The organism is Amycolatopsis sp. NPDC049688, from assembly GCF_040674975.1.
Lineage (GTDB): Bacteria > Actinomycetota > Actinomycetes > Mycobacteriales > Pseudonocardiaceae > Amycolatopsis.
The window spans coordinates 777492-830885 of sequence record NZ_JBFANY010000002.1 but is presented as its reverse complement, the minus strand read 5'-3'; the positions used below and the strand labels follow the sequence as shown (position 1 = coordinate 830885).

The window sequence follows — 53394 nt, the reverse complement described above, 5'->3', positions numbered from 1 at the left end:
ACGACCCACGGCCCGTCCGGCTTGAGCTCGACGAACGCGCTCTCCCCGGTCTTCAGCTCGAGCTCCCGCTCGCCGTCGAGCGCGATGACGCCGCCGGCGGCCGCGAGTTCGACGCGCACGCCGGGCTGCAAGAGTCCCCAGCCGCGCACCCCGACGGGCCGCACGAGGCCCGGCGCGATCGGCGCGTGCACGACGTACGGCGTCTCCCCGACCGGTCCGAGCTGCAGCGCCACGCCGTCCGGGCTCGACCGCGGGCTGGGGCAGAGTTGGCCAGGAACGCTCGAGAGGCCGATTCCGTCCGGCTCGGCGAAGGTGCAGTACAGCTCGGTGAGCGAGGACGGGTCCCACAGCGCCCGCGCCCCGATGTGCCTGCTCAGCGACACGCAGACGTCGACGAGCGCGATCTCGCGACGCGCCTTCGTGACGACCTCCAGCACGCTGACGCGGTGGGTGACGAGGTCGGGATCGATCTGCCCGGTGGCGATCAGCCCGGCGGCCAGGCCGGCCACGGTCGCCTCCCGCACCTGCGGGAAGACGTTGTTGGTGCCGGTGGAGAGGGCGAGGATCGGCACGTCTTCGCACGCGGCTGCAGCCACGCGGGCTGTGCCGTCGCCGCCGAGGACGACGATGACCCCGGCGCCGGCCTCGACCATCCGGCGCACCGCGTTCGTCGTGTCGGCCGCGGTGCCGGTGATCGGATCGTCCGCGCAGAAGTCGACCTTCGGCCAGGTCCCGCCGCGGCCGAGGGCGCGCAGGACCGCGGCGGAGATCCCGCCGAGATCGGTCGAGACGAGCGCGCGGTCGAGCCCCGTGACGGCGAACGCCGCCAGCAGCCGCTGGACCATGTTCGCCTTTTCCGCGGTGGGGAACACCGAAGCCTGCGCGACCAGCCGGCGGATGTCCCGCCCCGAAGCCGGGTTCGCGACGATCCCCGCCACCGTTTCGCCCACCTGACCTCCTTGTCGTGCTTCGCAGAACAGGAGACCCCGCGATCGGCGCGGGCGGAAGGGTTGCAGGGCGTTGCAGTGTTCGGGCGTGCTCGAAGCGTCACAGATCACACCGGCGCGTCCCACGGGTTGGTCGTCAGTGGACTGTCCAACCGGGAGACGGGGAAGAACCAACCGAGACGGGGCCCCGGCGGCGGGTTACCGCAGGGCGCCTTCGAAGGTGTAACCGGCCTCTTCGACAGCGGCGCGGACGTCGCCTTCCGCCAGCGCGGTTTCGGCACGCACGAAGACGCGGCGCGCCGGGACGTCGACGTCCACTTCGGCCACTCCGGGCAGCGCCGAGATTTCCTCGGTGACCGACTGGGCGCAGTGTCCGCAGCTCATCCCGGAAACGGTGTAACCGTGCTCGATCATGGAGCGCAGCCTACGAAAAGGGCCGCCACCCTGAACGGGTGACGGCCCTTTCCCAAGATCAAAGTCAGATCACGGTGACCGACGTGGCCTGCGGGCCCTTCTGGCCCTGGCCGATCTCGAACTCGACGCGAGCGTTCTCCTCGAGGGTACGGAAGCCGTTACCCTGGATCTCGCTGTAGTGAACGAAGACGTCGCCGCCACCGTTGTCGGGGGTGATGAAGCCGAACCCCTTCTCGGAGTTGAACCACTTCACAGTGCCCTGAGTCATCAAAAATCTCCATGTGTAACACCAAAACAGGAAGCCACTTCGGCGACCCGGGTCAGCACCCGGACGGTTTGCTTCCTCGGTGAGGAGACACTACGCCCGCTGAGTTCTGCGAGCGTGACTCATCACGAACACAAAAATCGAGACCATATGCAGTAAAGCACACGTTCACCAGGGCGGACAAGCGGTCTTCACCCCCGCGGGGTGAGCTATTCGCCACTCGCCGGGCGCAGGCCCTCGGTCGCGAACGGCGAGCGCCACGCGGTGTCGTGCTCGCCGGCGATGACGGCGTCGTCGTGGGCCTCGGCACTGGCGCTGAACAGCACCGGCACGACGCCGGAGGACTTCCGCGCTGCTTCGGATGCGTGCTGGTGATCGGTCACGTCGAAACTCCCCTCGTTCCCTGCCCGCTTCGGCGCGGGTCATGACCGTGATGGTGCCATGCGGCACCGACAGAAACCGGTTGTCTCCCGCCGGGACCCGGCCGGGAAGGTTCAGCGGCGAACCACCACCGGAACACCGCCAGGTTACCCGAGCCAACGCCCTGCTACCACACGACATTCCCGTCTTTTCCGGAACGAAACGCCGCAGAATCCTTACTGTGCGGGAGGTTGCGGGCGCGCCTGCCCGAGGAGGGCCGAAAGCCGCACGTCAGGAGTCACCACGTCGGGGTCCGTACGCACGTCGATGACGCACGGCCGCTGCCGCACCAGCGCGCTGGCGATGATGGGTTCGAGCTCTTCACGATCGTCCACGGTGTACCCGGCCGCGCCCAGTCCACGCGCCCACGAAGCGAAGTCGGTCAACGGGATGGAGACCCCGGTGAGCCTGCCGTAGGTGCGGGCCTGGTGCATGGCGAGCGCCCCGTGCACGCCGTTCTGGAAGACGACCACCATGACCGGAGCCCGGTACCGGACGGCGGTTTCGATCTCCTGCCCGGTCATCAGCGTTCCGGCGTCCCCGACCATGGCGACGACGGTCCGCCGCGGCTCGGCGAGCTTCGCCGCCACGGCGGCCGGTACGGCGTAGCCCATCGCGGCGTTACTCGGACCGAGCTGGCTGCGCGGCGCAGTGAAGCACCAGTAGCGGTGCATGAACTGCGCGAAGTTGCCTGCGTCGCTGGTCACGATGGTGTCCTCGGGCGCCAGCCTTCGCAGCGCGCGGACGACGTCGACGGGGTGCACCCGCGTGTTCCCGCTGGTGTCGGGCGGAGTCATGAAGGTGTGGACGGCCGCGTTGGCCGCCGAAGCCCGCCGCGTCCGCGGCGACGCCACCGCCCGCAGCTCCCGCAGGAACGGCTCGACCTCCGAGTCGACGCGGAAGGTCAGCCCCCGCCGTTTCGGGCTGACATCGATGCCGGTGCCGACCATGACCAGCGTCTGCTGTGCCGTCGGGTAGCGGTAGGCCTGCGTCGTCACCTCGTCGAGCTGGGTGCCGAGCGCGAGCACCAGGTCGGCGCGCTCGAGCGCGTCCAGCTGCCGGGCCGGGATGCCGAGCCCGAGGTGCCCGGCGTACCGGGCGTGGTTTTCGGGGAAGGCGTCCTGCCGCCGGAAGGCGTTGTAGACGGGCAGCGCGAGTTCGTCGGCAACGGCGATCAGCTCGTCCCGCGCCGACCGCGCCCGCCCCCCGACGATGACGACCGGGTACTTGGCCTCGTCCACCAGCTGCGCAACGGCATCCGCCGAACGGCCCAGCGTCCCGGACGCCGGCGGCCGCACCCGCGCCATCGGTTTCGCCGCGTCGTAGGGCATGCCCCAGATGTCGCAGGGCACGCCGAGGACAACCGGCCCCGGCCGGCCTTCCTGGGACGTCGTGAGCGCGTGCGCCAGCAGCCCGGGCAGACCGTCCGGGTCGGTGACCCGCACTGTCGATTTGGCGATCGATTCGAACATGGCCGTGAGGTCCGAGGTCGGCAGCTCCCCGGACGACGACCACACCGGCTCGGTCGCCGGCGTCTCCAGCAGCACGACCATGGGCGTCTCGTCCTGGTAGGCCGTCTGGACGCCGATGGCCAGGCTCGCCGCGCTCGGCCCCCGGCTGGCGAGCAGCACGGCGGGACGTTCGGTGAGCTTGCCCTCGGCCTCCGCCATGAACGCCGCGCCTGCGTCGTGCCGCGCCGAAACCAGCGTGATCTCGCGCTCGCGCTGCAGGGCGTCGAGCAGTTCCAGGAAGGACTCACCGACCACCGCGTACACGCGGCGGACACGCGCCTCGGTCAGGATCCGCACGGCCGTCTGGGCGACGGTCGCTCCCAGTTGGTATCTAATGAGGAGAGCTTAGGCGGGCACCGTTCAGTGCAGTCAAGTGATCTTCACCGAAACCGGACAAGGATGGGCCGAATGTCCGATTTGACCGACTGGTAGCCGATCAAGGGAGCGAGGACCACCGACTTGGCCGCGACCGAACATGAAACTGTTTTTACTTATGGCGCACCGGCGTTGAAGTACGGCACCGGCGCCAGCGACGAGATCGGCTACGACCTCACCCAGTACGGCGCCCACCGCGTCCTCGTCGTGACCGACCCGCAGGTGGCCGCAACCGGCTGGCCGCAGCGCATCGCCGAAGGCATCGCCGGCTACGGCATCGAGACCGAGGTCTTCGACGGCGTACACGTCGAGCCCACCGATGTCAGCATGCAGAAGGCGGTTGACTTCGCCCGCGGAACCGGTCCGTACGACGCCTTCGTCGCCGTCGGCGGCGGCTCGGCCATCGATACGGCCAAGGCCGCGAACCTGCTGACCAGCAACGACGGCGAGCTGATGGACTACGTCAACGCCCCCGTCGGCGGCGGCCGCGCACCGGACCGCCCCCTGAAGCCGCTGGTCGCGGTCCCCACCACCACCGGCACCGGTTCGGAAAGCACCACGGTCTGCGTCCTGGACGTGTTGTCGCTGCGCGTCAAGAGCGGGATCAGCCACTTGCGGCTGCGCCCGACCCTGGCCGTCGTCGACCCGCGTCTCACCGTCAGCCAGCCACCGGCGGTGACGGCCGCCAGCGGCATGGACATCCTGTGCCACGCCGCGGAGAGCTACACGGCCAAGCCGTACACCGAGTTCGAGCGCAAGCGCCCGGAACAGCGCGTGCCGTACTGCGGCTCGAACCCGCTGGCCGACATGTTCGCCGAGCAGTCGCTGCGGCTGCTGTCGTGGGCCCTCCCGGCGGCCGTGCGCGACGGTGCCGACCTCAAGGCGCGCGAGGCCATGGCCCTGGCCGCGACGTTCGCCGGACTCGGGTTCGGCAACGCCGGCGTGCACATCCCGCACGCGAACGCGTACCCGATCGCCGGGCAGGTCAGGGATTTCCACCCGGAAGGTTACCCGGGCGAAGAACCCATGGTCCCGCACGGCATGGCGGTCTCCCTGACCGCGCCCGCGGCGTTCCGCTTCACCTTCGGCGCAGCGCCGGACCGCCACCTGCGCGTCGCACGCCTCCTGGCGCCCGACTTCGAGTGGCCCGGCGACTTCGCCGACCACCTGCCCGCGGTGCTGATCGACCTGATGCGGCAGATCGGCATCCCGGACGGCATCGGCGCCGTCGGCTACACAGAGTCCGATGTGGACTCCCTCGTCGAAGGAACGCTGAAGCAGCAACGCCTGCTGGCCACCGCCCCGCGCGAGGCGTCCGCGGACGACCTTTCGGTCATCCTGCGCGAGTCGGTGTCGCTGTGGTGAACGGGTACCCGCACTGGCAGACGGTGCCGTTGCGCTGGAAGGACAACGACGTCTACGGCCACGTCAACAACGTCGTCCACTACTCGCTGATGGACACCGTGATCAACACGTGGCTCATCGAGCAGGGCGGCCTCGACATCGAAGCCGGGGCGGTGATCGGGCTGTGCGTCGAGTCGCACTGCGGGTATCACGCATCGGTGTCCTTTCCTGGGTCGTTGCGGGTCGGGTTGCGGGTGGCGCACCTCGGGAAGTCCAGCGTCCGCTACGAGATAGGGATGTACGCCGCCGACGAGTCCCTGGTCGCCGAAGGGCATTTCGTGCACGTCTTCGTGGACCGCGAGTCCCGCCGCCCGACGCCGGTATCCGGCAAGCTGCGCGAGGCACTGGAAGCTCTGCAGCCCGGGTGAGGTGCACCGCCACCGGCTCACCTCCTTTCCGGCGGTGTCGATTCCGGGCTGCGTTCTTCCTGCCCTTCCGATGATGCACGACGGCACCGACAGAACCGGCCGATCGACCCGAGTTGTCCACAGCCACCGCAAACATCGGCGAGTTGTCCACAGATTTCCATCGAGGGGTTCCGCGCCCCTCCGCCGACGATAAGCTGAAAGCCCCATGAGATCAATCCACAGTGGACGAGCAGGCGGCTCACCGGAGCGGCTGGTCACACGGATGGCGACCTAGGCGTCGATCCGGTGGCGGCACGAGCGTGAGCAACCGGCTCACCACAGAAGTGGATTAGCAGTGGTTGCGGGCCGTTCCCGGAAGGCGTCCCGCGCGCGGACGCACCACTGCCCACACGCGGTCGTGGAGCTTGCGGAGCCGAGCCGGAAGGCGCCCCGCCGGCGATCGCACCACGACCGCGGACGGCCAGGTAGAGGTCGTGGTCGTTGCCGGAAGGCGCCCCGGCAGCGACCGCGCCTCTACCCCGGGCGGCGAACCCCTGTTACTGGGAGTTGGCCGCCCGCCCCGGGCCGTCGTGGCGTCACGGTCACCGGCCAGTGGCCAGGTGGAGCGGTGTACCGCCCATGAAGGGCAGGACTTCGTGGCCATCGAGCAGAGCGGCGAGCGAAAGGAGGATCCCCGCACTGCCGGTCTTGACGTCCATCGAGAGCCGCAACAGACGGTCACCCGGGAAGGCGAGGCCGCCTTTGTACGGCACCGCGTACCAGGCCAGCCAGGCCAGGTGCTGGTCGATCGCCGCGCGGACGGATTGGTCCGCGTTCGTGTTCACGCCCAGCGCCACCGCGAGTCCGCACCGGCCGTTGAGTAACCCGGGGTGCATGACGAACTCACCGCGGCAGGCATCCCGCAGCGCGGCGACGCTCTCGCACGCCTCGGCATCGGGACGGTGCCGTGCCAGCTGCTCCGCGACGAGGAGAATCCCGGCGCTCCCGACGCCGGCGTAGGGCAACGTACGGGCCACACCGTCGCGCACCTGCAGCGAGCCGTCGTCAGCCTCGACGCATTCCTCGAGGTCGCGGCACAGCGCCTGCTCGGCGAACGACAGCCAGGCCGGCTCCCCGGTGCGCTCGAAAAGCCGGATGAATAGCAGCGCAGGCCCGGACCAGCCGGACAGCAGCCCGGCGCGAGCCGAGTTCCCCGGCGGCGTCGCCGTCTCCAACGCCTCCGCCAGCCGGACGGCCGTGGTCAGCGCCTGGCGCCCGAACTCGTTGTCCTGCCGGACCGTCGCGAAGTGCAGCATCGTGAGCCCGATCCCCGCGAGCCCGCTCTCCAGGGAGTGATCGGTGGTCTGCTCGACGAGCTGTGCGCACGACGCCAGCAGTCTGCTCGCCTCGTCGTGGTGTCCGAAGCTCTCCAGCACATAGGCGATGCCGGAGCTGCCGTCGTAGAAGCCCGGCCGGGTCGGCGGATGACGCCGGACCGAATCGATCAGCCAGCGTTCGTGCTCGGAGAACCGCCCGGCGCCGACCACGTCGAGGGCGTGCAGCACACCAGCGGCACCGACGCCGAAACAGGCGCCACCGACCTCGAACTGCTCGACGTCGCCGGGGAACAACCGATCGTGGCGTGTGGGGGTCGCGCTGGCCAGAATCGCCTCGACGATCTGCTTGCGAACCAACGCCCAGTCCGGCTTGTCATGGTCGTGGTCGAGCTCGGCGTGGACCGGCGCCGGATCCGCGACGCCATGACGCGGAGCCAGCACCGCGACTGCGCCATCGGCATACCCTTCGGGCAGCGCGAACCGGCGTTCGACGAAACCGGCGACACGGCCCAGCTTCGCCGGGGCGAGCTTCGTCAGCGGGAAAAGTGGCAGGAACAGCCACAGGCGCAACGCAGCTACCGCATGCTCGTCGATCTCGAATCCGGCCCGGTCCTCCGGAGCGCAGAAACCGGGCGCACCTGGCGCCGGCCGTTCGCCGGACTCGACGTCGAACGCCGTCTCGAAGTCGGTCAGGGAGATCCGGTCATCGTGATCTTCGTCGATCAGGATGCTGTGCGGGTGCAGGCCGCCCAAGACGATGCCGAGGGCGTGGATCGCCTCGATCGTCTTCTCCACTCCCGCGACGATTTCCAGCACACGCCGGGTGTAGGCGGAGAGGTCGGCCGCCGTCGTGCTGTGCCTGGTCAGTGGATGATTGCGGGTTGTCCAGGTGTCCAGGGAGGTACCCGGCAGGTACTCCATCGCCAGGTAGTGGCGTTCCGAGACGGTGAACTGCTCGAGCACCTGCGGCACGCCGGGGATGCCGGCGAGCCGGACGAGCACGTCGTGTTCACGGCGGAGCCGTTCGACGGCGTCGGCTCGCCCCTCGTCAAGGCCGGTGTACGACCGCGCCTCCTTGAGGAGGACCTGGTTGCCACCCGCCTTGGGGACGGCGAGGTAGCTGCCGCCGCCGCTCGAGACGTGCAGCGGGCTCGTCAGCCGGTAGGGGAACCGGACCGGATCACCGCCTCTGCGCGCAGCCATCTTGGCGTGCAAACAGGCCGGAATCTTCACCCAATCGGGCACCGAGAACGTTGGTCCCTGCCGGTCGGGCACCAGTCTGCCGTCCGGCTTGCGCACCGCGGGGACGCGGCGGCCGTCATGTTCGACCCACTGTTCGTCGAATCCTCCGTAACGCACGTAGAGCGGCGCGTCGCCGTACCGAAGATCGCTCGGAATGTCAGGACCGTGCTCGCCCGCGAGCCGCGCCGACAGGTCCACGAGCACTCGCTCGAGTTCGTGATCGTTGTCTGGGTAAATGACCGCCAGCTCGACGCTGCCGGCGGGGGAAGCGTATTTCGAATTCCGTGCAAGCAAGGCTGACGCCGAGCGGAGGTGCTCGTACGAGACCTGGTGCTCGACGCAGCTCTCGCAGACCTGCGTCAGCACGCGGCGCGCGTTGTCCGGACCAGCGGAGACACGGATCTTCCAGCCCTGCGCAGGGAGCGCACGTCCCGCCGGACGCATCGCACGCCAAACGCCCTTGTCCGCGCTGACCCAGCCGGCTTCCGGGACCGGGAGCGTCGTGGTGAAATCGTCGATCGGCGCGCCGTTTTCCTGCTGTTCGTCGTAGAACAACGGATCAGCGAAGCAAAAAGCTTCGTGGCGCAGGTCCATCCGAGATACCCCTCCGTACGATCCCCGGGCACCACGGCTCCGGCACGGAGCATATTCCCCCACACCGAACCGCCCTGCGCCAATCCGCCAACCCGGCGGTTCAACTGACCTATCCGAGGTAGGCAAAAAGGTCCTCTACCAGCCGGTAACCGAACCCAGGGTGATCCTCTCGAACGAACACATCACACCAAAGAGTTGTAACGAGAAGGTCCGCCCGGACATTCCTGCAGGTCCAGCCGTGAAATCGATCGAAATCGCCCAGCGAATTGGCAAAATGCCATCAACGCGACCGGTGACTGATTTTCACGATACCCGTGCTCCATGTCGAGCCCGTGGAGCACGGGTATCGACACGGTGGCCCGCGCCACGCCCGCGGCACCTCGGCGAACGGACCAGCAGGTACCACAGAGTAAGTTGTCGACCGGCGGACCGGAAGGAGGAACGGGTGATCTTCGGATTCGCCGTGACGGTCGCCGTGGCTGCCACGCTCGTCGCGCTCTGGAGCTTCGTGCAGTCGGCTCGCAACCGGCTGCCGGACAACCCGCTCCTGGTCGCGCTCGCCGTGCTCGAACTGCTGCTGGTCGCGCAGCTGGTGATCGGGATCGTGCTGCTCGCCGGCGGAGAGCGTCCCGGCAGCCTGGCGATCTACCTGGCCTACCTGATCGGCTGCCTGGTCGTGCTGCCCGTCGGCGCCGCCTGGGCACTGGCCGAGCGAAGCCGTTCGAGCACCGCGGTGCTCGGCATCGCCTGCCTGGCCATCCCGGTGATGGTGCTGCGACTGAACGAGGTGTGGAGTGGAGCAACAGCGTAGGACGGCCAGCGGCCCCGGACGGGTGCTCGTCGCCGTGTACGCGATCTTCGCGCTGGCGGCGACGTCGCGGGCCGGCGTCCAGATCAGCACGAAGTTCCACGAAGCCCCGCTCGCCTACCTGCTCTCGGCCTTCGCCGCGGTCGTCTACATCGTCGCGACCATCGCGCTGGCCCGGCGCGGTGACGGCTGGTGGCGTGTGGCCCTCGCGGCGTGCTCGATCGAACTGCTGGGCGTGCTGACGATCGGCACCCTGAGCCTCGTCGACGCGGCCGCATTCCGGCACCCGACCGTCTGGTCGGTCTACGGCGAAGGCTACCTGTTCATCCCGCTGGTACTGCCACTCATCGGGCTGTACTGGCTGCGGAAGACGGCCCCGGCGAAGATCGCCGCCTGAACATCGCCCTGCCCGCGAAAGCGGCCAAGGACCAGACAGCTCGCACCGGCAACACCAGAGCGGCCCGGGTCGATCCGGGGCCGCACAGGCTTGAGCGCGGAACAGTAAGGGAACTGCACGTACCCCGCCGCGGGCAATAAATACGGATTCGACCGGCGACTTTCGTCGGTTCCGGACATTCGCCGAAAACTCGGACAATCCTGGAGTTCGGTCCCCACCGGCTTCCCCCACGCGGTTCTCCCCCGCGTGAAAAGGAGTGAGCGTGAAATTCGGCAAATTCGTCCTGCTGGCCGCGAGCACCGCATTGGCCGTCGTCGGGCTCGGCGGTCCGGCGGCCGCGGACAGCACCCCGCAGGCCCAGCCGTCGATCATCGGCGGCAGCACCGCCACGAGCGGCCCCTGGGCGGCCCGGCTGTTCGTCAACGGCCAGCAGAACTGCACCGCGACCATCATCGCGCCGCAGTACATCCTCACCGCCAAGCACTGCGTCAGCAGCTCCGGCACCTACACGTTCCGCATCGGCAGCCTGGACCAGTCGAGCGGCGGAACGATGGCCACCGGCTCCACCATCACGCGCTACCCGGGGTCCGCCGACCTGGCGATCGTCCGGCTCACGACCTCGGTGAACGCCACCTACTCGCCGCTCGGCAGCGTCGGTGACGTCTCGGTCGGCCAGAACGTCTCCGTCTACGGCTGGGGCGCGACGAGCCAGTGCGGCTCGGAGATCAACTGCCAGTCGCGGTACCTGAAGGTCGCGACCGTGCGGGTGAACTCGATCAGCTGCAGCGACTACACCGGCGGCGTCGCGGTGTGCGCGAACCGCGTCAACGGCATCACCGCCGGCGGCGACTCCGGCGGCCCGATGTTCGCCTCCGGCCGCCAGGTCGGCGTCGCGTCGACCAGCGACCGGTCGAACAACACCGCGTACACGAACATCACGCGTTATCGCAGCTGGATTTCCCAGGTAGCCGGAGTTTGATTTCCGAAAAGGGCCCGGCCCCGCGGCCGGACCCTTTTTCACGCCGTCAGGACGTCGAAATGTCGTCGAGCTGTTCGGCGGCCGGCCGGACCGGGTAGAGGTCGCCGCCGGGCTCGGCCGGCACCTGCGGCAGAGCCGTCCGCGCCGCCCTGTCGCCCGCGTCGGCTGCCGCGTGCAGGACGTCCAGGGCCGCGTACGGCCGGAAGTCCAGCTCCGGATACGGCCAGGCGGACTTCCCCTGCGTGGCGCCCGGGATCAGGAAGTCGACGGCGGAGAACAGCGTGGCGCCGCTGGGCGCGGTGTAGTGCCACAGGTCGACGCCGACGTGCTTGCCGATCTGCGCGAGCCGGGTCAGCGCGACCAGGTTGAACGCCGAATAGTGCCAGCTGCGGGTCCGGCTCGTCTCCTGCGGTTGCAGGCCGCCGGCCTGGATCTGCGCCGCAATCCGCTGAGAACCGGCGTCCCGGGCGATGGACGCGGCCAGCTCCCGCTGCCCCGTGCCGAGCGCGAGCGAGGCGACGAGCATGTCGTAGAAGCTGCCGTGGTTGTTCTGCGCCTTGGCTTCGTCGGTGCCGTTCTTGCTGGTGCGCAGCCAGCCGAGGAACTGCGTGTACCAGCCGGTCATGCCGGCCTGGTCGGTCTTCGTCCAGCCCGGCGCGCCGGTGGCGAGGATCGCCGTGGCGTCGACGACCTGGCTGAGCGTGTAGGAGAACTCGATGATGCCGATGCCGCGGCCGTCCACCTTGCACGGGATACCCTGCGCGAAGTTCATGTTCGGGTTCATTTTCGTTGCGGCGTCGAGGAACCACGTACGCAGGTCGAGCGCCGCACGCTGGGCGTACCGAGCGTCTCCGGTGTAGTACCAGGCGAGCGCGAGCCGGTAGATCGCGGCGAACGCCGCACCGCGGTAGGCGTGGTCGGTGATCTCGTCGACGATCGGGTTGCGCTGGCCGTCACGCTGCACGAACGGGCAGCCCCACGGGTTTTCGGCGGTCGGTTGCGTGGTCGGCCACCAGTAGGGCGCGAGGCTGAGGTAGTCGTGCTTGTCCCCGCTGGGCGGTACCTGTTTCTTCGAGGTGACACTCCACGGCCCCGCCGTGAGGTCGGTCTTCGCAGCGGCGAGAAGGTTGTTCAGCGCGGTCCGGGACGTTCTTTCGCCGACGAGAGCGGCAAACTTCGTCCGAAGCAGTTGCTTGCCGTCGAGGACGGCGGTGTCGGGAGCACACACCGGCCCGAGGACCGGGACGGTGCAGGGAACAGGCCACGACGCGGCTTCGGCCGGCGCGGCGAACGACGTGGCAACGAGGCCGAGCGCGGCAACTGCGGTCACGACGGTGTGGCGGAGAACCATGTCCGCTCCATTCACAAATATGAACATCAGACTCGTGAGTGAATGGAGCGTACGCATGTGAACATCGCGGAAGCAACTGACGATTCTCAGCCGGTGAAGTCGCGAGGCCGGAAGAAGGCGACGAGCCGGGCAGTGCGGAGGGCGTCCCACGGATCCGTGGTGGCGAGAACGGCCGCCGCACCGGTGGGAAACTTGGTCTGGACCTGCAGGGTCTCTTCCCCATGACCGGCAAGGTGCAGCGTCACGTCGCTGACCCCGGGCTCATGCCCGACGAGAGCGAGCGTGGTGACGTCGGCCGGCGTCCGGCGAGCGGCGTCCAGCAGCTCAGGGACATCGGCGCCGTAGAGACCGTCGTCGTACTCGACGGGCGGCGGCGCGGGAAGCTCGCCGCTGACGCGTTGCCAGGTTTCCCGGGTCCGCCGGGCGGTGGAGCAGAGGACGAGCTCGGGAACACGCCCGGTCTCGGCCAGCCACCGGCCAAGCCGCGGCGCATCGCGGACACCACGCGGCGCGAGGGGGCGTTCGTGGTCGGGCAGACCCTCCGACCAGTCCGACTTCGCATGCCGGAGAACGATGAGCCACCTGGTCGCGTCCATGCCCGCAACCCTAATCGACACAGCCGCCGGCTTCGGAGTTTTGAGTGGGCCGCCTGGGGCTCGAACCCAGAACCTACGGATTAAAAGTCCGCAGCTCTACCAATTGAGCTAACGGCCCGTGCCACCAGTTTAGCCACGTCCCCGTCGGCCGCCTGCACTCCGGGTCCGGCTCGGGCGTCCGCGGAGGTCAAGGCTGGTTCTTCGCAGGCCGCCGAACGGACCCGGTGCTCCGGTCCGTTCGGCGGCCTGCGCGCTCTGACTCTCCTGTGTGGACGAACGCGCGGGGCCCCGCGCGTCAGGCCGTCAGCACTGGACGAGGAGACCCGTGTAAGCGGTGCACTTCTTCGACGCGCTGTCGTTGGCGACGGTCGGGTCGGCCGGTGCGCTCGCCGTGCGCTGGGCCGTGGCCGTGAACGCGCCCCACGCGAAGAAGCCGCCTTCCGACGTGAACTTCGCCGTCGCCGAAGCGCCCGGGGCCAGGGTGCCGATTGCGCAGGTCAGGGTCGCTCCCGAACGGGTGCAACCCGTCGCCGAGGTGATCGTGCGGCCGGTGCCCGGGTTGGCCGTCACGCGGACGCCGGTTGCGGAGGCCGGGCCGGTGTTCGACACCGTGATCACGTAGTCGACCTGCGCGACCAGTCCGAAGTGGGGCGTGCCGGTCAGCGTGACCTTGACGTCGGCCTTGGCCGGCGCGGCGATCGTGACCACCGGGCCGTCTTCGACGCCGAACGCGTAGTTGTCGCCGGCGAACTGGTGCTGGAGGGTGAACTGGCCGGGCTCGGCGTCGTCCTTGAGGCGCAGCGTCCAGGTCACCGTCCGGCTCTCGCCCGCGCCCAGGTCGCCGACGCCGCCGCGGAAGCTGCTGAGGTACGGCGCGCACGGGGCGATCGCGCCGGTGCAGGACACCAGGTCCACCACGTCGGCGATCGGCTTTTCCTTGACGTAGAGCGCCGCCTTCGCGCCGGTGACCGTGAAGTCCGTCGGGTTGGTCAGCTGCTCCGTGACCGTGAGCGTGTCGCCCGCGCGCACCGTGGTCGCGCTGACGTCGATCGTGCTCGGGGCCGGTGCCGCGGCCGCGACGGCCGGTGCCGCGCACAGGACCGCCGTGGTCAGCGCGGCCAGCACGGCGGTTCTTCGTCCGGTTCGCTGCATAGTCGTGATCTCCTGGTTCCGAACCGAGGGGTGCCGCTCCGACCGGGTGAGACGGGCGTGCGCAGCAGGGTGACGAAGATCAGATCGGCGCACCCGGAATTTCGTTACCGGGTTCGCCGAACCGTGCTTGAACTGGGGTTTCGACCCGGTTGCCCGGTCACCGGCCACTCCGGCGATCCGAAATTGTCAGACCCCTGTGGCACGCTCCGCGCATGACCGAACACACCACCCCGGTGGCCGCTCCGCCCCGCTTGAGCGGCCCCAGACACGACCCGGCACCGGTCGCGGACGAGCGACAGGCTCTCACCGAGAGCCTGGAGTACTACCGGCGCACCTTCGAGCTGAAATGCGCCGGTCTGGACCCCGCCCAGCTGTCCGAACGCTCGGTACCACCCTCGACGCTGACCCTGCACGGCCTGCTGCGGCACCTCACGGGCGTCGAGCGCTGGTGGTTCCGGATCCAGTTCACGGGTGAGGACCTCCCGAACCTGTACTACTCCGACGACGACCCGGAACAGGACTTCACGGACCTGGACGGCGATGTCGACGACGCGTTCGCCTTGTGGCACAGCGAATGCGCGCGCTCCCGGGAGATCGTCGAAGCCAGCTCACTGGACCAGACCGGCACTCGCCGCAGCACCGGCGAACCGTTCACCCTGCGCTGGCTGATGCTGCGGATGATCGGCGAGTACGCGCGGCACATCGGCCAAGCCGACCTGATCCGGGAACGGATCGACGGCGCGACCGGCGAATGACGGCTCAGGCGGCGGCCGACCGGCGGCGGACGCGGAAGAGGAGGTTGACCACGAGCGGAACGACGATCCAGCACGCATAGGCCCAGTGCGTGAAGAAGGCGAAGGGGATCGAGACGGCGAAGGCGGCGATCATCGCGCCGATCCCGCGGTACACCGTGCCGAAGAGCTCCGGCGGGGTTGCCGCGCGGTAGAGGTGGTTGCGCTGGATCTGCCAGGCCATGAGGAGGAACAGCGTCAGCGCGACGACCTGCACGACGGCGTAGAAGACGAACCGGAACTCGAACGCGCCGTCTTCGGCCAGCACCTTCGTGGCGAACGGCATGATCACCTGGGTCAGGAGCCAGCCGAAGGTGAGCCGGGCGAGCCCGCCGCCGAGCGTGGTGACGTAGTTGAACAGGCGGTGGTGGGCGCGCCAATGACCGCCGATGACGACGAAGCTGATCAGGAAGGAGACGTATTCGGACTGGTGATGACCGAGTGACCGCAGCAGTTCGGCGCTGGTGGCGCCCTCCGGCAGCGGCAGCTCGAGCGCGAGCAGCGTGATCGCGATCGCGACGACGGCGTCCGAGAAGAAGGTCAGTCGCTCGGCGGCGATTCCCCGGGGTTCGTCGCCGATGGTGTCCTCCGCGGACGGGGCGCTGGTCATGGCCGATGAGCGTGCCAGACGCGGCTGCGCGCCCGTCGCCGAGGTCGTGCGCGTGCGATGCTGACGCCATGACCGTCGACCCCGATTCCGGGCTCCTGTCCCCCGTGCGGGCCGGTACGCCGGCCGAAACGTCGACCGGAGACGAGGCGTGGGTGCGCGCGATGCTCGACGCCGAGGCGGCGCTCGCGCGGGCGCAGGCGCGGCTCGGAACGGTGCCGCCGGAGGCCGCGGACGCGATCACGGAGGCCGCCGGTCGCGCGCGGATCGACGTCGTCGAGCTGGCGCGCGGGTCGCGGGCGACCGCGAACCCGGTCGTCGGCCTGGTCAAGGCGCTGACGTCGGCGGTCGGCGAGGTGGCGCCCGCTGCGGCCGAGTACGTGCACCGCGGCTCGACCAGCCAGGACATCTTCGACACGGCGATGATGCTGGTCGCCGACCGGACGCTGCGGCCGCTCGCCGCCGACCTCGACGCGACGGCCGAGGCGCTGGGCGAGCTGGCCCGCGAGCACCGGGACACGACGATGGCCGGGCGGACGCTGACGGCGCACGCGGTGCCGACGACGTTCGGGCTCAAGGCCGCGGGCTGGCGGCAGCTGGTGCTGGACGCGGCCATCCGTATCCGGCGCGTGCTCGACGGCGGGCTGCCGGTGTCGCTGGGCGGCGCGGCCGGAACGCTGGCGGCGTACGTCGAGTACGCCCGCCTCGCCGACGGCAGCGCCGACCCCGACGCCGACGCCGACGCGGACGCGGGCGCCGACGCGGACGCGGGCGCCTATGCCGAGCGGCTGACCGCCGCGTTCGCCGAGGAGACCGGGCTGGGCGTGCCGGTACTGCCGTGGCATGCGCTGCGGACGCCGGTCGCGGACCTGGCGGGCGCGCTCGCGTTCACCGCCGGCGCGCTCGGGAAGCTGGCGGTCGACGTCGAGACGCTGACCCGGACCGAGCTGGGCGAGGTCGCCGAGCCGGCCGCCGACGGGCGGGGTGGTTCCTCGGCGATGCCGCACAAGCGGAACCCGGTGCTCGCGACGCTGATCCGGTCGGCCGCGCTGCAGGTGCCGGTGCTGGCCGCGGGGGTCACGCAGGCGATGCTCGCCGAGGACGAGCGTTCGGCCGGGGTCTGGCACGCCGAGTGGCAGCTGGTCCGCGAGTGCCTGCGGCTGACCGGCGGGGCCGCGCACACCGCCGCCGAGCTGGCGCGCGGGCTCACCGCGGTGCCCGGGCGGATGCGGGAGAACCTGGGGTCGACGCACGGGCTGATCGTCTCCGAGCGGCTTTCCGCCGTGCTCGCGCCGCTGCTCGGCAAGGCGACGGCGAAGGAACTGCTGGGCGAGGCGTCCCGGCGAGCGGTGCACGAGGACCGGCCGCTGCGGAAGGTGCTGGACGAGCTGCCGGCCATCACCGGCGTGCTGACGCCGGCTGCGCTCGACGAGCTCCTCGACCCGGCCGGCTACACGGGCGCGGCCGCCGCGCTGGTCGACCGCGCCCTCCGCGACTAGCTGACGGCGGACGCTCCGGAAGAGGGACAGACGGCGGCCGGAGAAAGAGCAGCGGCAGACAAGACAGCGGCCGGCCGACGGCACCCGCACTACGGCCAAGGCACCCGCCCCCACCGCACCCCAGGAGGCCGTCGAGTGGGCCAGGCGCGCCCAGGCGCTCGGCCGGCCCTCCGGCCCTTCCCGGGCCGTCGGCACACCTCGGCGAAAATTCTTTGAACCGCCTCCGCCGGGGGTCCGTGTAGTGGATATCAGGCAGCCGCACCGAGCGGCGGGAATCCCAACGGACACAAGGAGAACTTCCATGCTTCGCACGCGCATCGCCGTCTCCGTCGCCGCGGCGGCAGCCGGGCTGGCAGTGCTCACCGCTTGCTCGGGTGCCGAAACCGCCCAGCCGGTTGTTGCTCCGGCTGCCGCCGGGGGTACCGGGGGCGGCCAGGCCGCCAACGGCCAGGTGGGGAACGCTGCTCCGGCGTCGAACGAATCGAAACTGGTCGTCGCCGACGTCGCCGATGTCGGGCAGGTGCTCACCGACCAGAACGGCATGACCCTCTACCGGTTCGACAAGGACACCGCGAAGCCGCCGAAGTCCAACTGCGACGGTGACTGCGCCAAGGCCTGGCCGCCGATGCTGGCCACCGGGGATGTCCAAGTACAGGGCGTCGACAAGAACCTCGTCGGAAAGGTGACGCGCTCCGACGGCACCGAACAGATCACCGTCGGCGGGTGGGCGCTCTACCGCTACGCCAAGGACACCAAGCCCGGCGACGCGACCGGCCAGGGCGTCGGCGGCGCCTGGTACGCGGCGAACGCCAAGGGCGGGAAGGCCGGGCAGGCCGCGGCGGGTGGCACCGAATCCGGTGCCGTCAAGCTCAGCGCCTCCAAGATCGACGGGCTCGGCGACGCGATCGTCGACCAGAACGGGATGACGCTCTACCTGTTCACGAAGGACACCAAGAAGAAGGCGTCCGCCTGCAACGGTGACTGCGCCAAGACCTGGCCGCCGGTCCTGTCCAAGGGCAAGGTCGAACTGCAGGGCATCGACTCGAAGCTGCTCGGCAGCATCAAGCGCCAGGACGGCACCGAGCAGGTCACCATCGGCGGCTGGCCCGTCTACAACTTCTCGAAGGACCTGAAGCCGGGCGACGCGAACGGCATGGGCGTCAACGGCACCTGGTTCGTCATCGAGCCCAACGGCTGCAAGGTCGGCACCACCCCCAGCTCCACCGCCAACCAGGCCCCGGCGGCCGACAGCGGAACTGGGAGCAGCAACGACACCTCCGGTGGTACCGGCACCACCTACTGACCGAACCTAGTGGGCGAGGCCCGGCGGACGCTCTTCACGAGTGACCTCCGGGCCTCGCCCCTTGTGGTCACGACGCAGGAACGACCGGCGGCGCGGCTCCTCGACGACATCCGAACGGACATCCGAACCGGCGTCCGAACGGACATCCGCGCGGCGGCCGCGGTCGACGACGTCCGGACGGCGGTCGCGGTCGACGACCTCGGTGCGGTCGATGACCTCGGTGCGCTGCTCGGCCACCGCCGGCTCGTCGGCCACCTCGTCCTCCGGCAGCAGGATCGTGCGGCGGGCCGGCAGGACCGCGATCAGCAGGCCGAGCGCGGCGACGCCGAGGTGCAGCCACGTGTCAGCGGGCCCGAGGTCCATCGGGTTGCCGGCGTTGGCGAAGGGGTTGGTGGAAATGAGGCCGTCGATCATCAGGCCCCACACGAACAGCAGGCCGTAGCCGATGAACAGCAGCCAGCCGAACGTCCGCGCGCGGCCCGAGCCGAACGCCAGCAGCAGGCCGATGACGCCGGTGACGACGCGGACCAGGCTCATGAGCGGGTTGCCGGAGAACCGCCAGAACCCCGCGTCGTGGTGCCCGGCGAAGTCGCCGAAGCCGGTCCTTGAGAATCCGATGATGCCTACGACGAGGAACGCGATGCCGGCCAGTCCGGCCAGCACCTGCGCCGGCTGCAGGCCTCGGACCCGGATGCGTGCGCCTTTCGCGTGAACCATGACTCCAGTCCTTCCCAGCGGGTGGTGACGACCGTCACCGCCCTCAGGTACCCCGCGAACACGGTGAGCGAAACGATGCTTGCCCGCAGGCCACCTGCGCGTTCCCGATTCGGGGCCGGTTCGAGAGCAATCCCACAGATACGCCCGTTCGAGCGAACAGCGCGGGGCGTTCCCGGCAATCCGGGTCATGCGCAAGCTGAGCGGCATCTTCCTGGTGGGGCTGTGCGTGGGGGCGATCGGCGCGGTGGCGGTCACGGTGAGCCACGGCGCGGCACCCCAGGCGGTCGCGGTCGCCGAAACCGTCACGACGCCGAGCGGGACACCCACGCCGACGCCGACGGCCGAACCCGAGCCCAAGCCGACGCCGGAGCCCGAAAAGAAGGCCGAAACGAAGGCGGAACCGGCACCCTCGCAGGAGCTCGGCGCCCGGGTGGACGCCGCCACGCTGGACAAGCTGGTGCGCGGCGGGAACGTCAGCGCCGTCGTCTTCGACCGGCAGAGCGGCAAAACCACCGTCTCCGTGCACCCGGACCGCGATTACACCTCCGCGTCGCTCGTGAAGCTGCTGATAGCGCTTTCCACGCTCGAGCGCGGCGGTCCCGTGGCGGACGTGCAGCGGATGCTGTCCCGCAGCGACGACGACCTCGCCAGCCGGTTCTGGACGTCCTACGGCGGCACGTCGATCGTCACGCAGTGGGTCAGGAAGCTCGGCCTCACCGGCACCAGGCCGCCCGCGGACCCCGGCCGCTGGGGCGACACGCAGATCACCGCGCCGGACGTCGTGAAGATCTACCAGTACCTGCTCGACCACGGCCCCAAAGCAATCCTGGCCGCGTTGCGCGCCGCCACCGAACGCGGGTCCGACGGGTTCCGGCAGTACTTCGGCATCCCGGACGCCGCCGGTGGCCGGGCGTGGGCGGTCAAGCAGGGCTGGTCGTGCTGCCGGCCGACGCGGATGCTGCACACCTCGGGCGTGCTCGGCGACGACAGCCGCTACATCGTGGTGGTGCTGACCGAGCACCCCGCGGGCGTCGACTACGCGACGGCGTCGAGGCGCGTGACGGACGTCGTCGCGAAGCTGCTCGGCTGAGGGGCCTACTGGTCGGTGTCGGCCAGTGCGCCGTGCGCGCCGGAGCGCGGCAGCGGCCACGGCAGCACGCCGCCGGTGGTCTCCAGCTGCCGCCCGGCCGGGGACGGGCCCGTCGTGTGGGCGCCGATCCACGCCAGGAGGTCGGGGATCTGCGACTTGAAGGTGTTCATGTTGTGGCCGGCGTCCTTGATCCGCCACGACGAGAACTGGACCGGCGGCCGGGCCGCCGCGCGGATCTGGTCGATCGCGAAGCTCTCGTAGTTCTCCTTGTCACCCGAGATCGCCAGGATGTCCACCGGCGACGGGTGCCGGGCCACGTTGAGCCGGACGTTGTTGGCGTCGTTGATGTCCTGGCGGCCGTGGAACAGGTCCTCGGTCTCGGCGTCGACCTGGGCCTTGTCGTAGCCGCTGACGCTGACCGCCTGGCCGTACCACTGCGGGTGCCGGGTCACCAGGTTCATCGCGCAGTACCCGCCGGAGGACCAGCCGGCGATCGTCCACGCCCGCCGGTTCGCCGCGACGCCGAGCTTCTGCAGCGCCCAGTCGCGCAGGTCCGCGGTGAGGTAGGTGTCGTTCGCCGTGCCGTTGACCTCGTCGACGCATTCGGTGTCGTGGCCGACCTTCGGCACGCCCGTCGGGTCCGGAACGACCACCACCGTCGGCGGCAGGACGCGCTTGCCGATCGCCGCGTCGAGCTGTTCGGGCAGGTGGTAGCCGCCGGTCACGACCTCGGGGCCGGAGGGGTAGTTCGGGATCCACTCGATCACCGGGAACCGCAGTTCCTTGTACGCCGCGTCGAAGTACTGCGGCGGCAGGTAGACCGTGACGTCGCGGGTGACCTTGGTGCGCCGCCCGGTCACCTTCATGTGGACGACGGTGCCCTTGCCTTCGCGGGCGTGCGCAACGCCGGTGTCACGCAGCTTCTCGAGGTCTTCGCCGTTCTGCGCCGCTTCCGCGTCGGTCCCCTGCGCCGAGTAGACGCCGGTGCCGAGCAGCGAGCCGACCGTCGGGAAGAACCCGCCGATCATGTTGCCGCCCATGCCGGCGCTGAGCACCACGAGGACGACGGCGAGCAGGATCGTCACGCTGCGCCACAGCCGCTTGCGCTTCCAGCGGTCCCAGAACCACGGGACGGCGATGATCGCGAGCAGCGTCAGCACGACCACCACGATCATGTTGACCGGCGAGTCGAGCCGGATGCTGCTCAGGTGCATGGCAACGGTCCTTCCAGGCGGGCAGAAATGCGCGCCCGGATCGCGGGACTCGCGTATATATCACGTTTGAGCCCCCGTGCACGTTGCGGCCTTGTGAGCTCCGTCATAGGCCGCAACGTGTCACCCGCTCAGCGTTTTCTCAGTTACTGCGCGAGCGCGCGGGACAGCACCGTCACAGCCTGGGTGATCGCGGCCTCGGCGGCGTGGGTCTCGCGAAGGGCGTTGACCATCACGAAGTCGTGGATGATCCCCTGGTAGCGGACGGCGGTGACGGGCACACCGGCCTGACGCAGCTTCGCCGCGTACGCCTCACCTTCGTCGCGAAGGACGTCGGCTTCGCCGGTGATCACCAGGGCCGGCGGCAGCCCGGCGAGCTCGTCGAGCGACGCGCGCAGCGGCGACGCGGTGATTTCCGCGCGCTGGGCGGGATCCGTCGTGTACTGGTCCCAGAACCACTTCATGCCTTCGCGGCCGAGGAAGTAGCCCTCGGCGAACTTCAGGTACGACTCGGTGTCGAAGGAAGCGTCGGTGACCGGGTAGAAGAGCACCTGCTGCTTGAAGGTGACGTCGCCGCGCTGCTTGGCCAGGATGGTCAGCGCCGCGGTCATGTTGCCGCCGACGGAGTCACCGGCGATCGCGATCCGCGAGGTGTCGAGGCCCTTCGAAGCGCCGTTCGCGGCAACCCACTTCGCCACGGCGTAGTTCTCCTCGATGGCGACCGGGTAGCGCGCCTCCGGCGAGCGGCTGTACTCCGGGAACACGACGGCGGCGCCGACACCCACCGCGAGCTCGCGCACGAGGCGTTCGTGCGTGTGGAAGTCGCCGAACACCCAGCCGGCGCCGTGGATGTAGACGATCACCGGGAGGGGGCCGGAAACCCCGGCGGGACGGACGATCCGGGTCTCGACGTCGCCGTGGGGGCCGCCCGGGACGTTCAGCACCTCGATCTCGGCGGCGGGCATGGCGACGTCGCCGTCCTGGACGCCGTCGACGGCCTTGCGCCCCTCCTCCGGGGCCAGCTGGAACAGGTACGGCGGCTGGTCGGTGGCCTCCGCGAACGCCTGTGCGGCCGGTTCGAGGGCCAGGTTGTGCGGGTTGGCGGTCATGTCGTCCTCCTCGGGTGGACCAAGCTGATGCCACGAACGTAGCTCGCAACTCAGTTGTGCACAACTAAATCGAGTCCAATGAGATGCAGGGCACTTAAGTTGCCGCACAGCAGGATCTCGGGGAGCATGGAGAGTTACGAGAGAGGAGGACGCCATGGCATCACTGCGGCTGGACGACCAGCTCTGCTTCGGGCTGTACGCGGCGTCTCGCGCGGTGACGTCGCTGTACCGGGTCGTCCTGGAAGACCTCGATCTGACCTACCCCCAGTACCTGGTCATGCTGGCACTCTGGGAGCAGGACCACCGCCTGGTCAAGGAGCTCGGCACCGAGCTGAACCTCGACTCGGGCACGCTGTCGCCGCTGCTCAAGCGGCTGCAGACGGCGGGATTGGTGGTCCGGAACCGGCAGGCCGACGACGAGCGCTCGGTCCGCGTCAGCCTGAGCGACGCCGGAAAAGCGTTGCGCGAGAAGGCGAAGGGCATCCCCGACGTGATCGGCACGGCGATGAGCCTCGACGACGCCGGGGTGGCCCGGATGCGCGCCGAGCTGAACCGCCTGACAGAGTCGGTGAACGCCTATCGGGAGGCCATGGCACCGGCATGATTAACCACGACGACGCGCTGAAGGCCGTCGAAAGCAGTCTCGACCGGCCCTCGGCGGCGCGGATCTACGACTACTTCATCGGCGGGAACACGCACTACGCGATCGACCGCGCGTTCGCCGAGAAGGTCCGCGCGCGGCTGCCGCTGATGGGCGACTACTGCCTGACGAGCCGGCAGTTCCTCGGCCGAGCGGTCCGCAAGTGCGTCCACGAGGGCATCCGGCAGTTCGTCGACGTCGGCTCCGGCCTGCCGACCGCGGGCAACGTGCACGAGGTCGCCGACGAAGCACGCCCCGAGCTGGACACGCGGGTGCTCTACATCGACAACGAGCCCATCGCGCTGGCCCACTCGACGCTGCTGCTCGCCGACACCGCCGACCCGGAGCGCCACCACGCCATCGCCGCGGACTTCCTGCAGCCGGACGACCTCTGGGAGCGCGTCAAGGTGTCGGACATCATCGACGTCCGGGAGCCGGTCGCGCTGGTGATCAACGCGGTCATGCACTTCGTCAAGGACGAGCAGAACCCGGACGAGCTCCTCGCGTTCTACCGCGAGCGGCTGGCGCCCGGCTCGCTGCTGGTGCTGTCGCAGATGACCAACGAGAACCCGGTCAACGAAGACGAGCGGCAGGCGCTGCTCGACCTGCTCGAGTACTACGAGACCACGACGAATCCCGGCTTCCTGCGGACGATGGCCGAGTTCGAACGCTTCTTCGGCGGCTGGCCGATGCTCGAACCGGGACTGGTCTACGCCCCGGCGTGGCACCCGGACGAGCACACCGTGTTCGCCGCCTCGCCGTCGGAGTCGCGGGTGATCGGCGGGGTCGCGCGCAAGCCCTAAGACGCTTCGCGCAGTCTTTCCAGCACGTCCAGCACGGCACTCTTCCCCAGTTCGACGGCCTGGCGCAGCACTTCGGGGTCGCGCTCCAGCACCGCCACGTCCGGCGCGCCCACCGGCGGGCGGATGCTCAGGATCCGCGGGTCCGACGCCAGGATCTCCTCGTCCTCGACGTCCCGGCGGTAGGTGTCCTGCCAGGCCGGGATCGCGCCGGGAGCCTGGCGGCGCAGAAATCGCGGCACGACGACGTCGTGCACCCGCGGCGGCCGCACCGGCAGCTCGTCGGCGCGGCGGGTCCGCAGCACGAGGACGTCCGTGGCGTTCTGGAGCAGAGCCGTGCGGTAAGGGATGGGCTCGGCCACACCGGCGTCGACGAACCGGCGGCCGGCCATCGGGATCGGCGGCCCGGCCAGCACCGGCATGCACGACGACGCGGCCAGCGCGACCTTGATCGCGTCGACGTCGTCGAGGAAGGGGTGCAGGTCGGTGGATTCGCCGGTGTCGGCGTCGGTGGCCAGCGGGTGGAACGTCACCGGGTTGGCCAGTATCGCCGGGAAGTCCATCGGCTCCAGCACCGAATAGACCTGGTGGACGAGGTATTCGAGGTCGATCACCGCGCGGCCGCGCAGGGTGTGGAGCGGGTTGATGATGCGGCGCATGACGACCGGGTTCCACCAGGTCCGGACGCCGGTCGACGAGCGGCCGCAGAGCAGCCAGGCGCCGTTCAGCGCGCCGGCCGACGAGCCGTAGACGGCGTCGAACGCCGGTGTCACGCCGAGTTCGTCCAAGGCCAGGACCATGCCGCTGGAGTACGTGCCGCGGCTGCTGCCGCCTTCGATGGCGAGCGCGAGGCGCCGGCCGTCGGTGCGTTCGCCCGGGACACTGCCCGCCGCCATCCGTTCGGAGATCAGTTCGAGTACCGGGTGCACTCCTCCCATCCTGGCCTTTTCCCGCATGAAGTCGACCCGATTTGCCCCACCCAGGGGGGTGAAGTGATGCGCGCCTCGTTGCACTGCAACTCGTTGCATAGCACACTTCGACCATGGCACTGGAGCACGCGATCCTTGTCTCGCTGTCCGAGCGCGCCGGCTCGGGCTACGAGCTGACACGCCGGTTCGAGAAGTCGATCGGGCTGTTCTGGAGCGCCACCCACCAGCAGATCTACCGCGTGCTGAAGCGGATGGAAGAGGCCGGCTGGGTGGCCGTCGACGTCGTCGCGCAGTCGGGGCGGCCGGACAAGAAGGTCTACACGGTCAGCGAAGCCGGCCGCGCCGAGCTCGTCCGCTGGCTGGCCGAGCCCGATCCGAACGCGGGCCCGGTCGAGCTGGCCGTGAAGATCCGCGGCGCCACCTTCGGCGACCCCGCGAAGGTCGCCGAGGAGATCGTCCGGCACCGCACGCAGCACGCCGAACGCCTCGACGTCTACCGCCAGATCGAGAAACGCGACTTCCCCTCGCCCGCGGGCCTGCACGGCCGGCACCTGCACCAGTACCTGGTCCTGCGCGGCGGCATCCGCGTCGAAGAGGGCCAGGTCGAGTGGTTCGACGAAGTACTGGCCGCCCTCCGACCGAAGGACGCCCGATGAGCCCGTACCCGCACCTGCTGTCCCCGCTCGACCTCGGCTTCACGACGCTGCGCAACCGCGTCCTGATGGGGTCGATGCACACCGGCCTCGAGGACAAGGCCGCGCACTTCCCCGAGCTCGCCGAGTACTACGCCGAACGCGCCCGCGGCGGCGTCGGCCTGATCGTCACCGGCGGCTTCGCCCCGAACAAGACCGGCTGGCTGCTGCCGCTCGCCTCCAAGCTGACGACGTCGGCCGAAGCGCGGCAACACCGGCAGCTCACCGCGCCGGTGCACGACGCCGGCGGCAAGATCGCGCTGCAGATCCTGCACGCGGGCCGGTACGCCTACCACCCGCTGAGCGTGTCCGCGTCCAGTATCAAAGCGCCGATCAACCCGTTCCGGCCGCGCGCGCTGACCGGCTACGGCGTGCGCCGGCAGATCCGCGCCTTCGCCGATTGCGCCGCTCTCGCGCGCGAAGCGGGCTACGACGGCGTCGAGATCATGGGTTCCGAGGGCTACCTGATCAACCAGTTCCTGGCCGAGCGCACCAACAAGCGCACCGACGCCTGGGGCGGCACGCCGGAGAAGCGCCGCCGGTTCGCCGTCGAAATCGTCAAGCGCACCAGGGAAAAGGTCGGCGCCGACTTCATCATCGTCTACCGGCTTTCCATGCTCGACCTCGTGCCGGGCGGCCAGCGCTGGGAGGACGTCGTCGCGCTCGCGCAGGAGGTCGAGGCCGCGGGCGCGACGATCATCAACACCGGCATCGGCTGGCACGAAGCCCGCGTGCCGACGATCGTGACGTCGGTGCCGCGCGCCGCGTTCACCTGGGTGACCGGGAAGCTCAAGCCGCACGTGGGCATCCCGGTCGTCACGTCGAACCGGATCAACATGCCGCAGGTCGCCGAGGAGGCGCTGAGCAGCGGCGACGCCGATCTCGTGTCGATGGCCCGGCCGTTCCTCGCCGATCCCGAGTGGATCCGCAAGGCCGAGACCGGCCGCGAGGACGAGATCAACACGTGCATCGCCTGCAACCAGGCCTGTCTGGACCACGCCTTCAAGCGCAAGCTCGTGTCCTGCATGGTCAACCCGCGCGCCGGCCACGAAACGACGTTGACCCTCGCCCCGACGCGGCGGTCGAAGCACGTCGCCGTCGTGGGCGCCGGGCCCGCGGGCCTCTCCGCCGCGACCGCGCTGGCCGAACGCGGGCACAGCGTCGAGCTGTTCGAGGCCGACGACGAGATCGGCGGCCAGTTCGGCATCGCCCGCAAAATCCCCGGCAAGGAGGAGTTCGCCGAGACCATCCGCTACTACCAGCGGCGGCTCGAAGTCACCGGGGTGAAGCTGCACCTCGGGACCCGCGTTGCCGCGAAGGACCTCACCGGCTTCGACGAGGTCGTGCTGGCCACCGGCGTCGCGCCGCGGGTGCCGTCGCTGCCCGGGATCGACCACCCGAAGGTGCTGTCGTACGTCGACGTCGTGAAGCACGGCAAGCCGGTCGGTGAGCGGGTCGCGGTGATCGGGGCCGGTGGGATCGGCGTCGACGTCAGCGAGTTCCTCACGCACCCGGCGTCCCCGGCGCTGGACCGCGCCGCGTGGATGGCCGAATGGGGTGTCACGGACCCGGAACAGGCGGCGGGCGGGCTGGGCACGCCGCAGCCCGAGCCGTCGCCGCGGCAGGTGTACCTGCTGCAGCGCAAGAAGTCCGGGATCGGTTCCGGGCTCGGCAAGACTTCGGGCTGGGTGCACCGGGCCGCGCTCAAGGCCAAGCGCGTCGAGCAGCTGCCCGGCGTCACCTACGACCGGATCGACGACGACGGCCTGCACATCACCGTCGACGGCCGGGCCCGGCTCCTGGAAGTCGACACGGTGGTCGTCTGCGCCGGTCAGGAACCCGTGCGGGACCTCGCCGGCGAACTCCGTGCCGCGGGTCTGCCGGTGCACCTGATCGGCGGGGCCGACGTCGCCGCCGAACTCGACGCGAAACGCGCCATCGACCAGGGAACGAGGCTCGCCGCCGCGCTGTAGCCCGATAAGGGTCCGGCACTGGCAGGATGGGCCCGTGCGAGACGTATGCGTGATCGGGCTCGGGCTCATCGGCGGGTCATTGCTGCGCGCGGCGGCCGCCAGCGGCCGCACGGCGTTCGGCGCCGCAGTATCCGAAGTGGACGCCGACGCGGCCAGCAGAGCGGGCTACGACGTCACGACCGATGTCGAAGCGGCCCTGCACCGGGCCGCGGCCGACGACGCGATGGTCGTCCTCGCCGTGCCGCTCCCGGCCGTCGAGGACCTGCTGCGCCTGGTCTCCCAGCACGCGTCGCACTGCCTGCTCACCGACGTGACCAGTGTGAAAGCGCCGGTACTGGACGCGGTCCGCCGGCGCGTGCCGTACACGCGGTACGTCGGCGGGCACCCGATGGCCGGCACGTCGAACTCCGGCTGGCTGGCCGGGGACGCCACGCTGTTCCAGGGCGCCGCGTGGGTGGTCACCGTCGAGGAGGACACCGACCTCGACGCCTGGGCCGAGGTGGCGAAGTTCGTGCTGGACGTCGGCGCGCACGTGGTGCCGCTGCCCGCGGAGTCGCACGACGAGGCCGTCGCGCGGATTTCCCACCTGCCGCACCTGTTCGCGGCGATCCTGGCCACGATCGGCGCCGAAGGCGGCCCGCTGGCGATGTCGCTGGCGGCCGGGTCCTACCGCGACGGCACGCGCGTCGCGGGCTCGAACCCGCAGCTCGTCCGCGCGATGACCGAAGGCAACCGGGACGCGCTGCTGCCGATCGTCGACGAGGCACTCGGCCGGCTCGGCGCGGCCCGCGGCTCGCTGGCCTCGACCGGCGGGCTGGCGGCCACGATCAACGCCGGGTACGAAGGCGCGCAAGCGCTGGCGGCCAGCCTCGACGTCGAACGGGCCGGGGTGCGGATCAGCCTGTCCGCGCCGGACGCCCGGCAGGGCCTGATCGCGCTCGGCGAGCGCGGGGGCCGGATCACCGGGCTGTCCGACGGGATCGCCACCGGCGAGGTCCAGTAAGGGCTACCGGTCCGGGGTGTCGTCGAACTTGTTGAGGAAGTCCTTCGCCTTTTCGACCCCGGTGTCGATCTGGCTGTCGTGGCCGGCGAACTTCGACTTCGCGAAGTCGGCGGCCTTGTCGAGGCCCTCCTCGATCTTGTCGTTGTGCTCGCGCAGGGCCTCTTCGGCCTTGCCCTTCAACGCTTCGAAGTCGATTCCCATGGGTGCATTGAACAGCACGACCTTCACGTGCGCCTGTGGTACGGCAGGAACCGCCGGACCAGCCGCAGCGGCGCGCGTTCGGCCAGGTCGGGGCCGCGGACGGCGTCGAACGCCGACTCCAGCTGGTCGACCACGCCGGACAGCTGCGGGGCGTCCGGCAGCGGCACCGACCGCGGCTCGCGCTGCTCCCGGACCGCCGCGGCGAGTTCCGCCAGGGCGGCCGTGAGCAGCTCGACGTCGGCCGGGGCCGGCGGCGGCGCGCCCCGCCCGATCGTCACGCCGACCTCGGTGACGGCGTCCGCGACGCGTTCCTGCGCGGCGATCACCGGCCACCACGCCACCGCCTGGCGCCCGTTCGCGGACGGCTCGACCACGACCTGCTGGAACGCCGTCCGCAGGTCCGCCAGCGCCCGGTAGGCGCCGCGCCGGGCCCGGGACCGCGCCAGCCGCGCCTCCCCGGACGACGCCTCGGCCAACGCGTGCGAGACGTACTTCGCGACCGCGTCCAGCCCGTCGGCGAGCCGGCCGCCGACCTGGGGGCGACGGCTGCCCGGCCACAGCAGGTAGCCGAAGACGAGCACGATCACGCAGCCCAGCGCGGTGTCGACCAGCCGCGCGACGACGACGTCCCAGCTCCCGGTGTTGGCCAGATCCATCTGCAGGATGATCAGCGGCGTCACGAACGCGCTGAGGATGCCGTAGTTGCGCACCTTCCCGACCGCGACCCCGCCGGCGAAGAGCGCGATCAACGCGACCAGGATCCAGCCGCGGCCGCCCGCGACGAGCACCAGCGCGCCGATCCCGACGCCGACGAGGGTGCCGATCCCGCGCAGCACCGCGCGGCCGAAGACCGACCCGAAGTCCGGCTTGAGCACGATCCCGACGGTCAGGGTGATCCAGTAGGACCGCTCGAACGGCACCAGCAGGCCGACCACCTCGGCGATCGCGACGCACAGGGTCAGCCGCAGCGCGGCGATCCAGGTCAGCGGGCCGGACCCCAGCGACGCCGCCCACGTCCGCAGCCGCCGGTGCCACGGCGTCGGCTCGCGGCGCTTGCGGTCGTCGCCCTTGCCGATCCGGACGAGCCCCGCGGCGAGGGCCGCGAGCAGCGGATCGCCGTCGTCCTCGGGGATCGGTGGCGGTTCCGGCAGCGCCTGGCTGGCCAGCACCGACGCGGACAGCGCGACGAAGTGGTCGATCACGGCCTGGGGCGGGCGGCGGCCGGCGTTGACCATCGCCACCGACGCCTCGACCGCGGGGGTCGTCGCCGACAGCAGGTTGAGCAGGTGCCGGTAGGCGGCGTCGCGGCCGGACAGCCACGAGCGCGCGGTGAGCAGCTGGTCGTAGGCGGTGTTCATGGCCGTGGTCAAGCGGTGGCGCGCCACCCGCGAGACGGCTTCGTCGGTCGTCGACAGCATCGCGGCCAGCTCGACGTAGACGTGGGCGACGGCGGTGCGCTCGGGGCTGGTCGCCCGGACCGTCCAGGTGGCGAGGGCGACCAGGAAGCTCCAGGCGGCGCCGAGGCAGAAGAACCCGAAGAGGGCTTCGACCCGGACACCGGTCGCGTGCTGGCCGGTGCCGAGCACGCAGAACACGAACATCTGCAGCCCGGCGACGGAGGCGTTGCTGCCGGCCGCGCTGATCAGCGCCGACACCGCGGCGACCAGGATGACCGCGGGGACGGACAGCGCCGGGGTGCCGCCGGTGAGCAGCCCGACGAGGTAGCCGGCGGTCGCGGCCAGCGTCGCCCCGCCCAGGCGGCGGGCGCGGTAGCGGTACGGGCCGGCCGATTCGGACAGCACGGCGGGGAGCGCGCCGGTGGAGATGAGCGCGCCGACGGCGATGTCGCCCGCCGCGTACGCGACGGCGAGCGGGACGGCGAGGGCGAAGACGGCGCGGGCGACCATGTTCCACGGCACCGGGACCGGCTTGCTGCGGAGCAGCTGGACGAGCCAGTGCGGCGCGGCGAGGTCGGGGCGCGGCGTGCTCACCCGTTCATCTTGACCTACGCTGCCGGAGACGATTAATTATCAATCTGTCAACAACGCGGGAGGTTCCGGTGGGCCGCAAGTACTCCTTCGAGGTCAACCGCACGAGCACCGCGCCACCGTCGGCGCTGTTCGCCCTCGAGGCGGACGGCCCGCGCTGGGCGGAGTGGGGAAAGCCACTGATCGTCCAGGCCCGCTGGGCGCGGCGGGGCGCCGAGGACCCCGACGGCGTCGGCGCGGTCCGCGAGGTCGGGCTCTGGCCGGTGCTGATCCGCGAGGAGACCGTCGAGTACGAGCCCGGGCGCAAGCACGTCTACACGTTCTTCGGCGCGAACCCGATCAAGGACTACCGCGCCGAGGTGCTCTTCACCCCGGCCGACGGCGGCGGCACGCACCTGCGGTGGACCGGCTCGTTCACCGAACCGGTCCGCGGCAGCGGCCCGGTACTGGCCGCGCTGCTCCGGAACGTGATCCGGCTGTTCTCCGGCAAGCTGGTCAAGGCGGCCGAAACCGGGCGCTGACCTGGGTGGCTCCGGCCACACAAGATCGCCCGGCGCAACGTTCCCGCCCTCCCCCACGTCACTCTTTCGGGTAGTACACGAAAGGGGGACATTGTGCGGAAGCGCTTGACAGCCGTGGTCGCCGTGGCGGCACTGGCTCTGACCGCGTGTTCGGGCCACGAACCGGACCAGCGCGAGTTCGGCACCAGCCAGCCGAACCCGGCACCGCAGGGCGTGAACCCCGGCGGGAAGACGGCGGGCCCGTACCCCTTCGGCACCGTGCAGCAGAAGGCACCCGCGATCGAGAACGGCCAGGTCGCGGCGGTCAAACGGATCGCGACCGACAAGCCGTACGTCTTCCTCACCATGGACGACGGCGCGGTGAAGGACCCCGACGCGCTCAAGCTGATGCAGCAGAACGCCACCCACCCGGTGCTGTTCCTGAACCAGAAGTACGTCCAGGGCCACGAGGCCTACTTCAAGCAGATCCTCGACGCCACCGGCGCCACGCTGGGCGACCACACGGTCAACCACCCGAACCTCAAGGGCAAGCCCCTGGAGTTCCAGCGCAAGGAGATCTGCGACGACGCGGACGACTTCGAGAAGAGCCTCGGCGTCCGCCCGTCGCTGTTCCGCCCGCCGTTCGGCAACTACGACCAGAACACGCTGAAGGCGGCAGCGGCCTGCGGGATGCGCGCCGCGGTGCTGTGGACGGCCGCGGTCAACGACGGCCACGTCCAGTTCCAGGCCGGCGACAAGCTCAAGCCGGGCGACATCGTGCTGATGCACTTCCGCAAGACCTTCAAAGAGGACTACACGGCGTTCGTCGAGCAGGCCAAGAAGGACGGGCTGACTCCCGTCCCCCTGGCCGATTTCCTGGGTTAAAGCACGACCGTCGGCGTCACGATGGTCCGGCGGCACGACACGTCGCCCAGGTGCACCAGGATCTGCGTCGTCCCGCGCGGCACGTTGTCCAGCACGAACCGGCCGCCTTCGTCGGCCGTCGTCGACGACGTGCCGTGCTCGGCCACGCGGACCTCGACGCCGTACTGGCCCGCCGGGACCAGCCAGCCGTCGATGCGGTGCAGCTTGCCCATCTTGGTCAGGTTGATCATCACCGTCAGGTCGCTGACCGTGAACGTGATCGTGCCGGTGCCGCCGCCGCGGACACCGGCGAGGTTGTCGAGCCGCTCCCAGCGGGCGACCTCGACGTCGAGGTCTTCGAGCGCGAGCGCGAACTGGACCCGCTGCACCAGGTCACCCGGTGGCGGGTCCAGCTCGTCGAGGAAGCGGCCGACGCCGGCCAGGATCAGGTCATCGGAAAAGGCCTCGCCCGGCGCTCCGAGGTCGTTCATCGGCTTCCCCCTTCACTGGCGAGGAGATCACGCATCTGGTCGAGGCAGCGCCCCCTGGTCGGGCCGACACTGCCGCGCGGCATGCGCAGCGCCTCGGCGACGAGCTGGTACTCCGCGCGGCCCGCGAGCACGGTCAGCCGGAGCAGTTCCTGACAGCGGTGGGGCAGCCGGACGAAGGCGCGCCAGACCCGGCGGTCGCGGTCGGCGCGGACGGCTTCGTCTTCGGGTGCCGGTTGGGTGCTCGGCATGGCCTCGGCGACCTCGTCGCTCAGCGGCACCGGCTGCATGCGGCGGCCGAACGGGTGGGTGGCCTCCCGGCGGGTGGTGGTGATCAGCCAGGCGGCGAGGGCCTTGGGGTCGCGGAGCTTGTCGAGCTGGCTGAACAGGGCCAGCCAGACGGTCTGGACGACGTCCTCGGCCACCGACCGGTCGAGCCCGTTGGCCCGGGCGACGTGCCAGAGGAGCGGGGTCAGCTCTTCGACGAGGCGGGCCATCGCCCGGCGGTCGCCGTCACGGGCGGCCTGCATGCACGCGGCGTGCAGCTCGGCGCCGGTCAGGCCTTCCCACGGCGGATCTACCTCTGTGGTTTGCACGTCGGTCACCGTAGCTGCCCCTCTTCGGAAGAGTTCTCGAGTCGGCAATGGCAGTATCGCGGGTCCTTCGGGGGGAAGGAGCGTGCAGGTGGATCTCGGATACATCAAGTCACTTACTTCGTCGATCGTGCACTACCGGTCAAATGGCGTTGGGGGAGGTACCGGCCGACGCGGGCGGGCAGGCCCGCGCCGACCGATACTCCCCTCCCTCAAGGGCCCGCTCCCCAACGGGCCCCGCCGGATGTCCCCTCCCCCGAAAGGCCATCCGGCCGACGGTGTCCGGCAGCCCCCTCGGCTCCCGGTCACCGCGTTTCCCTCGAACTCGACACCCCCTGCCGCGTTCTTCCGTGCTTGGCTGCTCCACAGGACGCAGTGGGCGGGCCGCCAGATACACGAACCGGCGGATTTTTTTGAAGATCGACGCAGGGCGGCTAACTGATCACGGGGAGTGCACCGGCGAGGGTCTCCGCCCACCGCGCGTACCCGGCCGGCCCCGGGTGGAAGCGGTCGGACGCGAAGGCGCCGGGGTCGAGCAGGGCGGGGTCCATCGGCAGGTGCGTGACACCGGGGAGCCGCGCGAGGGCGGCGGCCGCGGTGTCGAGAGCCGTCGACCGCGCGGACAGGACGTCCCGCAGCGGCCGCGGTAGTGCCGGGAACCGGGACATCGGCGGCACGCCGGCGAGCAGGACGCCGGCCGGGCCGAGCCGCCGTCGCAGGTCGATCACCAGTTCCAGCAGGTCACGGCGGTAGGCCGCGGCCGTCCGGAGCTCGATGGTGTCGTTGACGCCGAGGGCGATCACGACCACGTCGGCCGGCCGGACGAGCGGGACCAGCTCGGCCCGGACGGTCCGGGCGTTGGCGCCGGTCCGGCCGACCGCCTGCCAGCGCACCGCCCGGCCGCCGCGGGCCAGTTCGCGGGCGAGGCAGCCGGTGAGCGCTTCCTCGTGGTCCGCCGCGCCGACGCCGTCCACGGTGGATTCGCCGAGCACGGCCAGCCGGAACGGCTCGCCGCTGCCGGGGACGAGTCCTTCCGTGGGGCCGGCCGCGCCCGGCAGCCGCGGAGTCTTGCGCTTGACGTACAGAGCTTGAGCGAGCAGCACCATGGCTCGATTAGAACAGCGGCGCGAAGCGCCTCCGTTGAGGGCGGCGGGGAGGAAGGCGGAGGCTAGCCGTGGGCGATGGAAACCTTGGCCCTGATCAGCGTGGGGTCCGCCACGGCGTCGAGCAGGTACGCGGCCACGTCGGCCCGCCGGATGGTGAACGTGCGGACGTTGCCGTCGAGCCGGCTCGCGACCTTCCCGGTGCGCGGGCCGTTCAGGAGCATCGGCGGGCGGACGATCGTCCAGTCCAGGTCGGTCGCCGCGACCAGCGCCTCCATCGCGAGCATGTCCGCCCAGCCGTGCTTCAGGAAGGTGTTGAGCAGCGGCTTCACCAGCATGCGCGTGAAGAAGCCGTCGCCATCGGTGTGCATGCCGCTGGCGCTGACGACCAGCAGCCGCTTCGCCCCGGCTTCGATCGCCGCGCGGGCGCCGTCGGCGCAGACCGTGGTCGGCCCGCGGTCGCGGGAGCCGACCGCGGAAATCACGGCGTCGCGGCCTTGGACGGCGGCGGCCAGCTTCTCGTGTTCGTGCAGGCCCGCCACGACGACCTCGGCCGGCTGCTGCAGCCGGGCGGGGTCGCGCACGACGGCCGTCACGTGCCAGCCGCGGTCCAGTGCCTGCTTGACGACCTCGCCGCCGACGCCGCCGGTCGCCCCCAGAACGGTGATCCTCATGGGTCTCCTTCGTGGTTAGTGAACACTCACCAGGTAGGGTGAGTGTTCACTAACCCGGCTGAGAACGCACTCAGGGAGCCGCCATGGGAAGCCGCGAAGAGATCGTCGCCGCGGCCGCGAAGGTGATGCGCGAGCAGGGCTACGCCCACGCCACGACCAAGGTCATCGCGCAGACGGCCGGCTACTCGGAGGCGATGCTCTACAAGCACTTCCGCGACAAGACCGACCTGTTCCTCAGCGTCATGGGCGAGGAGCTGCCGGCGCTGGGCGCCGTCCTGGCCGAGCTCACCGCCGACCCCGGCCGGGCACCGCTGCGGGACAACCTGGCCCGCGTCGCCCGGCTCGGCCTCGCCTTCTACGCCGAAGGGTTCCCGATCGCGGTCTCGGTGTTCTCCTCGCGGGACCTGCTGCGATCGCACCGCGAACGGCTGGGCGAGCACGGCCCGCACGTGCTGCTCGACGGCGTCGCGGGCTACCTGCGCGCCGAGCAGTCACTGGGCCGGGTCCGGGCGGGCACCGACGTCGAGGCGGCTGCGGCCCTGCTCCTGGGCGCGTGCTTCCAGCAGGCGTTCCTGGCGACGTTCCACGAGCGCGAGCCGGCCGACCTCGCCGACCGGCTGGCGGACACGCTGCTCGCCGGGCTCTAGGCGTTCTTCTCCTCGCGGAGCTTGTGCCAGCGCTCGTACATGCCGTTGAGCTCTTGGAGCATGAACGACAGGAAGTCCCGCATCTCGGCGAGCCGCTTGCCCGCCGGCGTGTCTTCGCCGAGCGCGTCGATGCCGTTCTCGGCCGCGTCGCGCCACATGATGATCATGCGGTCGCGCTTGAGGAACGTGGCGTACCAGAGGTCGTCGTAGAGGCGGTAGTGGTCGCGGCGCTCGCCGGGCTCGCGTTCCTTGGCGACCAGGCCGATCTGCTCGAGGAAGCGCACGGCGCCGGAGACGGCCGCCGGGCTGACCTGCAGCTGTGCGGCCAGGTCGGCGGCGGTCAGGCGGCCCTCGTCGGTGGTCATCAGCGCGGCGAACACGCGCGCGGGCATGCGCTGCATGCCGATCTGCGAAAGCACGAGCCCGAGGCTCTCGACGTACCGGCGGACGGCGTCTTCATCTCGCTTCGTGTCAGGCGTCGTCATCGGCCCATCCTCCCGTACCCGCCCCCTGCGATCACTTGATCTAGACATTTTCTTAACTTCACAACTTCATGAAGCGAGCGTAGCTTCCGAACCATGGAAAACGCCATTTCGGTCATCGGCCTGCACAAGTCGTTCGGCCGGACCAAGGCCCTCGACGGCCTGGACCTGCAGGTGCCCGCCGGGGAGGTGCACGGCTTCCTCGGCCCCAACGGCGCCGGGAAGTCGACCACCGTCCGGGTCCTGCTCGGCCTGCTCCACGCGGACTCGGGGGACGTCCGGCTGCTCGGCGGCGACCCCTGGAAGGACGCCGCGAGCCTGCACCGCCGCCTGGCCTACGTGCCGGGCGAGGTCAACCTCTGGCCCAACCTCTCCGGCGGCGAGGTGATCGACCTGCTCGGCCGCCTGCGCGGCGGCCTGGACGAGAAGCGCCGCAAGGACCTGATCGAGCGCTTCGACCTCGACCCCAAGAAGAAGGGGCGGACGTACTCGAAGGGCAACCGGCAGAAGGTCGCCATCGTCGCCGCCCTCGCCTCCCGGGTCGACCTGCTGATCCTCGACGAACCGACGTCCGGGCTCGACCCGCTGATGGAGGCGACGTTCCAGTACGCCATCCAGGAGGAACGCGAGCAGGGCCGGACCGTGCTGCTCTCCAGCCACATCCTCGCCGAGGTCGAGGCGCTGTGCGACAAGGTCAGCATCATCCGCAACGGCCGCACGGTGGAGTCCGGCACGCTCGCCGAGCTGCGGCACCTGACCCGGACGTCGATCACCGCCGAGCTGGCCGGCCCGCCGAACGGGCTCACCAAGCTGGCGAACATCCACGACCTCAAGGTCGAGGGCAACCGCGTCCGCTTCGACGTCGAGACGCGCTCGCTCGACGAAGCCCTGCGTCAGCTGACCGAGGTCGGCGTCCGGAGCCTGGTCAGCCAGCCGCCGACGCTGGAGGAGCTGTTCCTGCGCCACTACACGACCGAAGCTAGCGCGAAATGACCGCGACGCTCTCGCGCGCCGAGGCCGTGGAGGCGCCCGCGCACGAACTGGCCGGCACCTGGCACCTCACCCGGCTCGCGCTGCGCCGCGACCGCGTCATCCTGCCGATCTGGATCGTGCTGCTCAGCGTCGTCCCGGCGAGCACGGTCAACACGTTCACGCAGTTCTACCCGACCGTCGCCGACCGGCTCGCGCTGCAGGCGGGCGCCAACGCCAACCCGTCGTACGCGCTGCTCTACGGCCCGCCGTTCGACCTGACCACGGCCGGCGGGTTCATCGCCTGGCGCATGTGCGGGTTCCTGGCCCTGCTCACCGGCCTGATGGTCGTCTTCACCGTCACCCGGCACACCCGCGCCGAGGAGGACACCGGACGCGCGGAGCTGCTCGCGTCCGCGGTGGTCGGCCGGTACGCGGCCCTGACGGCGTCGCTGCTGGTGGCGGGCGGGGCGAGCGTGCTGACCGGGCTGATCCAGGCGGTGACCATGATCGGCGCCGGGCTCCCCGCGGCCGGCTCCCTCGCCTTCGGCGCGGCGGAAGCGCTGACCGGGCTGGTGTTCACCGCGGTGGCGGCGGTCGCCGTCCAGCTCGCCGAGTACTCCCGCACCGCCAACGGCATCGGGACCGCCGTGGTCGGCGCCGCCTTCCTGCTCCGCGGGGCCGGAGACTCCACAGTGGACGCCCGCTGGCTGTCCTGGCTGTCGCCGATCGGCTGGGTGCAGCAGGTCCGGGCGTTCGCCGGGGAACGCTGGTGGGTGCTCCTGCTGCCGGTGGTGTTCGCGCTGGTCGTCGGGGCCATCGGGTACTGGCTGCTGCCGCGCCGGGACGTCGGCGTCGGCATCCTGCCGCCCCGGCCGGGCCCGGCGACGGCGGCGCCGGGCCTGCGGTCGCCGCTCGCGCTGGCCTGGCGGCTGCACCGCGGTCCGCTGCTCGGCTGGGTGCTCGGCACGGCCGTGGCCGGCGCGGTGTTCGGCTCGATCGCCAGCGGCATCGGCGACCTCGTCGGCTCGAGCCCGCAGGCGCAGCAGATCTTCGAGCGGCTCGGCGGCAGCCACGCGCTGACGCAGGCGTTCCTCGCCGCGATGGCCGGGATGTTCGCCATGGTCGCGTCGCTGTACGGCGTCCAGGCGGTGTTGCGGATGCGTGGCGAAGAGACCGCGATGCGGCTCGAACCGGTGCTGGCCACCAGCGTCGGCCGGCTGCGCTGGGCGGGCGGCCACCTCGTGTTCGCCTTCTTCGGCACGGCGGCACTGCTGCTGACCGGCGGGCTGTTCATGGGGCTGGCGAACGGGCTGCGCACCGGCGACGTCGGCGGCTCGATCGCGGACACCCTGTCCGGGATGCTCGTCCAGCTGCCCGCCGCCTGGGTGGTGGTCGCACTGGCGGTGGCGATCTTCGGGCTGCTGCCGGGCTTTTCGGCGGCGGCCTGGGCGGCCGGCGCGCTGGCGCTGCTGCTCAGCCTGTTCGGCCCGATGCTCGACCTGCCGCAGGCGGTGCTGGACGTGTCGCCGTTCCAGCACCCGCCGAAGCTCCCGGGCCAGGCGTTCACCGCGACCCCGCTCGCCTGGCTGGTGGCGGTCGCGGCCGTGGCCCTGGCGGCCGGGCTGCTCGGCTGGAAGCGCCGCGACGTCGGTTAGACCGGGCGCAGCTCCCGGTCCGGCCCGACCAGGAGCTGTGCCTGCGGCCCCGCCTTCCCGCAGGCGGGGCCGTTCGGCTCGCTGAAGGACGGCGTGATGTCGGCGGTGTGCGGCTTGCCGTCGTCGAAGCGGACGGTGACCCGGACCGGTTCGGCGGGCAGACCCGGGATGTCGGCGAAGCCGTGGAGGCCACCGGTCGGCACCATCGACGCGCCGCAGGCGCTGTCCGGGCCGGTGCCGGTGCACGTCGAGGCGCCCGCGGTCGTTTCGGGGGTGAGGACGACGGTCCGGTCGACGCACTGGCCGCGCCAGCACGCCTGGAGCGTCGCGCGGGTGATGCCCGCGGGCGCCGGGATCGTCAGGCTGATCCCGGTGAGGTAGCCGATCGCGGGGCAGGCGGTCACCGGTCCGGCGCAGCCGGCGGTGACGGCCGCGGCCAGGGCGATCCAAGGGAAAGCTCGCATACCGGCCAGACGGGCCCCGCGCCCGCCCGGTTGCATCACCAGTCGCGCCACACCGAGGTCAGCGGGAAAGCGGGCGACGACGAGGTCGGCGTGCCCGAGGTCGCCGTCGTCGGGGGCGGGAGGGTGACCTCGACGACGCTGGTGGTGGTCGTCGGCGGCGACGTCACGACCGACGTGACGGTGGACGGCGCCCCGGACTCGGTCACCGTGACGGGCACCGCGGAAACGGTCGAGGTCGGCGGCGGGCTGTCGGTGGTCCCGTCGGTGTGCGGAACCGGCCGCCCGGCCACGAGCAGCGCGGCGACCAGCAGCCCGGTGGCGAACCCCGCCAGCCCGGTCACCGCGGCGGAACCCCAGGTAGGACGGCCACTCATCCGGGCACCCCCTCGCCACGCGCAGCGCAGGTACGAGGACTAACTCGCGTTGATCTTACGTCGTGTTACCCGGTCTGCACCCGCTCGATGCGACGCAGGCCGTCGACGACCACGCGCAGGAGGTGTTCACTCCCGGGCGCGTACCGCTCGACGGCGAGGCAGCCGACGATGAGCGCACGCAGGTCGTCGCCGTCGATGTCCGGCCGGACGGCGCCCGCGGCCTGGGCACGGGCGAGCAGCTCCGCGAGGGCGGCGCGGAACTCGTCGCCCGCCCCGGCCTTGAAAGCGTGCCCGGAGGACTCGGCGAGCGCGTCACAGATCGCCCGGTTGAGCGACGCCTGCCGGATGACGCGGACGAAGTAGTCGAAGAAGACGGCGCCGGGCTCCTCGGCGTTCGCGAGGGCGCGCGCCTCCTCGGCGAACTGCTGGATGCGTTCGAGGACCACGGCCTGGAACAGCGCTTCCTTGCTGGGAAAGTGCCGGTAGACGGTGCCGGCGCCGACCCCGGCCAGCCGCGCGATGTCATCGAGCGGCACGGCCAGCCCATCGAGCGCGAACGCCTCCTCGGCGGCGGCCAGCACCTTGGCCCGGTTGCGCCGCGCGTCGGCGCGCATCTTCTCCATCAGTTCTCCTCGTTGACAACCGGAACGCACGCTCCGTATTGTCGCAAGCGGGTCCACCGTTCCGATTCAACGTTCAGTCTTCCAGGAGAATTCCGATGCCGCGCACTGTGCCCGAAGTTGCCGCCCTGGTCGTGGAAGGGCTGTCCGGTTTGGACGTCACCCCGTTCGCGGCGTTGTTCGCCGCCGATGCGGTGTACGAGATGCCGTTCGCCGGGGAGCGGGTCGAGGGCCGGGACGCGGTCGTGGCTGTGCTGGCGGGTGGCGGGGTGCGGGCGCGGGACTTCGGCCTGACGAAAGCGCAGGTCACGACGACGCTCACGGAGTCGGGCTTCGTGGTGGAGCTGGCGGTTTCGGGGCCGGCGGGCGAGTTCCCGTCTTCGGTGGGGGTGCTCACGGTCGTCGACGGCGAGATCACTTCGTACCGCGACTACCCGAACCTGGCCGCGGCTTCGCGGCTCGCGCGGCCGGTGTTCGACCGGTTCCTCGCCGCGTCCGTGGAGAACCGCTGGGACGACCTCGCCGACCTCTACGCCGAGGACGTCACCATCGAAATGCCGTTCACCCTGCCAGGCGTGCCGCGGGTGACGAAGGGACGCGAAGAACTCCGCCGACGCTTCCATGCCGCCGGGCGGTCGCGGCGGATCACCAAGGCCGACAACGTCGTGGTCCACGCGACCACCGACCCGGCGGTGGTGGTCGCGGAGTTCGACCTGCACCAGGAGGTCCGCGGCACGGCCTTCTTCGCCACCTATGTGATGATCATGACCGTCGAGAACGGCCTGATCACCCACTCGCGCGACTACACCGACACGGCCGCCGCGGCCGCGCGCCTCAAGGCGTTGTCGCCTGCTGACTCGACGGCGGGATGAACAGCCGCTCGAACGTGCTCACCGTGTGCTCCCACACCCCCGGTACCAGCAGCACTCCGAGCAGCGCGAACACCGGGAAGATCAGCCGCTTCTCGACCTTCTTCCCGGTTCGGAAGCGCAGGGCCTTCGGCGGCCGGATCTCGTACCACGTCTCGCCCGCGATCGGGATCGGGAAGAGGAACGGGCAGCCGGCCTCGGTCAGGGCGTCGCCCAGGCAGTGGGTCAGGCACCCCGCCGCCACCGCGATGCCCAGCCAGCCCGAAATGGACGCCAGTTCGCCCGCCCGGTCCGGCGGGGCCGTGAAGAACCACCAGGCCACGGCCGCTCCGCTCACCGGGAGCAGCCAGTCGCCCAAGGCTCCTTCCGCCAGCATCAACCCGAAGATCACCACGCCGACGACCGCCCACGGGCCGCCTTCGGTCGTGCCCCACGACGTCAGCAGGCCGAGGCCCGCCGCGAACAGCACCGTGTGGGACAGGTGGCGGTGTTTGCCCGTGACCTTCTCGTCGCGCGGGCCCTTGGTCAGCGCGTAGAAGCCCGCCGAGACGCGGCGCAGGATCCACGACAGGGCGCCCGTCAGCCAGCCGAGGAGGCGGGACGCGCTCGCGCCGGGATGGTCGAGGTCGGGCAGCAGGGCGAAGCCTGCCGTCGTCGCCGCGAAGACCACCGCCTGGTGCACCGAACCCGCCCCGACCGCGGGCGCCAGGGCCAGGCCCGCGCACCAGCCGGTCAGGGCATGCGTGCGCCCCATCATCGTGCCGCCCCCAGGATCCGCGGAACCAGTGAGGCGGAACGTTAGCGGGCGGTCAGGCCTGGGGGTCTTCCGACACGCTCAGGTGTTCGGCCACGCCGGTGAGCTCGATCACGCGGCTCACCGCGGGGCTGGGGACGACCGCGAGTTCGACGTCCTGCTCGCCGGCCTGGCGTTGTGCGCGGAGCACCACGTTCAGCGCGGAGGAATCGAAGAAGGTCACCCCGGTCAGATCGGCCACCACCCGCTGCGCGCGCTTGTCCGCGATCAGCCCGGCCAGGGCCTCCTGCAGCTGCGGGCTGGTCAGCAGGTCGAGCTCGCCGGTGACCACCACCCGGGGCTCCGTCGCGTCGGTGTCCAGCGTGATGCCGAACCCGGGCGGGGTGGCGTTCTGGTCGGCTGCGGGCATGCAGTTTCTCCTCGTCAGGCGCTGCTCCTGCGCCGGGTACGCGCCTGTTGTCTCAAGCGGCATCCGTGTCACCGTGCCTTACCCGGCCCGGAACAGGACCCCGCACCGGACACGGTCCAGGCAACTCCGGCGCCAACCCTAACCCAGGAAGCGGCCGCGCCCGCCACGGCCGCCGCTCTTTCGCTTGGACTGCTCACCTGCGATCAAATCCTGCCTGTTCAGCGCGCTGCTCAGTGCGCACTCATCGCCTTGCGCGCAGCCCGGCGCTGGCGCAGGAACAGCTGCCGCCGCTCGATCTCGCCGAGGCCGCCCCAGATGCCGTACGGCTCCTGTACGGTCATCGCGTGCTCACGGCACTGAGCCAGGACGGGACAGGCCTGGCAGATCGCCTTCGCCCGCGCCTCCCGCCGCTCCCGTGCCGAACCCCGCTCGTTGTCCGTGTGGAAGAACAGGCTGCTGTCCGCACCCCGGCACGAGCCGTGCAGCTGCCAGTCCCACTCTTCAGCAACCACATTGGGCAGCCGGCTCACGTCAGCCATGTCGTCCCCGCCTTTCCCAGGATCAGCATGTCGACCGCTACATGCCCGCCGGTGGAGCGGATCAAACCCGGGTTTGGTTTGCTCACCCCACGGGCATCTCGCTGCCGGGCGTGGAGGACACCGCCGATCACCTGGAGCGCGAGTGCGGAGAAAGGAACAAACGTGGAGGACAACGCCCCGCTCGTCCCGGAAGGCGCGCAGGTCATCGAGGTGCGGACGGCTGCGATCCCGCACGTCGTGCCCACCCTGCGAACCATCGTGGCGGACATCGCGATGCGCCAGGACTTCGACCTCGACGCCGTCGAGGACCTCCGGATGGCGGTGGACGAAGCCTGCTCGCTGTTGCTTCCCGCCAGTTCGGACGGGCGCCTGACTTGCGTCTTCTCGTGGAACGGGCCGCGCATCGAGGTATCCGTGTCGGTGCTGGCCGACAGCGCCGACCACGAGGACGACGCCGGCCTGTCGTGGCAGCTGCTGACCGCGCTCGCCACGACCGCCGAGCGCACGATCACCCCGGAAGACGGGCGTTACCTGTCCCGGGTCGACCTCGTCCGGGAGAGCCAGGCGGCGGACTCGTGAGCGATCCCGCCGGGAGCAGCGGGAACGACCTCGACGTCGGCGCGCTGTTCACCCAACTCGCCGCCCTGCCGGCGAACTCGCCGGAGCGGGAGCGCATCCGCGACACCCTGGTGCGTGCGCACCTGGAACTGGCGCGCAACCTCGCCCGGAAGTTCCGCAACCGGGACGAGGCGATGGAGGACCTGGTCCAGATCGCCACGGTCGGGCTGATCCACGCCGTCGACCGGTTCGACCCGAACCAGGGGACGGACTTCCTGGCCTTCGCCGTGCCGACCATCTCCGGCGAGCTGCGGCACCACTTCCGGGACAACAGCTGGTCGGTGCGGGTGCCGCGGCGGCTCAAGGAGCTGAACGCGAACATCTCCGCCGCCCGCGAAGAACTCACCGTGCAACTCTCGCGGGCCCCGAAGCCCAGTGAGATCGCGGCCCGGCTCGGGGTGCCCGTCGAGGACGTCTTCGAGGGGCTTCGCGCCGGTCAGGGCCGCTACGGCGCGTCGCTGGACCACCTGCTGGAGAACGCGGCGCACACCCGGTTCGGGGCGCCCGACGCCGAGCTGGGCCAGGCCGAGCTGCGCGAGGCACTGCGCCCGATGCTGGAGAGCCTGCCGGAGCGGGAGCGCAAGATCGTCGCGCTGCGGTTCGGCTCGGGGATGAGCCAATCGGACATCGCTCGCCGCGTCGGGGTGTCCCAGATGCAGGTGTCGCGGCTACTCGCTGCGACGCTCAAGAAACTGCGCTCCGGACTGGACGAATCCGAGCTGGCCGACGGCACCTGATTAGCCGAACAGCCGCCTGGGTATTTCGCGGGCGGTACCGAACTCACGGGAGGGGGACCGGGTGACGACGTCGAGAATGCCGCAGCGGGCAGCTGCGCCGTCCGCCCCGCTGAGGGTGCTCCTCCCCGCCGACGTCACGGCGCCGGCGCTGGCCCGCCACGCGGTGCGGACGACGCTGCTCGGGCGCGGCCTGCGGGAGTGCCAGCTCGACGACCTCCTGCTGGCGACGTCGGAGCTGGTCACGAACGCCTTCGAGCACGGCGACCGGCCCCAGCGCCTCGAGCTGGAGTACGACGGGACGCGGGTGACGCTGCGGGTGCACGACACCGGACAGCAGCTGCCCGAGCTGCGGGCCCCGTCCCCGGCCGAGGCGCGCAGCCGCGGGCTCGTGCTGGTGCAGGCGCTGTCGCTCGACTGGGGCTTCGAACGCTGCCCCGGCGGCAAGTACGTCTGGGCGGTCTTCCAGGTCCCGCCCGCCTGATCAGCGCAGCTTCCGCGCGGCCTCGGTCTCGCCGATCCGCTCCCGGAACGGCTTCCGGTCGAGGGCTTCGACGATGGCGTCCAGCAGGGCCCGCAGCGAGTACGGCAGCTCGGCTTCCAGCGTCTCCGCCGCTTCGGTCGTCGCCGCCCACTCCGCCTCGATCAGCGGCAGCAGCTCGCGGGTCTTCGCGGTGAGCGACACGATCCGCTGCCGGGCGTCGGCGCCCGGTTCGAGGGTCACCAGGCCGGCCCGGCTCATCTGCGCGACGGTCTGGCTGGCCGCCGAGTGCGTCACGCGCATCTCGGCGGCGAGGTCGCGGATGGCCAGCGGGCCGCGCGCCAGCAGCGCCCGCACCACCGGCGAGTACCGCGGCCGGTAGCCCTCGAGGCCGATGTCGGCGAGGAACCGCGCGACGTCGCCGTCGAGGGTCTCGAGGACGTGCCGCAGCCGGGTCCCCAGCCCGTCCGGACCCGCAGTCATGGCCATGACGGCCGATCATAGGCGGCCGCGTGTGCTTGGATCGCGGCATGGAGAACCGGAAGATCACCCGTCTGGGCCGTGCCGTGTCGGTCGTCGGGCTCGGCTGCTGGCAGCTCGGCGCGGACTGGGGCGAGGTCGACGAGAACGACGCACTGGCCGTGCTGCACGCGGCCGCCGACAACGGTGTCACCTTCTTCGACACCGCGGACGTCTACGGCGACGGCCGCAGCGAGCGGCTGGTCGGCCGGTTCCTGGCCGAGCGCGGCGACGTCTTCGTGGCGACCAAGATGGGCCGCCGGGTCGAGCAGGTGCCGGAGAACTACGTCGCCGCGAACTTCCGCGAGTGGAACGACCGGTCGCGCCGCAACCTCGGCGTCGACACGCTCGACCTGGTCCAGCTGCACTGCCCGCCGACGCCGGTGTACTCCTCCGACGCGGTTTACGACGCCCTGGACGCGATGGTCGACGAAGGCCGGATCAAGGCGTACGGCGTGAGCGTGGAGACCGCCGACGAAGCCCTGACGGCGCTGGCGCGGCCCCATGTGGCTTCCGTGCAGATCATCCTCAACTGCCTCCGGCTCAAGCCCCTGGAACGCGTGCTGCCCGCCGCGGTGGAGGCGGGCGCCGGGATCATCGCGCGGGTGCCGCTGGCGTCGGGTCTGCTGTCCGGGCGCTACACCGCGCAGACGACGTTCGCCGAGAACGACCACCGCAACTTCAACCGCCACGGCGAGGCGTTCGACGTCGGCGAGACCTTCTCCGGCGTGCCGTACGACGTCGGGCTGCAGGCCGTCGAGCGGCTGCGCGGGCTCGTGCCGGCCGGGCAGACGCTCGCGCAGTTCGCGCTGCGCTGGATCATCGACCAGCCCGGCGTCAGCACGGTCATCCCGGGCGCCCGCAACGCGGAGCAGGCTTCGGCGAACACCGCGGCGGCTTCCCTGCCGCCGTTGTCCGAAGAAGCACTGGCCGGCGTCCGCGAAACCTACGACGAGCTGGTCCGGCCGCTGGTGCACGATCGCTGGTAGGCCCGGCATGATGGGCCGATGATGACGCCCGAAGAGCTCCTGACGACCACCAGGACCGTCCGCAAGCGCCTCGACCTCGAGCGTCCGGTGCCGCTCGACCTGGTGAAGCACTGCGTGCAGGTGGCCCTGCAGGCGCCGAGCGGTTCCAACACGCAGCGGTGGCAGTGGCTGGTGGTCACCGACGCCGGCCAGCGCGCCGCGCTCGGCGGGATCTACCGCCGGGCGTGCCAGGAGTACCTGGAGTCGTCGCGGGCGGCGGGCAAGCTGTTCGCCGACGACCCCGAGCGGTCGAAGGTGCAGCAGCGCGTCGGCGACAGCGTCGCGTACCTGGCCGACCGGATGGGTGACGTGCCGGTGCTGGTCGTCCCGTGCCTGGAGACGGACTCGGCGGAGCTGCCGGCGGGCAACCAGGCGGGGCTGTGGGCCTCGCTGCTCCCGGCGGCGTGGAGCTACATGCTCGCGGCGCGCTCGGTGACCCTGGGCACGGCGTGGACGACGCTGCACCTGAAGTACGAGCAGGAGGCGGCGGAGGTGCTGGAGCTGCCGAAGAACGTGCACCAGGCGGCGTTGATCCCGACGGCGTTCTACACGGGCGAGACGTTCAAGCCGGCGGCGCGGCAGCCCCTCGAGGAGGTCCTGCACCTCGACCGGTGGTGACCCGCGAAGGCCTCCTTGCCGGGGCAGATGGGGGACGTCGGCAAGGAGGCCGTCACGGCCTTTCGGCGGCCAGGTGGTCTAGCGCACGGTCAGGGTCAGGCTTTGGATGCCCCAGGCGTCGGCCTGGGACCCGGGCAGCCAGACGTCGACGATGTCGTCCTTGATCCAGCTGCCGATGTCGGCCGCGTAGCACTCGCCGTAGCCGGGCACGGAGAACCGCGTGCCCCACGGGATGTTCCGGGCGTCGACGGCGCAGAAGCCCGGCCCGGCGTTGTACCCGAGAGCGGTCTGGGCGACGTCGTTGTACGAGGTGACGCGGTAGTTCAGCGTGGTGCCGGCCGGCACGCGGTAGGCCGCGAGCCGGTTCGCGCCGTCGAGGCGGTAGGCGGTCGAGATCCGGCCGAGCGAGCCCGGCGAGTTGTCCTCGGCGGTCATCGCGTAGAGCTGGTAGTTCGCGTTCTGGCAGGGGCTCGCGTCGGTGACCGTGAGGGTCGGCTGGCCCCAGTCGCTGATCCACTGCAGGGCCTGGCCGTTGCGGAACGCGCGGTAGGCCTTCGCGCCGGAGACCCGGGCGAAGGTGAAGGTGACCTTGCCGTCGGCGCCCAGTCCCCCGCTGACCGAGCCCGGCGCGGGGAGGCGGTTGCCGACGTCGACTGCGCCGACAAGCGTGCCGGGGCCGTGCCCGCCGGTGACCGGGCGGTCCGGGATCGGGCCGGAATAGAAGTGCTGGCACGCCGGGAGGGTCGCGGCCTCGGCGGCGGGAGCGGCGAGGACGCTGCCGGCCGCGAAGGCGGCCAGCGCGAGGACGTGGACAAGGCGCATGGCGAGGAAACCTCCGTGGCGGGGACCGGGGTGGAGGTGACGCAAGCGGGTTCGCCGCTGGTCAAGACCGTAAGTGGCCTGGACCACTCAGTCAATAGGTCTAGACCTTTTATCGCCGATCGGCGCAGTGCCGCAGGTGACCCACCAGGCGGTCGGCCAAGGCGGCCGGGTGACTGAGGGGGACGCAGTGCGGGCCGTCGACCTCGTCGGGCTCGATCCCGAGGCGTTCGCGCGCCACCCGGCGCTGGAAGTCCGGGACGAAGAACCGGTCGTCGCGAGCGAGCAGCACCCGGGTCGGGACGTCCGGGTGGGCGGGTAGCGGCCACGGCTCGTCCCATTCCTTGCTGACCTGCTCGCGCCCGTGCGCCTGGCACGCCTCGGCGAGCGACGCCGGGACGCCGTTGAAGAACTGCTCGGTCTCGCTCAGCCCCTTCGGCGCCTCGAAGCCGGTGTTGCCCCACCACTGCCCCGGCGGCTCCCCCGGCGCCGGGATCATCCCGGCCAGGTAGACCAGCAGCCGCGCCCGGACCTTCGCCGCGACCAGCGGCGCGGTGAACCCGCCGTACGAGTGGCCGACGACGGCGACGTCGGAGCGGTCCCCGAGGGCTTCCAGCACCGTCTCGGTGAACTCGGCCAGCCCGGCCGAGCGGTCGGTGATCGGCAGGTCCGGGGCGACGGCGTCGTGCCCGCGGGCCTCGAGCTCCGGGATGAGCAGGTGGAAGTCCCAGCCGCTGCCGCCGCCTCCGTGGATGAGCGCGAAAGTCGTCACGCCGACCAGCTCAGCAGCGGCGCAGCATGTCGGTCAACGCCGTTTTCTCGGCCTGCGTGATCGTCAGCCCGTAGTAGTGCTTCACGACGATCCAGTCCCTCGCGTAGGTGCACCAGAACGCCACCAGCGGCGGCTTCCACTGGTCGGGCGCCTTGTCGCTCTTCTGCTGGTTGACGTTGTCGGTGACGGCGAACAGCTGCGGCCGGGTCAGGTCGTTGGCGAACTGCTCGCGCTTCTCCGTCGTCCACGACTTCGCGCCGCTCGCCCACGCCTGCCCCAGCGGGACCATGTGGTCGATGTCGAGGTCGGTGGGCTTGGTCCAGGTCTCGTCGTCGTAGACGCTGGTCCAGGTGCCGGACGTCGGCCGGCAGTCCTTGTCGGTCTTGACGTCCTTGCCGTCGCGCTTGAGGACGACTTCGCGGGTGTCGCAGCCGGATCCCTGGCTGTCCCAGTGCGGGAACTTCTCGCGCGAGTAGCCGTCCATCGAGGTCCGCGCGGCGATGGTCAGCTCGTCGAGCTGCTTCTGCGCGTCGGCCGCACTCACCGGCACCGGCGCACCGGACGTCGGCGGGGCCGCGCCCGCGCCCCTCGTCGCCCAGTACCCGAACAGCGCGACGGCCAGAACCGCGATTACCAGCAGGGTTCGCTGCGTCACGCTCAGCCGAAAGCGTCGGGCCGCCACGATTTTCTCCTCTCACCTGCGCCGTCGCGCGGCGTAGTCTCACCTCTGCCGGTGCGGGACAACCGCGCCGACACGACGACCTGGCGCGAATGTGACGTCGCCCACCCACGGCGGAGCTGTCACACGGAGCCGATCATCTGCGACTACCGGAGCAGGACCCATCCGGAGGGAGCAGCCGATGCCCGGCCGGCTCAAGAAGTTCGACGAGTTCTTCCAGCGCAAAGCCGCTGAGGGCGGCAACGTCGTCGCCATGGCCCGCATGGGCTCGGCGATGCGCGAACGCGGGGAGCTCGCCGAGGCCGAGTCGTGGTACCGCAAGGCGGCCATGGGCGGTGACCGCGTCTCGATGACGGCGCTGGCCCACCTCCTCGCCGAGCGCGGTGCCGCAGAGGAGGCCGAACGCTGGTACCACGAGGCCGCACTGGCCGGCGAGCCGCACGGCATGCAGTTCCTCGCCAAGTCCTACGAGCGGCGCGGCAAGCGCGAAGACGCCCGGCACTGGTACGGCGAAGCGGCGCGCGCCGGCGACCTGCCGTCGATGGCCGCGCTGGGCCGGCTGCTGCGCGAAGAGGGGCACGGCGAAGAGGCCCAGTCGTGGCTGCGCCAGGCCGCCGAAGCGGGTTTCACCGGCGCGATGGTCGACCTGGGCATCGTGCTGCGCGACCGCGGCCAGGCCGCCGAGGCGTCCCGCTGGTGGCGGTCCGCGGTGCAGGCCGGCGACCTCGCGGCCACCTGCCAGCTCGGCCGGCAGGCCGAACGGCTCGGCCGGCCGGCCGACGCCGAATCCTGGTACCGCCAGGGCGCGACCGGCGGCCACGTCGAGGCGATCACCCGGCTCGGCCTGCTGCTGCACCGCCGCGGCGACCTCGAAGAGGCCGAGAGCTGGTACCTCGACGCGGCCGAGCGCGGCGACCCGGCGGCGATGACGAACCTCGGCGTCCTGGCCCGCAACCGCGGCGACGAGGGCGAAGCCGCCGCCTGGTACCGCAAGGCCGCCGAGCACGGCAGCATCCCCGCCCTCACCAACCTCGGTCACCTCGCCGAGCACCGCGAAGACCTGGCGGTGGCCGAGCAGTGGTTCCGCCGGGCGGCGGAGACGGGTGACGTCCAGGGCATGCTCAGCCTGGCGCGCATGCTGCGGGCCCGCGGCGCGGCTCACGAAGCCGAGCTGTGGCTCGCGCGTGCCGAAACGGTGCAGGACGACCGCGAACCTATTGTGTGATCCACTTCACAGTTCTAGCCTGAGGAGCGCACCCCAGGAGGTTGCGCAATGAGGCCACGAGTCCTGGTCGCGAGTATCGGCAATGTCTTTTTGCACGACGACGGCTTCGGTGTCGAAGTGATCCGCGAACTGGACCGGGCGGGCCTGCCCCCGTGGGTCCAGATCGCCGACTACGACATCGCCACGGTCCACCTGGCGTACGACCTGACCGGCGGCTACGACACGACGATCCTCCTGGACGCGACCCCGCACGGCGGCCCACCGGGCACGCTGACCCTGACGTCGGCAACGGACACGCACGACCTCCCCGGAGATGCGGTGGTCCGTTTGTTGCGCCTGTTGGGCGGCGACGCCGGCCGCGTCCTGGTCCTGGCCTGCGAACCGGCGTGCATCGACGGCGGGATCGGCCTGTCCGCCGCGGTCGAGGCCGCGGTGCCGGCCGCGGTGCGCGTGGTCACCGAGCTGGCGTGGGGCGCGAGCCCGGAGCTGCCGGTCAAGGAGAAGACCGAGGTCTGACCTGCTCGACCGGGTCCGGCAGCTGCCGCAGGGCTTCGAGCACCACGTTGACCGCCGCCCGGGGCGGTGAACCGCGGCGGACGACCGCTGCGATCGTGCGGGTCACCGGCGTCGCCAGCTCCCGTGTCGCCACCCGGTACCGCGAGTCCACCGCCAGGCCGGGCAGCAGTGCGATCGACAGCCCGGCTTCGACGTGCTGCAACGTCATCAGGTAGTTGCTGAAGTGGCACACCACCCGCGGCTCGAAGCCCGACTCGCGGCACAGGCGCAGCGTCAGGTTCGCCATGTACGACTGCGGCACGTCCAGCGCCCACGGCTGGTCCGCGTAGGCCGCGAGCACCGCCGGGCCGCGGGGTGCGTCCGGCGGGGTCACCAGCACGATCGGGTCCGTGGCCAGGGGGAAGATGTCGAGGTCGGGGCCCAGCGGCAGCTCGACGAAGTCGGTCGTGGTGATGATGACGTCGGCGTCGCCGCCGCGCAGGGCCGGGATGCTCTCGTGCGGCTCCAGCTCCAGCAGCTGGACCTCGAGGTGCGGGTGCGCCAGCCGGGTCACCGCCGGCACCGCCAGGGTGTGGATCGCGCTCTGGAACGCGCCGAGCCGCACCAGGCCCGCCGGTTCTTCGCCGAGGCTGCGCAGCTCCGCCTCGACCGTGTCCAAGTGGTCGAGGATCGCCCGCGCGCGGCGGGCCAGCATCAGCCCCGCGGGCGTCAGGCGGACCCGGCGGCCGGTGCGTTCCAGCAGCTGGGTGCGGGTTTCCGCTTCGAGGACGGCCAGCTGCTGCGACACGCTCGACGCGCTCAGGTTGGCGTCCTGCGCCACCGCGCGGACCGTGCCCAGCGTGTCGAGCCGGCTCAGCAGGCGCAGGCGCCACGGGTTCAGCATCCGCCGATTGTGCGGCAAAACCGAACAAGCACGCCGGAATTGTGAGATGGACGTGTCGCTCGCAGCGGTCTTACCGTCGGAGTCATGGCTGACTCCTTCTGGGCCGACGTCGACCGGCACCTCGTGCGGTACGGCGGCGCCTTCACCCGCGAGATCATCGACCACGCCGAGGGCAGTTTCGTCGTCACCGAGGACGGCCGCCGGATCCTCGACTTCACCTCCGGCCAGATGAGCGCGATCCTCGGGCACTCGCACCCGGAGATCGTCGAGACCGTCCGGCGGCAGGTGGGCCGGCTGGACCACCTGTTCAGCGGCATGCTGAGCCGCCCGGTCGTCGACCTCGCGCGACGGCTCGCCGACACGCTGCCGGCGCCGCTGGAGAAGGCGTTGCTGCTGACCACGGGCGCCGAGTCGAACGAGGCCGCCGTCCGGATGGCCAAGCTGGTGACGGGCAAGCACGAGATCGTCTCGTTCGCGCGGTCGTGGCACGGGATGACGCAGGCGGCGGCGAGCGCGACGTACAGCGCGGGCCGCCGCGGGTACGGTCCGGCCGCGCCCGGCAACTTCGCCATCCCGGCGCCGAACGCCTACCGCCCGGACTTCACCGACGCTTCCGGTGAGCTGGATTGGCGGCGTCAGCTGGACTTCGGGTTCGAGCTGATCGACGCGCAGTCGGTCGGCAGTCTGGCCGCGTGCCTGGTGGAGCCGATCCTGAGCTCGGGCGGCATCATCGAGCCGCCGCCCGGCTACTTCGCCGCGCTGGCCGGGAAATGCCGGGAACGCGGCATGCTGCTGATTCTCGACGAAGCCCAGACGGGGTTGTGCCGCACGGGAAACTGGTACGCGTTCGAGCGCGACGGCGTCGTCCCGGACATCTTGACGCTGTCGAAGACGCTCGGCGCCGGGTTGCCACTCGCTGCGGTGCTGACCAGCGCGGAAATCGAGCAGGAGGCGCACGACCGCGGCTTCCTGTTCTTCACGACGCACGTGTCGGACCCGCTCCCGGCGGCGGTCGGCAACACGGTGCTGGACGTGCTGACCCGCGACCGCCTCGACTCACGAGCGGTCGAGCTGGGCGCGTTGCTGCGCCGGGGTCTGGAGGAGCTCGCCACCCGGCACGAGGTGGTCGGCGACATCCGCGGCCGCGGCCTGCTGGCCGGGCTGGAGCTGGTGGTGGACCGGGAAACCAAGCGGAGTTCGGACGAGCTGGGGGCGCGGGTCACGCAGCGGTGTCTCGAACTCGGGCTGCACCTGAACATCGTGCAGCTGCCGGGAATGGGCGGGGTGTTCCGGATCGCGCCGCCGCTTACGGCGTCCGAAGAGGAGATTTCGCTTGGTCTGTCCATTCTGGACCAGGCGATCGGTGACGCCGTCAAGATGTCGTGAAAACGGCCTCCTTGCCGGCCCGGGGAGCCGGCAAGGAGGCCGTCACGACAGCGTCAGAAGCCCGCTGTCACCTTCGTGAAGTCCCAGTCGTTCTGGGCGATGCCGCTGCACGCCGACTGGACGCCGCCACCCGGGCAGCCGCGGTCGCGGTTGACCGACCAGAACGCCAGGCGGGCGATCTTGTTCGACTTGGCCCAGTTCGTGATCTGGGTCCAGGTCGACAGGTCGGTCAGCTCCTGCTGGTCCGACAGGCCGTTCATGCCCGAGATCCCGAGGTGGGCGTACGCCGTGGCGTCCGACCACCCGAACGTCGACTTCAGCTTGTCGCGCAGCCCGTTCGCCGCGCTCACCGTGCTGTTGTACATGTTCGCGCCGCCGCCGAAGTCGAACGGCATGATCGTGAACACGTCCACGTTC

At 70.8% G+C, this 53394-nt stretch carries 61 protein-coding genes and 1 tRNA gene (2 of these 62 running past the window's edge); 28 read left to right on the top strand and 34 right to left on the bottom strand.

Features of this window, described 5'->3' with window-relative positions:
* The 5 genes from AB0J55_RS09975 to AB0J55_RS09955 all read right to left on the bottom strand — a co-directional run.
* Positions 1 to 950 carry the 5' portion of an NAD(+)/NADH kinase gene (locus AB0J55_RS09975; protein ID WP_364245350.1) on the bottom strand. 85 nt of this gene lie to the left of the window's left edge, so 950 of the gene's 1035 nt are visible here — the first part of the coding sequence; the start codon lies at positions 948 to 950; the stop codon falls past the left edge of the window.
* A 195-nt stretch (positions 951 to 1145) separates the two neighbouring features.
* Positions 1146 to 1361: a heavy-metal-associated domain-containing protein gene (locus AB0J55_RS09970; protein WP_364245347.1), complete on the bottom strand. Its 216-nt coding sequence runs from the start codon at positions 1359 to 1361 to the stop codon at positions 1146 to 1148.
* Between the two features lie 64 nt (positions 1362 to 1425).
* Positions 1426 to 1629 (bottom strand): cold-shock protein, encoded by a 204-nt coding sequence (locus AB0J55_RS09965; RefSeq protein ID WP_004563013.1) that lies wholly within the window; start codon positions 1627 to 1629, stop codon positions 1426 to 1428.
* Between the two features lie 206 nt (positions 1630 to 1835).
* Positions 1836 to 2009 carry a hypothetical protein gene (locus AB0J55_RS09960; protein ID WP_364245344.1) on the bottom strand — a complete coding sequence of 58 codons (174 nt, stop codon included), beginning with the start codon at positions 2007 to 2009 and terminating at the stop codon, positions 1836 to 1838.
* 213 nt (positions 2010 to 2222) lie between these two features.
* Positions 2223 to 3881, bottom strand: coding sequence for a thiamine pyrophosphate-dependent enzyme (locus tag AB0J55_RS09955; protein WP_364246016.1), 1659 nt, complete (start codon positions 3879 to 3881; stop codon positions 2223 to 2225).
* A gap of 135 nt (positions 3882 to 4016) precedes the next feature.
* On the opposite strand from AB0J55_RS09955, the gene AB0J55_RS09950 reads away from it, so the two are divergent.
* The gene (locus tag AB0J55_RS09950; RefSeq protein ID WP_364245341.1) at positions 4017 to 5297 is read left to right on the top strand and encodes a hydroxyacid-oxoacid transhydrogenase; all 1281 of its coding nucleotides are present in this window, start codon (positions 4017 to 4019) and stop codon (positions 5295 to 5297) included.
* Complete coding sequence (locus tag AB0J55_RS09945; protein ID WP_364245338.1) at positions 5291 to 5704, top strand: thioesterase family protein; 414 nt, start codon at positions 5291 to 5293, stop codon at positions 5702 to 5704. Before AB0J55_RS09950 ends, AB0J55_RS09945 begins: the two co-directional genes overlap by 7 nt.
* Positions 5705 to 6285: 581 nt before the next feature.
* Here the strand turns inward: AB0J55_RS09945 and lanKC are convergent.
* The gene (gene lanKC / locus AB0J55_RS09940) at positions 6286 to 8856 is read right to left on the bottom strand and encodes a class III lanthionine synthetase LanKC (RefSeq protein WP_364245335.1); all 2571 of its coding nucleotides are present in this window, start codon (positions 8854 to 8856) and stop codon (positions 6286 to 6288) included.
* A 445-nt stretch (positions 8857 to 9301) separates the two neighbouring features.
* Here lanKC and AB0J55_RS09935 point away from each other — a divergent pair, with 445 nt between their 5' ends.
* The 3 genes from AB0J55_RS09935 (at position 9302) to AB0J55_RS09925 (ending at position 11040) form a co-directional block, all read left to right on the top strand.
* Entirely contained in the window at positions 9302 to 9667 is a 366-nt protein-coding gene (locus tag AB0J55_RS09935; protein WP_364245332.1) for a hypothetical protein, read from the top strand.
* Positions 9668 to 9689: 22 nt separating this feature from the next.
* Positions 9690 to 10061 carry a hypothetical protein gene (locus AB0J55_RS09930; RefSeq protein ID WP_364246014.1) on the top strand — a complete coding sequence of 124 codons (372 nt, stop codon included), beginning with the start codon at positions 9690 to 9692 and terminating at the stop codon, positions 10059 to 10061.
* A gap of 262 nt (positions 10062 to 10323) precedes the next feature.
* On the top strand, positions 10324 to 11040 hold the full coding sequence (locus AB0J55_RS09925) for a trypsin-like serine protease (RefSeq protein ID WP_086838156.1): 717 nt from the start codon (positions 10324 to 10326) through the stop codon (positions 11038 to 11040).
* Positions 11041 to 11086: 46 nt separating this feature from the next.
* On the opposite strand, the gene AB0J55_RS09920 is transcribed toward AB0J55_RS09925, so the two are convergent.
* From AB0J55_RS09920 to AB0J55_RS09905, 4 genes are all read right to left on the bottom strand, one after another.
* The gene (locus tag AB0J55_RS09920; protein WP_364245329.1) at positions 11087 to 12391 is read right to left on the bottom strand and encodes an alginate lyase family protein; all 1305 of its coding nucleotides are present in this window, start codon (positions 12389 to 12391) and stop codon (positions 11087 to 11089) included.
* An 86-nt stretch (positions 12392 to 12477) separates the two neighbouring features.
* Positions 12478 to 12987 carry a histidine phosphatase family protein gene (locus tag AB0J55_RS09915; protein ID WP_364245326.1) on the bottom strand — a complete coding sequence of 170 codons (510 nt, stop codon included), beginning with the start codon at positions 12985 to 12987 and terminating at the stop codon, positions 12478 to 12480.
* Positions 12988 to 13032: 45 nt separating this feature from the next.
* A tRNA-Lys gene (locus AB0J55_RS09910) sits at positions 13033 to 13105 on the bottom strand.
* A gap of 185 nt (positions 13106 to 13290) precedes the next feature.
* Positions 13291 to 14139, bottom strand: a complete 849-nt coding sequence (locus tag AB0J55_RS09905; protein ID WP_364245323.1) for a hypothetical protein — start codon at positions 14137 to 14139, stop codon at positions 13291 to 13293.
* Positions 14140 to 14351: 212 nt separating this feature from the next.
* Here AB0J55_RS09905 and AB0J55_RS09900 point away from each other — a divergent pair, with 212 nt between their 5' ends.
* The gene (locus tag AB0J55_RS09900; protein ID WP_364245320.1) at positions 14352 to 14894 is read left to right on the top strand and encodes a DinB family protein; all 543 of its coding nucleotides are present in this window, start codon (positions 14352 to 14354) and stop codon (positions 14892 to 14894) included.
* Positions 14895 to 14898: 4 nt separating this feature from the next.
* On the opposite strand, the gene AB0J55_RS09895 is transcribed toward AB0J55_RS09900, so the two are convergent.
* Positions 14899 to 15540 carry a TMEM175 family protein gene (locus AB0J55_RS09895; protein ID WP_364245317.1) on the bottom strand — a complete coding sequence of 214 codons (642 nt, stop codon included), beginning with the start codon at positions 15538 to 15540 and terminating at the stop codon, positions 14899 to 14901.
* A 68-nt stretch (positions 15541 to 15608) separates the two neighbouring features.
* Here AB0J55_RS09895 and AB0J55_RS09890 point away from each other — a divergent pair, with 68 nt between their 5' ends.
* On the top strand, positions 15609 to 17036 hold the full coding sequence (locus AB0J55_RS09890) for an adenylosuccinate lyase family protein (protein WP_364245314.1): 1428 nt from the start codon (positions 15609 to 15611) through the stop codon (positions 17034 to 17036).
* Positions 17037 to 17337: 301 nt separating this feature from the next.
* Positions 17338 to 18339 carry an SCO0930 family lipoprotein gene (locus AB0J55_RS09885; protein ID WP_364245311.1) on the top strand — a complete coding sequence of 334 codons (1002 nt, stop codon included), beginning with the start codon at positions 17338 to 17340 and terminating at the stop codon, positions 18337 to 18339.
* Positions 18340 to 18345: 6 nt separating this feature from the next.
* Here the strand turns inward: AB0J55_RS09885 and AB0J55_RS09880 are convergent, their stop codons facing one another.
* A complete protein-coding gene (locus AB0J55_RS09880; RefSeq protein WP_364245309.1) occupies positions 18346 to 19056 on the bottom strand; it encodes a DUF4383 domain-containing protein in 711 nt (236 codons plus the stop codon).
* 187 nt (positions 19057 to 19243) lie between these two features.
* On the opposite strand from AB0J55_RS09880, the gene AB0J55_RS09875 reads away from it, so the two are divergent.
* Entirely contained in the window at positions 19244 to 20146 is a 903-nt protein-coding gene (locus tag AB0J55_RS09875; RefSeq protein WP_364245306.1) for a hypothetical protein, read from the top strand.
* A gap of 5 nt (positions 20147 to 20151) precedes the next feature.
* Here the strand turns inward: AB0J55_RS09875 and AB0J55_RS09870 are convergent, their stop codons facing one another.
* Positions 20152 to 21360, bottom strand: coding sequence for an alpha/beta hydrolase-fold protein (locus AB0J55_RS09870; protein ID WP_364245303.1), 1209 nt, complete (start codon positions 21358 to 21360; stop codon positions 20152 to 20154).
* A gap of 143 nt (positions 21361 to 21503) precedes the next feature.
* A complete protein-coding gene (locus AB0J55_RS09865; protein ID WP_364245300.1) occupies positions 21504 to 22466 on the bottom strand; it encodes an alpha/beta hydrolase in 963 nt (320 codons plus the stop codon).
* Between the two features lie 154 nt (positions 22467 to 22620).
* Here AB0J55_RS09865 and AB0J55_RS09860 point away from each other — a divergent pair, with 154 nt between their 5' ends.
* Positions 22621 to 23070, top strand: a complete 450-nt coding sequence (locus tag AB0J55_RS09860; RefSeq protein ID WP_364245298.1) for a MarR family transcriptional regulator — start codon at positions 22621 to 22623, stop codon at positions 23068 to 23070.
* Entirely contained in the window at positions 23067 to 23909 is an 843-nt protein-coding gene (locus AB0J55_RS09855) for an SAM-dependent methyltransferase (RefSeq protein WP_364245295.1), read from the top strand. Before AB0J55_RS09860 ends, AB0J55_RS09855 begins: the two co-directional genes overlap by 4 nt.
* Here AB0J55_RS09855 and AB0J55_RS09850 read toward each other — a convergent pair.
* Positions 23906 to 24844, bottom strand: a complete 939-nt coding sequence (locus tag AB0J55_RS09850; protein WP_364245292.1) for a patatin family protein — start codon at positions 24842 to 24844, stop codon at positions 23906 to 23908. The genes AB0J55_RS09855 and AB0J55_RS09850 overlap by 4 nt on opposite strands.
* Positions 24845 to 24948: 104 nt before the next feature.
* On the opposite strand from AB0J55_RS09850, the gene AB0J55_RS09845 reads away from it, so the two are divergent.
* Genes AB0J55_RS09845 through AB0J55_RS09835 form a run of 3 tightly spaced genes read left to right on the top strand, consistent with a single transcriptional unit; the run spans position 24949 to position 28503 of the window.
* Positions 24949 to 25491 (top strand): PadR family transcriptional regulator, encoded by a 543-nt coding sequence (locus tag AB0J55_RS09845; RefSeq protein ID WP_364245289.1) that lies wholly within the window; start codon positions 24949 to 24951, stop codon positions 25489 to 25491.
* Positions 25488 to 27500, top strand: a complete 2013-nt coding sequence (locus AB0J55_RS09840) for an NADPH-dependent 2,4-dienoyl-CoA reductase (RefSeq protein WP_364245286.1) — start codon at positions 25488 to 25490, stop codon at positions 27498 to 27500. The genes AB0J55_RS09845 and AB0J55_RS09840 overlap by 4 nt, the downstream gene beginning before the upstream one ends.
* 34 nt (positions 27501 to 27534) lie before the next feature.
* Positions 27535 to 28503, top strand: a complete 969-nt coding sequence (locus tag AB0J55_RS09835; protein WP_364245284.1) for a prephenate dehydrogenase — start codon at positions 27535 to 27537, stop codon at positions 28501 to 28503.
* A 3-nt stretch (positions 28504 to 28506) separates the two neighbouring features.
* Here AB0J55_RS09835 and AB0J55_RS09830 read toward each other — a convergent pair whose 3' ends face one another.
* Both AB0J55_RS09830 and AB0J55_RS09825 read right to left on the bottom strand, forming a co-directional pair.
* A complete protein-coding gene (locus AB0J55_RS09830) occupies positions 28507 to 28704 on the bottom strand; it encodes an antitoxin (protein WP_043788515.1) in 198 nt (65 codons plus the stop codon).
* 23 nt (positions 28705 to 28727) lie between these two features.
* Complete coding sequence (locus AB0J55_RS09825) at positions 28728 to 30695, bottom strand: FUSC family protein (RefSeq protein ID WP_364245281.1); 1968 nt, start codon at positions 30693 to 30695, stop codon at positions 28728 to 28730.
* Positions 30696 to 30763: 68 nt separating this feature from the next.
* Between AB0J55_RS09825 and AB0J55_RS09820 the strand changes: the two genes are divergently transcribed.
* Together AB0J55_RS09820 and AB0J55_RS09815 are read left to right on the top strand one after the other, a co-directional pair.
* Complete coding sequence (locus AB0J55_RS09820; RefSeq protein ID WP_364245278.1) at positions 30764 to 31213, top strand: SRPBCC family protein; 450 nt, start codon at positions 30764 to 30766, stop codon at positions 31211 to 31213.
* A 114-nt stretch (positions 31214 to 31327) separates the two neighbouring features.
* Positions 31328 to 32077, top strand: a complete 750-nt coding sequence (locus AB0J55_RS09815) for a polysaccharide deacetylase family protein (RefSeq protein WP_364246012.1) — start codon at positions 31328 to 31330, stop codon at positions 32075 to 32077.
* Here AB0J55_RS09815 and AB0J55_RS09810 read toward each other — a convergent pair.
* The 4 genes from AB0J55_RS09810 to AB0J55_RS09795 form a co-directional block, all read right to left on the bottom strand.
* Complete coding sequence (locus tag AB0J55_RS09810; protein ID WP_364245276.1) at positions 32074 to 32547, bottom strand: carboxypeptidase regulatory-like domain-containing protein; 474 nt, start codon at positions 32545 to 32547, stop codon at positions 32074 to 32076. The genes AB0J55_RS09815 and AB0J55_RS09810 overlap by 4 nt on opposite strands.
* Complete coding sequence (locus AB0J55_RS09805; protein WP_364245273.1) at positions 32544 to 33149, bottom strand: sigma-70 family RNA polymerase sigma factor; 606 nt, start codon at positions 33147 to 33149, stop codon at positions 32544 to 32546. Before AB0J55_RS09805 ends, AB0J55_RS09810 begins: the two co-directional genes overlap by 4 nt.
* Positions 33150 to 33571: 422 nt before the next feature.
* A complete protein-coding gene (locus AB0J55_RS09800; RefSeq protein WP_364245271.1) occupies positions 33572 to 34243 on the bottom strand; it encodes an SGNH/GDSL hydrolase family protein in 672 nt (223 codons plus the stop codon).
* 62 nt (positions 34244 to 34305) lie between these two features.
* On the bottom strand, positions 34306 to 34914 hold the full coding sequence (locus tag AB0J55_RS09795; protein WP_364245269.1) for an NAD(P)-binding oxidoreductase: 609 nt from the start codon (positions 34912 to 34914) through the stop codon (positions 34306 to 34308).
* A gap of 83 nt (positions 34915 to 34997) precedes the next feature.
* On the opposite strand from AB0J55_RS09795, the gene AB0J55_RS09790 reads away from it, so the two are divergent.
* The gene (locus AB0J55_RS09790) at positions 34998 to 35561 is read left to right on the top strand and encodes a TetR/AcrR family transcriptional regulator (protein WP_364245267.1); all 564 of its coding nucleotides are present in this window, start codon (positions 34998 to 35000) and stop codon (positions 35559 to 35561) included.
* Here the strand turns inward: AB0J55_RS09790 and AB0J55_RS09785 are convergent.
* Complete coding sequence (locus AB0J55_RS09785; protein ID WP_364245264.1) at positions 35558 to 36046, bottom strand: MarR family transcriptional regulator; 489 nt, start codon at positions 36044 to 36046, stop codon at positions 35558 to 35560. The two genes, AB0J55_RS09790 and AB0J55_RS09785, sit on opposite strands and share 4 nt — an antisense overlap.
* A gap of 93 nt (positions 36047 to 36139) precedes the next feature.
* On the opposite strand from AB0J55_RS09785, the gene AB0J55_RS09780 reads away from it, so the two are divergent.
* Positions 36140 to 37036 carry an ABC transporter ATP-binding protein gene (locus AB0J55_RS09780; protein WP_364245262.1) on the top strand — a complete coding sequence of 299 codons (897 nt, stop codon included), beginning with the start codon at positions 36140 to 36142 and terminating at the stop codon, positions 37034 to 37036.
* Positions 37033 to 38670, top strand: a complete 1638-nt coding sequence (locus tag AB0J55_RS09775; RefSeq protein ID WP_364245260.1) for an ABC transporter permease — start codon at positions 37033 to 37035, stop codon at positions 38668 to 38670. The genes AB0J55_RS09780 and AB0J55_RS09775 overlap by 4 nt, the downstream gene beginning before the upstream one ends.
* On the opposite strand, the gene AB0J55_RS09770 is transcribed toward AB0J55_RS09775, so the two are convergent.
* From AB0J55_RS09770 to AB0J55_RS09760, 3 genes are all read right to left on the bottom strand, one after another.
* Positions 38667 to 39134: a hypothetical protein gene (locus tag AB0J55_RS09770; RefSeq protein WP_364245257.1), complete on the bottom strand. Its 468-nt coding sequence runs from the start codon at positions 39132 to 39134 to the stop codon at positions 38667 to 38669. The genes AB0J55_RS09775 and AB0J55_RS09770 overlap by 4 nt on opposite strands.
* A gap of 35 nt (positions 39135 to 39169) precedes the next feature.
* Positions 39170 to 39508, bottom strand: coding sequence for a hypothetical protein (locus tag AB0J55_RS09765; protein ID WP_364245255.1), 339 nt, complete (start codon positions 39506 to 39508; stop codon positions 39170 to 39172).
* Between the two features lie 65 nt (positions 39509 to 39573).
* On the bottom strand, positions 39574 to 40131 hold the full coding sequence (locus tag AB0J55_RS09760) for a TetR/AcrR family transcriptional regulator (protein WP_364245252.1): 558 nt from the start codon (positions 40129 to 40131) through the stop codon (positions 39574 to 39576).
* Positions 40132 to 40226: 95 nt separating this feature from the next.
* Here AB0J55_RS09760 and AB0J55_RS09755 point away from each other — a divergent pair, with 95 nt between their 5' ends.
* Positions 40227 to 41000: a nuclear transport factor 2 family protein gene (locus AB0J55_RS09755; RefSeq protein ID WP_364245250.1), complete on the top strand. Its 774-nt coding sequence runs from the start codon at positions 40227 to 40229 to the stop codon at positions 40998 to 41000.
* On the opposite strand, the gene AB0J55_RS09750 is transcribed toward AB0J55_RS09755, so the two are convergent.
* From AB0J55_RS09750 to AB0J55_RS09740, 3 genes are all read right to left on the bottom strand, one after another.
* Positions 40963 to 41751 carry a metal-dependent hydrolase gene (locus AB0J55_RS09750; protein WP_364246010.1) on the bottom strand — a complete coding sequence of 263 codons (789 nt, stop codon included), beginning with the start codon at positions 41749 to 41751 and terminating at the stop codon, positions 40963 to 40965. The two genes, AB0J55_RS09755 and AB0J55_RS09750, sit on opposite strands and share 38 nt — an antisense overlap.
* 55 nt (positions 41752 to 41806) lie before the next feature.
* Complete coding sequence (locus AB0J55_RS09745) at positions 41807 to 42160, bottom strand: STAS domain-containing protein (RefSeq protein WP_003078104.1); 354 nt, start codon at positions 42158 to 42160, stop codon at positions 41807 to 41809.
* A gap of 230 nt (positions 42161 to 42390) precedes the next feature.
* Complete coding sequence (locus AB0J55_RS09740) at positions 42391 to 42699, bottom strand: WhiB family transcriptional regulator (RefSeq protein ID WP_364245247.1); 309 nt, start codon at positions 42697 to 42699, stop codon at positions 42391 to 42393.
* Between the two features lie 162 nt (positions 42700 to 42861).
* Between AB0J55_RS09740 and AB0J55_RS09735 the strand changes: the two genes are divergently transcribed.
* The 3 genes from AB0J55_RS09735 (at position 42862) to AB0J55_RS09725 (ending at position 44535) form a co-directional block, all read left to right on the top strand.
* Positions 42862 to 43278 carry an anti-sigma factor gene (locus AB0J55_RS09735; protein ID WP_364245245.1) on the top strand — a complete coding sequence of 139 codons (417 nt, stop codon included), beginning with the start codon at positions 42862 to 42864 and terminating at the stop codon, positions 43276 to 43278.
* A complete protein-coding gene (locus tag AB0J55_RS09730; RefSeq protein WP_364245242.1) occupies positions 43275 to 44054 on the top strand; it encodes a SigB/SigF/SigG family RNA polymerase sigma factor in 780 nt (259 codons plus the stop codon). Before AB0J55_RS09735 ends, AB0J55_RS09730 begins: the two co-directional genes overlap by 4 nt.
* A 76-nt stretch (positions 44055 to 44130) precedes the next feature.
* Positions 44131 to 44535, top strand: a complete 405-nt coding sequence (locus AB0J55_RS09725) for an ATP-binding protein (RefSeq protein WP_364246008.1) — start codon at positions 44131 to 44133, stop codon at positions 44533 to 44535.
* Here AB0J55_RS09725 and AB0J55_RS09720 read toward each other — a convergent pair whose 3' ends face one another.
* Positions 44536 to 45021, bottom strand: coding sequence for a helix-turn-helix domain-containing protein (locus AB0J55_RS09720; RefSeq protein WP_364245239.1), 486 nt, complete (start codon positions 45019 to 45021; stop codon positions 44536 to 44538).
* A gap of 41 nt (positions 45022 to 45062) precedes the next feature.
* Here AB0J55_RS09720 and AB0J55_RS09715 point away from each other — a divergent pair, with 41 nt between their 5' ends.
* Both AB0J55_RS09715 and AB0J55_RS09710 read left to right on the top strand, forming a co-directional pair.
* Positions 45063 to 46040, top strand: coding sequence for an aldo/keto reductase (locus AB0J55_RS09715; protein ID WP_364245236.1), 978 nt, complete (start codon positions 45063 to 45065; stop codon positions 46038 to 46040).
* Positions 46041 to 46058: 18 nt separating this feature from the next.
* On the top strand, positions 46059 to 46697 hold the full coding sequence (locus AB0J55_RS09710) for a nitroreductase family protein (protein ID WP_003078126.1): 639 nt from the start codon (positions 46059 to 46061) through the stop codon (positions 46695 to 46697).
* Between the two features lie 78 nt (positions 46698 to 46775).
* Here AB0J55_RS09710 and AB0J55_RS09705 read toward each other — a convergent pair whose 3' ends face one another.
* The 3 genes from AB0J55_RS09705 to AB0J55_RS09695 all read right to left on the bottom strand — a co-directional run bounded on the left by AB0J55_RS09705 (position 46776) and on the right by AB0J55_RS09695 (position 48970).
* On the bottom strand, positions 46776 to 47519 hold the full coding sequence (locus tag AB0J55_RS09705; RefSeq protein ID WP_364245233.1) for a 3D domain-containing protein: 744 nt from the start codon (positions 47517 to 47519) through the stop codon (positions 46776 to 46778).
* 109 nt (positions 47520 to 47628) lie between these two features.
* Complete coding sequence (locus AB0J55_RS09700) at positions 47629 to 48288, bottom strand: alpha/beta hydrolase family protein (protein ID WP_364245230.1); 660 nt, start codon at positions 48286 to 48288, stop codon at positions 47629 to 47631.
* A gap of 10 nt (positions 48289 to 48298) precedes the next feature.
* Positions 48299 to 48970 (bottom strand): HNH endonuclease family protein, encoded by a 672-nt coding sequence (locus tag AB0J55_RS09695; protein WP_364245227.1) that lies wholly within the window; start codon positions 48968 to 48970, stop codon positions 48299 to 48301.
* Positions 48971 to 49148: 178 nt separating this feature from the next.
* Between AB0J55_RS09695 and AB0J55_RS09690 the strand changes: the two genes are divergently transcribed.
* Together AB0J55_RS09690 and AB0J55_RS09685 are read left to right on the top strand one after the other, a co-directional pair.
* Positions 49149 to 50192, top strand: a complete 1044-nt coding sequence (locus tag AB0J55_RS09690; RefSeq protein WP_364245223.1) for a tetratricopeptide repeat protein — start codon at positions 49149 to 49151, stop codon at positions 50190 to 50192.
* A gap of 48 nt (positions 50193 to 50240) precedes the next feature.
* On the top strand, positions 50241 to 50708 hold the full coding sequence (locus AB0J55_RS09685) for a hydrogenase maturation protease (RefSeq protein ID WP_364245220.1): 468 nt from the start codon (positions 50241 to 50243) through the stop codon (positions 50706 to 50708).
* Here AB0J55_RS09685 and AB0J55_RS09680 read toward each other — a convergent pair.
* Positions 50686 to 51591, bottom strand: a complete 906-nt coding sequence (locus tag AB0J55_RS09680) for a LysR family transcriptional regulator (protein WP_364245217.1) — start codon at positions 51589 to 51591, stop codon at positions 50686 to 50688. The genes AB0J55_RS09685 and AB0J55_RS09680 overlap by 23 nt on opposite strands.
* An 84-nt stretch (positions 51592 to 51675) precedes the next feature.
* Between AB0J55_RS09680 and AB0J55_RS09675 the strand changes: the two genes are divergently transcribed.
* On the top strand, positions 51676 to 52977 hold the full coding sequence (locus AB0J55_RS09675) for an aspartate aminotransferase family protein (RefSeq protein ID WP_364245214.1): 1302 nt from the start codon (positions 51676 to 51678) through the stop codon (positions 52975 to 52977).
* A gap of 53 nt (positions 52978 to 53030) precedes the next feature.
* Here the strand turns inward: AB0J55_RS09675 and AB0J55_RS09670 are convergent, their stop codons facing one another.
* Positions 53031 to 53394 carry the final stretch of a cellulose binding domain-containing protein gene (locus AB0J55_RS09670; RefSeq protein WP_364245211.1) on the bottom strand. Its footprint extends 986 nt past the window's final position, so 364 of the gene's 1350 nt are visible here — the last part of the coding sequence; the start codon falls outside the window, past its right edge; its stop codon occupies positions 53031 to 53033.

Coding starts and splice junctions, on each gene's coding strand:
- AB0J55_RS09970 (WP_364245347.1), bottom strand. CDS start 1,361: ATGATCGAGCACGGTTACACCGTTTCCGGGATGAGCTGCGGACACTGC.
- AB0J55_RS09965 (WP_004563013.1), bottom strand. CDS start 1,629: ATGACTCAGGGCACTGTGAAGTGGTTCAACTCCGAGAAGGGGTTCGGC.
- lanKC (WP_364245335.1), bottom strand. CDS start 8,856: ATGGACCTGCGCCACGAAGCTTTTTGCTTCGCTGATCCGTTGTTCTAC.
- AB0J55_RS09920 (WP_364245329.1), bottom strand. CDS start 12,391: ATGGTTCTCCGCCACACCGTCGTGACCGCAGTTGCCGCGCTCGGCCTC.
- AB0J55_RS09915 (WP_364245326.1), bottom strand. CDS start 12,987: ATGGACGCGACCAGGTGGCTCATCGTTCTCCGGCATGCGAAGTCGGAC.
- AB0J55_RS09905 (WP_364245323.1), bottom strand. CDS start 14,139: ATGCAGCGAACCGGACGAAGAACCGCCGTGCTGGCCGCGCTGACCACG.
- AB0J55_RS09900 (WP_364245320.1), top strand. CDS start 14,352: ATGACCGAACACACCACCCCGGTGGCCGCTCCGCCCCGCTTGAGCGGC.
- AB0J55_RS09895 (WP_364245317.1), bottom strand. CDS start 15,540: ATGACCAGCGCCCCGTCCGCGGAGGACACCATCGGCGACGAACCCCGG.
- AB0J55_RS09890 (WP_364245314.1), top strand. CDS start 15,609: ATGACCGTCGACCCCGATTCCGGGCTCCTGTCCCCCGTGCGGGCCGGT.
- AB0J55_RS09885 (WP_364245311.1), top strand. CDS start 17,338: ATGCTTCGCACGCGCATCGCCGTCTCCGTCGCCGCGGCGGCAGCCGGG.
- AB0J55_RS09880 (WP_364245309.1), bottom strand. CDS start 19,056: ATGGTTCACGCGAAAGGCGCACGCATCCGGGTCCGAGGCCTGCAGCCG.
- AB0J55_RS09875 (WP_364245306.1), top strand. CDS start 19,244: ATGCGCAAGCTGAGCGGCATCTTCCTGGTGGGGCTGTGCGTGGGGGCG.
- AB0J55_RS09870 (WP_364245303.1), bottom strand. CDS start 21,360: ATGCACCTGAGCAGCATCCGGCTCGACTCGCCGGTCAACATGATCGTG.
- AB0J55_RS09865 (WP_364245300.1), bottom strand. CDS start 22,466: ATGACCGCCAACCCGCACAACCTGGCCCTCGAACCGGCCGCACAGGCG.
- AB0J55_RS09860 (WP_364245298.1), top strand. CDS start 22,621: ATGGCATCACTGCGGCTGGACGACCAGCTCTGCTTCGGGCTGTACGCG.
- AB0J55_RS09855 (WP_364245295.1), top strand. CDS start 23,067: ATGATTAACCACGACGACGCGCTGAAGGCCGTCGAAAGCAGTCTCGAC.
- AB0J55_RS09850 (WP_364245292.1), bottom strand. CDS start 24,844: ATGGGAGGAGTGCACCCGGTACTCGAACTGATCTCCGAACGGATGGCG.
- AB0J55_RS09845 (WP_364245289.1), top strand. CDS start 24,949: ATGGCACTGGAGCACGCGATCCTTGTCTCGCTGTCCGAGCGCGCCGGC.
- AB0J55_RS09840 (WP_364245286.1), top strand. CDS start 25,488: ATGAGCCCGTACCCGCACCTGCTGTCCCCGCTCGACCTCGGCTTCACG.
- AB0J55_RS09830 (WP_043788515.1), bottom strand. CDS start 28,704: ATGGGAATCGACTTCGAAGCGTTGAAGGGCAAGGCCGAAGAGGCCCTG.
- AB0J55_RS09810 (WP_364245276.1), bottom strand. CDS start 32,547: ATGAACGACCTCGGAGCGCCGGGCGAGGCCTTTTCCGATGACCTGATC.
- AB0J55_RS09800 (WP_364245271.1), bottom strand. CDS start 34,243: ATGGTGCTGCTCGCTCAAGCTCTGTACGTCAAGCGCAAGACTCCGCGG.
- AB0J55_RS09795 (WP_364245269.1), bottom strand. CDS start 34,914: ATGAGGATCACCGTTCTGGGGGCGACCGGCGGCGTCGGCGGCGAGGTC.
- AB0J55_RS09790 (WP_364245267.1), top strand. CDS start 34,998: ATGGGAAGCCGCGAAGAGATCGTCGCCGCGGCCGCGAAGGTGATGCGC.
- AB0J55_RS09785 (WP_364245264.1), bottom strand. CDS start 36,046: ATGACGACGCCTGACACGAAGCGAGATGAAGACGCCGTCCGCCGGTAC.
- AB0J55_RS09780 (WP_364245262.1), top strand. CDS start 36,140: ATGGAAAACGCCATTTCGGTCATCGGCCTGCACAAGTCGTTCGGCCGG.
- AB0J55_RS09775 (WP_364245260.1), top strand. CDS start 37,033: ATGACCGCGACGCTCTCGCGCGCCGAGGCCGTGGAGGCGCCCGCGCAC.
- AB0J55_RS09770 (WP_364245257.1), bottom strand. CDS start 39,134: ATGCGAGCTTTCCCTTGGATCGCCCTGGCCGCGGCCGTCACCGCCGGC.
- AB0J55_RS09765 (WP_364245255.1), bottom strand. CDS start 39,508: ATGAGTGGCCGTCCTACCTGGGGTTCCGCCGCGGTGACCGGGCTGGCG.
- AB0J55_RS09760 (WP_364245252.1), bottom strand. CDS start 40,131: ATGGAGAAGATGCGCGCCGACGCGCGGCGCAACCGGGCCAAGGTGCTG.
- AB0J55_RS09755 (WP_364245250.1), top strand. CDS start 40,227: ATGCCGCGCACTGTGCCCGAAGTTGCCGCCCTGGTCGTGGAAGGGCTG.
- AB0J55_RS09750 (WP_364246010.1), bottom strand. CDS start 41,751: ATGGGGCGCACGCATGCCCTGACCGGCTGGTGCGCGGGCCTGGCCCTG.
- AB0J55_RS09745 (WP_003078104.1), bottom strand. CDS start 42,160: ATGCCCGCAGCCGACCAGAACGCCACCCCGCCCGGGTTCGGCATCACG.
- AB0J55_RS09740 (WP_364245247.1), bottom strand. CDS start 42,699: ATGGCTGACGTGAGCCGGCTGCCCAATGTGGTTGCTGAAGAGTGGGAC.
- AB0J55_RS09725 (WP_364246008.1), top strand. CDS start 44,131: ATGCCGCAGCGGGCAGCTGCGCCGTCCGCCCCGCTGAGGGTGCTCCTC.
- AB0J55_RS09720 (WP_364245239.1), bottom strand. CDS start 45,021: ATGGCCATGACTGCGGGTCCGGACGGGCTGGGGACCCGGCTGCGGCAC.
- AB0J55_RS09715 (WP_364245236.1), top strand. CDS start 45,063: ATGGAGAACCGGAAGATCACCCGTCTGGGCCGTGCCGTGTCGGTCGTC.
- AB0J55_RS09710 (WP_003078126.1), top strand. CDS start 46,059: ATGATGACGCCCGAAGAGCTCCTGACGACCACCAGGACCGTCCGCAAG.
- AB0J55_RS09705 (WP_364245233.1), bottom strand. CDS start 47,519: ATGCGCCTTGTCCACGTCCTCGCGCTGGCCGCCTTCGCGGCCGGCAGC.
- AB0J55_RS09690 (WP_364245223.1), top strand. CDS start 49,149: ATGCCCGGCCGGCTCAAGAAGTTCGACGAGTTCTTCCAGCGCAAAGCC.
- AB0J55_RS09685 (WP_364245220.1), top strand. CDS start 50,241: ATGAGGCCACGAGTCCTGGTCGCGAGTATCGGCAATGTCTTTTTGCAC.
- AB0J55_RS09680 (WP_364245217.1), bottom strand. CDS start 51,591: ATGCTGAACCCGTGGCGCCTGCGCCTGCTGAGCCGGCTCGACACGCTG.
- AB0J55_RS09675 (WP_364245214.1), top strand. CDS start 51,676: ATGGCTGACTCCTTCTGGGCCGACGTCGACCGGCACCTCGTGCGGTAC.